We start from the raw sequence: 47,406 nt of genomic DNA, 5'->3' as shown, positions 1-47,406 counted from the left end.
CGCAGCACCGGTGATCATGTTTTTAACATAGTCGGCGTGGCCCGGGCAGTCTACGTGCGCGTAGTGGCGAGTCGGGGTGTCATATTCAACGTGAGAGGTGTTGATGGTGATACCACGAGCTTTTTCTTCCGGCGCGTTATCGATCTGGTCGAATGCACGAGCAGAACCACCGTAGGTTTTAGCCAGAACGGTAGTGATTGCAGCGGTCAGGGTAGTTTTACCATGGTCAACGTGGCCGATAGTGCCGACGTTGACGTGCGGTTTTGTACGTTCAAATTTTTCTTTAGACACGGCTATATTCCTTACTATAGTGCTCTCCCCTTCAGGAGAGAGCACGGGACTTTGGTTTTAACCCTGCGGCTTATTTACCACGGGCTTCAATAACGGCCTGAGCAACGTTGTTCGGCGCATCATCATACTTCAGGAATTCCATGGTGTATGATGCACGACCTTTGGTCAGAGAACGCAGCTGAGTTGCGTATCCGAACATTTCAGACAGCGGTACTTCAGCGTGGATCTTAACGCCAGTCACTTCAGTTTCCTGACCGCGCAGCATACCACGACGACGGCTAAGGTCACCGATAACGTCACCAGTGTTCTCTTCCGGCGTTTCTACTTCAACCTTCATGATCGGCTCAAGCAGAACAGGTTTTGCTTTCTTAAAGCCTTCTTTAAAGGCGATAGAAGCTGCCAGTTTAAACGCCAGCTCAGAGGAGTCAACGTCATGGTAAGAACCGAAGTGCAGACGCACGCCGAGATCAACTACCGGGTAACCCGCCAGCGGACCCGCTTTTAGCTGCTCCTGGATGCCTTTATCAACGGCCGGGATGTATTCGCCAGGAATTACACCACCTTTGATGTCGTTGATGAACTCGTAACCTTTCGGGTTAGAGCCCGGCTCCAGCGGGTACATGTCGATCACAACGTGACCGTACTGACCACGACCACCAGACTGCTTGGCGTGCTTACCTTCAACATCGGTAACTTTCGCGCGAATCGCTTCACGGTAAGCAACCTGAGGTTTGCCGACGTTCGCTTCAACGTTGAATTCACGCTTCATACGGTCAACGATGATGTCGAGGTGCAGTTCACCCATACCAGCGATGATGGTCTGGTTAGATTCTTCGTCAGTCCATACGCGGAAAGACGGGTCTTCTTTAGCCAGACGGCCCAGAGCCAGACCCATTTTTTCCTGGTCAGCTTTGGTTTTCGGTTCTACTGCGATGGAGATTACCGGCTCCGGGAATTCCATACGCTCCAGAATGATCGGGTGATCCTGGTCACACAGGGTGTCACCGGTGGTCACGTCTTTCAGACCGATAGCAGCAGCGATGTCGCCAGCGCGAACTTCTTTGATCTCTTCACGTTTGTTAGCGTGCATCTGAACGATACGACCGAAACGCTCACGTGCAGCTTTCACGGAGTTCAGTACGGTATCACCAGAGTTAACCACACCGGAGTACACGCGGAAGAAGGTCAGGTTACCCACGAACGGGTCGGTAGCGATTTTGAACGCCAGCGCAGAGAACGGCTCTTCGTCGCTTGCGTGACGCTCAGCCGGAGTATCTTTACCGTCGTCCAGGATACCGTTGATCGCAGGAACGTCTACCGGGGATGGCAGGTAGTCAACTACCGCATCCAGCATCGCCTGAACACCTTTGTTCTTGAACGCAGAACCACAGGTTACCAGGATGATTTCGTTGTTCAGAACACGCTGACGCAGAGCTTTTTTGATCTCTTCTTCAGTCAGTTCTTCACCACCCAGGTATTTTTCCATCAGCTCTTCAGAAGCTTCCGCTGCGGATTCGATCAGGTTCTGGTGCCATTCGTCAGCCAGGTCCTGCATTTCTGCCGGGATATCTTCGTATTCGAAGGTAACGCCCTGGTCTGCATCGTTCCAGTTGATGGCTTTCATTTTCACCAGGTCAACAACACCGGTGAAACCTTCTTCAGCACCAATTGCCAGCTGCAGCGGAACCGGGTTCGCGCCCAGACGGGTCTTGATCTGACCAACAACTTTCAGGAAGTTAGCGCCCATGCGGTCCATTTTGTTAACGAACGCGATGCGCGGAACTTTATATTTGTTAGCCTGACGCCATACGGTTTCAGACTGCGGCTGAACACCACCAACTGCGCAGTAAACCATTACCGCACCATCAAGCACACGCATGGAACGTTCTACTTCGATAGTGAAGTCAACGTGCCCCGGGGTGTCGATGATGTTTACGCGGTGCGGTTCATACTGTTTAGCCATACCAGACCAGAATGCAGTAGTCGCTGCGGAGGTGATGGTAATACCACGCTCCTGCTCCTGCTCCATCCAGTCCATGGTAGCGGCGCCGTCATGAACTTCACCGATTTTGTGGTTTACACCGGTGTAGAACAGAATACGTTCGGTAGTAGTGGTTTTACCGGCGTCGATGTGCGCACTGATACCGATGTTACGGTAACGTGCGATGGGTGTTGTACGAGCCATTTGATTCCTCGTTTATTTCTTTAGGCGTTCAGTTAAGTTACCCAGAGCGGGCGACTTCTCTGAAGCGCCCGCCTGGTGACTATGACTCCGAAGGGATTACCAACGGTAGTGAGCGAACGCCTTGTTGGCTTCGGCCATACGGTGAACGTCTTCACGTTTCTTCACTGCAGTACCTTTGTTGTCTGCAGCGTCAGAGAGTTCGTTCGCCAGGCGCAGAGCCATGGATTTATCACCGCGTTTACGAGCAGCTTCAACGATCCAACGCATTGCCAGAGCATTACGACGAACCGGACGGACTTCAACTGGAACCTGATAAGTAGAACCACCTACACGGCGGGACTTAACTTCGACAGTCGGGCGCACGTTTTCGAGCGCAACTTCGAATGCTTCCAGTTCATTTTTACCAGAGCGCTGAGCCAGGGTCTCAAGAGCACTGTATACGATTGATTCTGCAGTAGATTTTTTACCATCTACCATCAGGATATTGACAAATTTAGCCAGCAGTTCTGATCCGAACTTCGGATCCGGCAGAATTTTACGCTGACCAATGACGCGACGACGTGGCATGGAAATACTCCGTTGTTAATTCAGGATTGTCCAAAACTCTACGAGTTTAGTTTGACATTAATATAAAACGTTTGGCCTTACTTAACGGAGAACCATTAAGCCTTAGGACGCTTCACGCCATACTTGGAGCGAGATTGCTTACGGTCTTTAACGCCGGAGCAGTCAAGCGCACCACGAACGGTGTGGTAACGAACACCCGGGAGGTCTTTAACACGACCGCCACGGATCAGGATCACGGAGTGCTCCTGCAGGTTGTGACCTTCACCACCGATATAGGAGGTGACTTCGAAACCGTTAGTCAGACGCACACGGCAAACTTTACGCAGTGCGGAGTTCGGTTTCTTAGGAGTGGTAGTATATACGCGAGTACATACGCCACGTTTCTGCGGGCAGGCTTCCAGTGCCGGCACGTTGCTTTTAGCAACTTTGCGAGCACGTGGTTTGCGAACCAGCTGGTTAACTGTTGCCATTAAATAGCTCCTGGTTTTAGCTTTTGCTTCGTAAACACGTAATAAATCGCCTCATATAATATGAGGACGCGAAATTTTAGGGCCATGCCGAAAGGGTGTCAAGAAATATACAACGATCCTGCCATTACCAGGCCAGATGCGCCGGATGCTGAACCGCAAGTCTGACGAAATCAGTATAGCCAACCCTGACGACGCTGCTCGAAATTTGACCGGAAAGCCCACGGGCTTCAACGTCTTCCAGCAAGGCATATAAGGTTATGGGGGCAGCGAGAAGAATATCAAGGAAGCGGTTCCCCTCCACGGCGGCGGCGACACCATCTGACAGCAGCAGCAGCGCGTCGCCCTCTTTAACGAGGCGGAGTTTCGCAACAAGATCATTTTGCCAGGGGGAATCGCTGAGCGTATGCAGCATGTCGGCCTCAGAATCGCAAAATCACATCATAGTCATCAAGACGCTGGCGCAGAGCATCCGGCTCCAGCATCTGCACGTCAACCACACGCGGCAGGTCATCGGGCAATCCGCGCTCCCGCCAGGAGGTGGCGCACAGCCAGCAGTTTTCAATATCGTAAAGGGGCAGCAGCTTAAAGGTGGCGATATAGTCACGGGCGAGGATCCCGGCAGGTTGCTGATCTTTGAGCAATTGAAACACGCCGTCACCGACAAAAAAGACGCCGATATCTTCCGTTAACGCGGACGTCGCCAGCAGCGCATCCAGCCCTTCCCTGCCCGCGCTCGAACCATGCGGCGCGCTCATAAAAACAATGGCGACACGTTTCATCAGAATTGCACCATGCGATCGCAGGTTAATGACGCCTCGGCCAACGCCCCGAGACCGCTAAGCGTAAATCCCGGCTGCAGGTTGAACGTCGCCAGCCCCAGTTGTCCGGCCTCGGTTTCATCCACAACCCCGCGCCGAAGCGCCGCCGCCACGCAGATATGCAACGCCACCCCGTGCTCCTGGTGCAGGGACTGCCAGGCGCGCACGAGGTCAAACTCATCGCTGGCAGGCGACGTAAGCTGGTTGGCGTTATACACCCCTTCTCGGTAGAAGAAGACGCTGATGAGCTCATGACCTTCCGCCAGTAGCGCGCGGGCAAACTGCCAGGCGCTGCTGGCCTGCTGTGTACCGTAGGCCGGGCCCGTCACCATCAGGGCAAAGCGCATTACTTGTCCTGCCCCTGGAAATCACCGCTCTTGAACTGGCGAATATAGAGATAAACCGTGTGCTTCGAGATATTCAGACGGTCGGCGACCTGGTTAATCGCGTCTTTAATATCAAAGATCCCTTTCTCATAAAGGTTCAGGACGATCTGACGGTTTTTAGCGTTATTGGAAACGTTTCGATCGGCATTGACCTCTTCGATGGTGAACTCCAGCGTTTGGGTTACCAGGTCTTCAACGGACGAGGCGAAGTTGACCTGGGAGTTCACTTCCGGGGTTTCCGGCGGAATAAAGGTGCTCATGATTTGCGAGAACGGAACATCGAGGTTCATGTTGATGCACAGCAGGCCGATAACCCGGTGATCGCGATTACGAATCGCAATCGTCACCGACTTCATCAATACGCCGCTTTTGGCGCGAGTGAAATAGCATTTGGAAACGCTGCTATCCGCACCAGTCATATCGTGCAGCATGCGCAGCGCGAGATCGGTAATCGGCGACCCAATTTTACGGCCGGTATGCTCACCGTTAGCGATACGAATGGCGGAACATTTAAGATCCTGCAAGGAATGCAGCACGATTTCGCAATGAGAGCCAATGAGCATCGCTAACCCGTCCACCACCGCTTCATACGATTTAAGAATATCGAAATCGGTTTGGTCGAAAGGACGTTGATCCAGCAAATCAAGTTCGCTGGTTTCGTTGGTTAAAAGCGACCTGGACATGAAAAAAAGCACTCCTTTTCAGGAGCCTGTCATTAGGTTGTCAGGGCAGGCTCATTAATTATTGAGGCATCTAAAGTAATACAGCGCGTAATGCGCTTTCCAGTGTTAATTATATCGCCCCAAATAAAAAAAGCCGCCGCCATTTCCGGCGGCGGCTTTCTTAGCCTTATTTTTTGCTGCTATCAGCCGCTTTCGCGTCAGTGGCATCTTTAGCATCTGCGGCAGCATCTGGTTTCGCGTCAGCTTTCGGCGCCGGTTTGATATCCAGCAGCTCTACATCGAAAACCAGCGTGGAGTTAGCCGGGATACCCGGAACACCCGTTTTGCCGTAGGCCAGATCCGGTGGGATGACCATCTTGATTTTGCCGCCTTTCTTAACGTTCTTCAGGCCTTCAGTCCAGCCCGGGATAACGCCATCAAGACGGAAAGAGAGCGGTTCGCCGCGGGTATAGGAGTTATCGAACTCTTTACCGTCGGTAAGTGTCCCTTTGTAGTTGACGACGACAGTGTCGCTGTCTTTCGGCGCATCGCCAGTCCCTTCTTTCTCTACTTTGTACAGCAGACCGGTGGAAGAGGTTTTCACACCCTTCTCTTTGGCGAAGGCGTCACGGAAGACTTTGCCTTTCGCTTCGTTATCCGCAGCGTCTTTTTCCATTTTCTCCTGAGCCGCAGTCTTCACGCGAGTCTCAAAGGCCTGCAGAGTCTGCTCGATCTCCTGGTCAGAGAGTTTGCTCTTATCAGCAAAAGCATCCTGAACACCGGCGATCAGCTGCGCTTTATCCAGTTTGATGCCCAGTTTTTCCTGCTCTTTCATGGAGTTTTCCATGTAACGACCCAGCGAAGCGCCCAGTGCGTAGGCTGATTTCTGGTCGTCATTTTTGAATGCTGCTTTGCTGTCGGCAGCCGGCGCCGCTTTTGCTGCGGCCGCATCGGCGGCAAAAGTCAGCGGTGCATTCAGCGCAACGGCCATCGTAGTTGCCAGAAGCGTTACTTTAAACAGTGATTTCATCCATTTCTCCAGGGCCGGGGCATCTCACCCCAGGGTTAACGTACATGAGAAGCGTACTATAAAACGTTGTAGAAGAAATCTACACACGAACGCTACTGAATATCAGATCTTTTCAGACTCTTTTTGTGTAAATTAGTTTCCTCTTCACACAGATATAGCTGCGTGCCGCGGCAAAGTTAAGTAGAATCCGCCACCGAATTGGGAAAAGGGGTGAAAGATGAACGATACCGCACTGGAAACGCGTCTGGCTGAACTGGAAAGCCGCCTGGCCTTTCAGGAAATCACCATTGAAGATCTCAACCGAACCGTCACGGCACACGAGATGGAGATGTCGAAGCTGCGTGACCATATTCGCCTGATGGCGGAAAAATTGAAGGCGACACAGCCCTCGCAGATTGCTTCGCAGTCCGAGGAAACGCCGCCGCCGCACTATTGAGACGTAAAAAAAGCGGGTTTCCCCGCTTTTTTTGTGCCTGAAGGCGAAATCAGTGGCAACCGCAGCCGCCGTTTCCGCCGCAACCACCTTTACCGTGCTCGTGGTCATGATCATGGCTGTGGCCATGGCCGCCGCAGCAACCGTCGTGGTCGTGATCGTGGTGATGGTCGTGCGCGCCGTGAACGTGGCCATGAGCCAGTTCTTCCGCCGTTGCTTCACGAATTGCCACCACTTCTACGTGGAATTTCAGGTTCTGGCCAGCCAGCATGTGGTTGCCATCAACGACCACGTGGTCATCTTCAACTTCCGTGATTTCAACCGGTACCGGACCCTGGTCAGTTTCCGCCAGGAAACGCATACCCACCTGCAGTTCGTCAACGCCCATAAAGACGTCTTTCGGTACGCGCTGCACCAGGTTTTCATCATACTGACCGTAGGCGTCATTCGCGCCAACTTCAACGTCAAACTTATCGCCAGCTTCGTGACCGTCCAGCGCATTTTCCAGGCCAGAGATCAGGGAACCGTGACCATGCAGGTAGTCCAGCGGCGCACTCACCGGAGACTCATCAACCAACACACCGTCTTCTGTACGTACCTGATAGGCCAGGCTGACCACCAGGTCTTTTGCTACTTTCATGATATCTCCTGATCATGGGAAGAATAGTGGCGCAGATTGTAGCGGAATTCTGCAGCCGTGTACCCCTTAGCTTAAAAAAAGGCGGAGGAGATCGCTAGTCCGGATGGAAAATGCCAATGACTTGTTCATCTTTGCGAACGTGCTCGCGGGCTTCTTTATCCGCCTCGCGCATCTGGTGGCCACACTTAACGCATTCAACAATATCAACATTGTTCTCACGCCACATAGCCAGTGAATCCTGCGCCTGGCAGGCCGGGCATTTTGCACCGGCGATAAAACGTTTACGTACCGCCATCACTCACCTTCTTATTCAAATTCATCCCAGCCGTCAGGCTGGCGACGTTCCTGCTGCATTTCCCGATGAAAAATCTCTTCCAGCTCGCGCCGGGCTTCCCGCACGCGGGAGATTTGCTGCATATCGCTGTGCACCGGCATCAGCTCGCGCAGCATCCGCATATCCAGACGACGAAAGTGCATCTGCGCGCGATGGGCCTGATGGGGATGCACGCCCAGCGTAATCAACGCCTTGCGTCCAAGTTCCAGCGCGCTGGAAAACGTCTCGCGGGAAAATTGCCTTACGCCCGCCTGCAGCAGCTCATGCGCTTCCACGCGCCCGCGGGCGCGCGCCAGAATATGCAGGTGGGGAAAATGCTGCTGACAGAGTTCCACCAGCTTCATGGTATCTTCCGGCTCATTGCAGGTTATCACGATTGACTGCGCCTGTTCCGCTCCCGCGGAGCGCAACAACTCCAGTTGCGTCGCATCGCCGTAATACACCTTATACCCGTACTTACGCATCAGGTTGACCGCGCTGATGTCGCGTTCCAGCACGGTAATACGCATCTTGTTCGCCATCAACAAGCGGCCTATTACCTGGCCGAAGCGTCCGAAGCCGACAATAATGACCTGCGGTTTATCATTTTCCACCCACGGAGTTTCGCCTTCTTCTTCCGGGCCGTTTAAGCGACGGGCCAGCAGCGCATCAATCGCCTTCACCAGCAACGGCGTCGTCACCATCGAGAGCGTCACGGTCACCAGCAGCAGCGCCATCTGATCGTGCTGGAACAGCCGCTGCGACGACGCGGTAGAGAACAGCACAAAGGCGAACTCGCCGCCCTGGCTCAGCACCCCGGCAAACTGCATACGCTCGGAACTTCTCAGGCCATAAACGCGCGCCAGCACGTACAGCACCAGCGTTTTAACCACCACCAGCACCACAACGCCGCCGACCACCAGCAACAGGTGGCGATACAACACGCCCAGATTTAACGCCATGCCGACCGAGATGAAAAACAGCCCCAGCAACAGCCCTTTGAAGGGCTCAATAGCGATTTCCAGCTCATGGCGGTACTCGCTTTCCGCCAGCAGAACGCCCGCGATAAACGTGCCCAGCGCCATCGACAGCCCCAGCGCATCCATGAACAGCGCCGAGCCCAACACCAGCAGCAGGGTTGCGGCGGTAAACACCTCCCTGACGCCGGAACCGGCAATAAAGCGGAAGACAGGACGCAGCAAATAGCGACCGCCAATCAGCATACCGGCGAACGCCAGCACCTTAAGCCCCAGGGTCAACCAGTCCGGATGTTCATCGCCGCTCCCGGCCAACAGGGGCACCAGCGCCAACGCTGGGATCACCGCCAGGTCCTGGAACAGCAGCACGGAGAAGCCGAGCTGCCCGGCTTCGCTGCGGTTCATCCCCTTTTCACGCATCAGTTGCAGCGCCATCGCCGTTGACGACATCGCCAGGCCAATCCCTCCGATCACCGCCGCCTGCCAGGAAAAATTCGTGAGCATGAGCAGACCACCGAGAATAGCGGCGCTCAAGGCAACCTGTAGTACGCCAATACCGAAGATAGAACGGCGCAGTTGCCATAGCTTTGACGGGTTCAGCTCAAGCCCGATGATAAACATCAGGAACACCACGCCAAGCTCAGAGAAGTGCAGAATTTCATCCACATCGCTGATAAACCCAAGCCCCCAGGGGCCGATAGCAATCCCGGCGAGCAGATATCCCAGCACAGCGCCAAGACCGATACGCGCCGCCAGCGGCACCGCGACAACGGCGGCGAACAAAAACAGCACGCCCGCCAGCAGAAGACCTGTACCTTCCATTATCGGCCTCCCGGCGCAATGGGGGACGCCAGCCATTCGCCATACGCCTTTGCATGGCTTGCCAGCTCTTCCGGGGGCTGACGGCGAGCCCAGTAAATGATAATGGGCGTCATCCAGTGCATACGGCACATCGCAGCCGTCAGCTCGAACGGGCGCAGAATATCGCTCATTGGATAACGGTTGAGGCCATCGTAGCGGTACGCCGCCTCTGGCTCGCCAGTAGTGATGACGCTACGCCAGTACTTTCCCGCCAGTTGATTCCCTCCGGTTCCGCTGGCAAAACCGCGGCTTAATACCCGATCAAGCCACTCTTTAAGCAGCGACGGACAGCTATAGGTGTAAAGCGGGTGCTGGAATACGATAACGTCATGCTCGCGCAACAACGCCTGTTCATGCGGGATATCGATAAAAAAATCGGGATAGTGTGCGTACAGGTCGTGTACGGTCACATTTTTTAATTGCAGCGCCGGCTTGAGCAAAACCCGGTTAGCTACCGAGTCCTGTGATTCCGGATGGGTATACAGCAGCAAAACTTTCGCTGTCTTCGACATCACCCCCTCCCGGTTTTGTGTATTGTTGTCGTTTTGGGCTACCATGGCGCCCCGGTGCGGCGATGGATCCGCACATTACATTATCATAATGACAATTTAACATAGTCTGAACATACGGCGCCTTATGATTGTTTTCTCCTCGTTACAAATTCGTCGCGGCGTGCGCGTCCTGCTGGATAACGCCACTGCCACCATTAACCCGGGTCAAAAAGTTGGCCTGGTGGGCAAAAACGGCTGTGGGAAATCCACGCTCCTGTCGCTACTGAAAAACGAGATAGCCGCTGATGCCGGAAGCTTTACATTTCCCGGCAACTGGCAGTTGGCCTGGGTTAACCAGGAAACCCCGGCGCTGGCGCAGCCAGCGCTGGAGTACGTCATTGACGGCGATCGTGAATATCGGCAGTTAGAAACCGAACTGAATGCGGCCAATACGCGCAACGACGGCCACGCCATTGCCACCGTCCACGGCAAACTCGACGCTATTGACGCCTGGACTATCCGCTCACGCGCCTCCAGCCTGCTGCACGGTCTGGGCTTTAGCAACGAACAACTGGAGCGCCCGGTCAGCGACTTTTCCGGCGGCTGGCGTATGCGCCTCAACCTCGCTCAGGCGCTGATTTGCCGCTCCGACCTCCTGCTGCTCGATGAACCGACCAACCACCTCGATCTCGACGCCGTCATCTGGCTGGAGAAATGGCTGAAGAGCTATCAGGGCACGCTGATCCTTATCTCCCACGACCGTGATTTCCTCGACCCGGTGGTGGGCAAAATTATTCATATAGAACAACAAACCCTGTTCGAGTACACCGGCAACTATTCGTCGTTTGAAATTCAGCGCGCAACCCGCCTTGCCCAGCAGCAGTCGATGTACGAAAGCCAGCAGCAAAAAGTGGCGCATCTGCAAAGCTTTATCGACCGCTTTAAGGCGAAAGCCTCGAAGGCCAAACAGGCCCAGAGCCGCATCAAAATGCTGGAACGCATGGAGATGATCGCCCCGGCGCACGTCGATAACCCGTTCCATTTCAGCTTCCGCGCACCGGAAAGCTTGCCGAACCCGCTATTGAAGATGGAGAAAGTCAGCGCCGGTTACGGTGAACGCACCATTCTGGACTCCATTAAGCTCAACCTGGTGCCGGGTTCGCGCATCGGTCTGCTTGGGCGTAACGGCGCCGGTAAGTCCACCCTTATCAAGCTGCTGGCCGGTGAGCTGCAACCCATGCACGGCGAGATTGGCCTTGCAAAGGGCATCAAGCTTGGCTATTTCGCCCAGCATCAGCTCGAATATCTGCGCGCCGATGAGTCCCCGCTCCAGCACCTGGCGCGCCTGGCGCCGCAGGAGCTGGAACAGAAGCTGCGCGACTACCTCGGCGGCTTCGGTTTTCAGGGCGATAAGGTCACAGAGAACACCGAACGTTTCTCCGGTGGTGAAAAGGCGCGCCTGGTACTGGCGCTGATCGTCTGGCAGCGGCCAAACCTGCTGTTACTCGACGAACCCACCAACCACCTCGATCTTGATATGCGCCAGGCGTTGACCGAAGCGCTGATCGATTTCGAAGGCGCACTGGTCGTCGTCTCGCACGACCGTCACCTGCTGCGCTCCACCACCGACGATCTCTACCTGGTCCATGATGGCAAGGTTGAGCCGTTCGATGGCGACCTGGAGGACTACCAGCAGTGGCTGAGCGACCTGCAAAAGCAGGAAAGTCAGCCTGATGAAGCGCCAAAAGAAAACGCCAACAGCGCCCAGGCGCGTAAAGACCAGAAGCGCCGCGAAGCGGAGCTCCGCACCCAGACGCAGCCGCTGCGTAAAGAGATTACCCGTCTGGAAAAAGAGATGGAAAAGCTGCACGCGCAGCTGGCGAAAGCGGAAGATAAACTGGGGGACAGCGGGTTGTATGACGTTGATCGCAAAGGGGAACTGGCAGAGTGCTTACAGCAGCAGGCCAGCGCGAAATCCGGGCTGGAAGAGTGCGAAATGGCCTGGCTGGAGGCGCAGGAGCAGCTTGAGCAAATGATGCAGGAAAGTTAATTCTGGCTCAAATTCATAAACACGAAATCTGTCTGGCGGTATAGTAAAACGCAGAATATTGATAACATCGCACCGTTATGGCTCAAATTACCCCAGTAGATTTCGAACTGTCGCCCGAAGAAAGCGCCGATTTCATCCCAATGCGGGGCGTGCGTAACCGCCACCTGCAAACGATGATCCCGCGTCTGATCCGCCGTCGGTTAAAATTCACTCCGCACTGGCAGCGGCTTGACCTTCCCGACGGCGACTTTGTCGACCTCGCCTGGAGTGAAGACCCGCAGCAGGCGAAACACAAACCACGGCTGGTGGTGTTCCACGGTCTCGAAGGCAGCTTATACAGCCCCTACGCCCACGGTCTGATTCATGCCGCCAAACAGCGCGGCTGGCTCGGCGTGGTGATGCATTTTCGCGGCTGCAGCGGCGAACCCAACCGCAACCAGCGAATTTACCATTCCGGCGAAACGGAAGACGGCACCTGGTTCTTACACTGGCTGCGCCGCGAGTTCGGCACGGTGCCGACGGCGGTCGTCGGCTATTCGCTGGGGGGCAATATGCTCGCCTGCCTGCTGGCCAAAGAGGGCGCCAGCGCGCCGCTGGATGCCGCGGTTATCGTCTCCGCGCCGTTTATGCTTGAGGCCTGCAGCTACCACATGGATAAAGGGTTTTCGCGGGTCTATCAACGCTACCTGCTGAATCTGCTCAAAGCGAACGCCTCGCGCAAGCTCAAGGCGTATCCCGGCACGCTGCCCGTCGATCTTAAACAGCTCAAGAGCGTACGCCGCATCCGCGACTTCGACGATCTTATCACCGCGAAAATCCACGGCTTTGCCGATGCGATAGACTACTATCGTCAGTGCAGCGCAATGCCGGTGCTGAGCCAGATTACCCACCCGACATTGATTATCCACGCGAAGGATGATCCGTTTATGGATCATCACTCTATTCCCGCTCAGGAAGAGCTGCCGGCGAATATTCAGTACCAGCTGACGGAACATGGTGGTCACGTAGGCTTTGTCGGCGGCACCTTGCGACGTCCGCAGATGTGGCTGGAACAACGGATTCCGGACTGGCTGACGCGCTGGTTAGGAGCCACGGTATGATAATCCCCTGGCAGGAACTCGATCCGCAGACGCTGGACAACCTGATCGAAAGCTTTGTCTTGCGCGAAGGCACCGATTATGGTGAACATGAACGAACGCTTGAAGACAAGGTCGCCGACGTCAAACAACAGCTACAACGCGGGGAAGCCGTGCTGGTGTGGTCCGAACTGCACGAGACGGTCAATATTATGCCCCGCACTCAGTTTCGCGGCTGACTATACTAAAACAATTGCTTATTCAGGGAGCAGTTCGACATGTCAGCCAAACATCCGGTGATCGCCGTAACCGGCTCCAGCGGTGCAGGAACGACCACTACCAGCCTTGCCTTTCGTAAGATCTTTTCCCAACTGAACCTCCGCGCGGCGGAAGTGGAAGGCGATAGCTTCCACCGCTATACCCGCCCGGAGATGGACATGGCCATCCGCAAAGCGCGTGATTTAGGCCGCCATATCAGCTACTTCGGCCCGGACGCCAATGATTTCGGCCTGCTGGAGCAAACCTTTGCCGCTTACGGGCAAACGGGCACGGGTCAGTCGCGCAAATACCTGCACACCTACGATGAAGCGGTCCCCTGGGATCAGGTGCCGGGCACCTTTACGCCCTGGCAGCCGCTGCCGGAACCCACCGACGTACTGTTCTACGAAGGGTTGCATGGCGGAGTGGTTACGCCGCAGCACGACGTGGCGCGCCATGTGGACCTGCTGGTCGGCGTGGTGCCCATCGTCAACCTGGAGTGGATTCAAAAACTGATTCGCGATACCAGCGAACGCGGCCACTCCCGCGAGGCGGTGATGGATTCGGTCGTCCGTTCGATGGAAGACTACATCAACTTTATCACGCCGCAGTTTTCACGTACGCACATCAACTTCCAGCGCGTACCGACGGTCGATACCTCTAACCCGTTCGCCGCCAAAGGCATCCCTTCGCTGGACGAGAGCTTCGTGGTGATTCATTTTCGCAATCTGCAAGACATCGATTTCCCGTGGCTGCTGGCCATGCTGCAGGGCTCATTCATTTCACATATGAATACGCTGGTGGTACCGGGCGGCAAAATGGGGTTGGCAATGGAGCTTATCATGACGCCGCTGGTACAGCGGCTGATGGAAGGCAAGCGGATCGCTTAATATGCTTGCCCGGTTGCGCAGTCCACAGCGCTACCGGGCCTGGTTTTTACGCCTCAATCACTTCATACGAGTGCGTGATATTCACCGCTTTCTCCAGCATCAAGGCCACTGAGCAGTATTTTTCTGCCGAAAGATCCACCGCGCGCGATACGGCCGCATCTTTAAGCGCTTTGCCGGTCACGATAAAGTGCAGGTTGATATGGGTAAACAAGCGCGGCGCTTCCTCGCGGCGCTCCGAGGTCAGCTTCACTTCGCAGTCGGTCACGTCCTGACGCCCTTTTTGCAGAATCGACACCACGTCGATGGCGCTGCAGCCGCCCGCCGCCATCAGCACAACTTCCATCGGGCTTGGCGCTTTATCACCGGAGTTGCCGTCCATCAAAATCTGGTGGCCGGACGCTGACTCACCCAGAAAGGTTAAACCTTCAACCCACTTCACTCGCGCTTGCATGTTCGTTAACTCCTGGTTGCATTTTTTCTGACAGATTACGCGCACATAACATTTCTCGCAACGGAAGGCGACCTGCGTCATGCTGAAGCGAGACACCAGGAGACATGCGGTGAAAGCTATGCTAAAACAGTCGGGATGCTACGGTAATACATTGAAGTACTGCATGTATGCAGAGGACATCTCAATTACAGGCTGCATCAAAATCCGACAGCCGACTTCCCAGGTACAGGGAAGGATACGATTGCAAAGCCAGTGGCAATCCCATTGCTGCCGCTGGAGAAAGCTTATAACAGAGGATAACCGCGCATGGTGCTTGGCAAACCGCAAACAGACCCGACTCTTGAATGGTTCTTGTCTCATTGCCACATTCATAAGTACCCATCGAAGAGCACGCTGATTCACCAGGGTGAAAAAGCAGAAACGCTGTATTACATCGTGAAAGGCTCCGTTGCAGTACTCATCAAGGATGAAGAAGGGAAAGAGATGATCCTCTCTTACCTGAACCAGGGCGATTTCATCGGTGAATTAGGCCTGTTTGAAGAAGGTCAAGAGCGTAGTGCCTGGGTACGTGCTAAAACAGCATGTGAAGTGGCTGAAATCTCATACAAAAAATTCCGTCAGCTGATCCAGGTTAACCCGGATATCCTGATGCGCCTCTCTTCTCAGATGGCTCGTCGCCTGCAGGTGACTTCTGAAAAAGTCGGCAACCTTGCTTTCCTGGATGTCACCGGTCGTATCGCGCAAACCCTGCTGAACCTGGCGAAACAGCCGGATGCCATGACGCACCCGGACGGGATGCAGATCAAAATCACCCGTCAGGAAATTGGTCAAATCGTGGGTTGTTCTCGTGAAACGGTGGGTCGTATCCTGAAAATGCTCGAAGATCAGAACCTGATCTCCGCTCACGGTAAAACCATCGTGGTTTACGGTACCCGCTAAGTCCACTCTACGGCGTATTGCCCCCGCAACACGCCGTTTTTGTCTTTATTCTCATGTGGCGCCGACTGATTTACCACCCCGAAGTTAACTACGCATTGCGACAGACGCTGGTGCTCTGCCTGCCTGTTGCCGTCGGTCTTGCGTTGGGCTACCTGAACTACGGTCTGCTGTTCTCCTTAGTACCCGCTTGTTGTAACGTCGCTGGCCTCGATACGCCCCATAAGCGCTTCTTTAAGCGCCTGATTGTCGGCGCTTCACTGTTTGCAGGCAGCAGTCTGGCAGTACAACTGCTGCTGGCACAGGACATTCCTTTACCGCTGATCCTCACCGGGCTTGCCATGATGCTCGGCGTTACCGCCGAACTCAGCTCGCTGCATGCGCGCCTGCTCCCGGCCTCGCTCATTGCCGCGGTTTTTACGCTCAGCCTTGCCGGCAATATGCCGGTGTGGGAACCGCTGTTGATCTACGCCTGCGGCACCCTCTGGTACGGGTTGTTTAACTGGTTCTGGTTCACCCTGTGGCGCGAGCAGCCGCTACGGGAATCACTCTGCCTGCTCTACCGTCAGCTTGCCGACTACTGCGAAGCCAAATACAGCCTGCTGACCCAGCACACTGACCCGTCTACCGCGCTGCCGCCGCTGCTGAACCGCCAGCAAAAGGCGGTGGACCTGATAACCCAGTGCTACCAGCAGTTGCATATGCTCGCGGCCAACAAGAACAGCGACTATAAACGCCTGCTTCGCGCCTTTCAGATGGCGATGGACCTGCAGGAGCATATCTCCGTCAGCCTACATTTACCGGAAGAGGTGCAGAAACTGGTCGAACGCAGCCACGCCGAAGCGGTGATTCGCTGGAACGCGCAGACGGTCGCCGCGCGCCTGCGGGTGATGGCCGACGACATTCTCTACCACCGCTTTCCGCGGCGCTTTTCGATGGAAAAACAGATAGGCGCGCTGGACAAAATCGCCCGCCAGCATCCGGATAACCCGGTCGGGCAGTTCTGCGCCTGGCATTTCAGCCGTATCGCGCGCGTTTTACGTCTTCAGCGGCCGCTGTACCCACGCAATCTGATGGCGGATAAAGAGCGCCGTCTACCGCTTATCCCGGCGCTCAGAAGCTATCTGTCGCTGAAATCCCCCGCCCTGCGCAACGCCGCGCGCATCAGCGTGATGCTGAGTACTGCCAGCCTGATGGGGGTCGCGCTGCATCTGCCGAAGCCGTACTGGATAATGATGACCGTGCTGTTCGTGACGCAAAACGGCTATGGCGCGACCCGGGTCAGAATATTTCACCGGGCGGCAGGCACACTTGCCGGGCTGGTTATCGCCGCCGGCGCACTGCACTTTCACGTACCGGAAGGGTATACCCTGGCGGCGATGCTGCTCATTACGCTCATCAGCTACCTGACGATTCGTAAAAACTACGGTTGGGCGATGGTCGGTTTTACCGTCACTGCGGTGTACACGCTACAACTGCTGACCCTCAACGGCGAGCAGTTCATCGTCGCCCGCTTTATCGATACGGTCATCGGCTGCCTGATTGCGCTTGGCGGGATGGTCTGGCTATGGCCGCAGTGGCAGAGCGGTCTGCTGCGTAAAAACGCCCACGACGCGCTGGAGGCCGACCAAAACGCCATTCGCCTGATCCTGAGCGATGACCCGCAGGCGCCGACGCTCGCCTACCAGCGTATGCGGGTAAACCAGGTTCACAACGCGCTGTTTAACTCGCTCAACCAGGCCATGCAGGAACCCGCCTTCAATTCGCGCTATCTGGCGGATATGAAACTGTGGGTCACCCACAGCCAGTTTATCGTCGAGCATATCAACGCCATGACCACGCTGGCGCGCGAACATAATATGCTGACGCCGGGTCTGGCGCAGCGCTATCTGCAGTCGTGTGAAATCGCCCTGCAGCGCTGCCAGCAGCGCCTTGAGTATGACGAGCCTGGCGGCAGTAATGATGCAAACATCATGGAATCGCCTGAGATACTGTCCCACGGCCCATTAAGCACCATGGAGCAGCATCTACAGCGCGTGCTTGGTCATCTCAGCACCATGCACACGATTTCGTCGGTGGCCTGGCGCCAGCGCCCGCGACATGGGATCTGGCTGCGCACCCGGCTTAGCGAGCACTAACCACCGCGCTGACCGCACGGGCGAAGCGCGCCATCCCTTCGTCGATGTCCGCGCGTTCCACCACCAGCGACGGCGCAAAGCGCATCACGTCCGGCCCGGCGTTAAGCACCATCACCCCCGCCTGCGCGCCTGCGTGCAGAAACTCGCGCGCGCGCCCTTTGTACTGCGGTTTTAACTCAGCGCCAATCAGCAGCCCCATCCCGCGAATCTCACTGAAAACGTCAAACTGCGCATCTATCTGCTGTAAATGACTGACGAACTGCTCGCGTTTTGCGCTCACGCCGTTCAATACCTCAGGCGTATTGATAATGTCGAACGCCGCCCCGGCGACCGCGCTGGCCAGCGGGTTGCCGCCATAGGTGGAACCGTGCGATCCCACGTGGAAGGCGCTGGCGATATCCTGCGTGGTCAGCATCGCGCTGACCGGGAAGCCGCCGCCCAGCGCCTTTGCGGTGGTCAGGATATCCGGCGTCACGCCGTAGTGCATGTAGGCGAACAGCGACCCCGTACGCCCCATGCCGGACTGCACTTCATCAAACACCAGCAGCGCCTGGTGCTTATCGCACAGTGCACGCAAACCCTGTAAAAACTCCGGCGTCGCCGCCGTCACGCCGCCTTCGCCCTGAATCGGCTCGACCACCACCGCGCAAGTATGGTCATCCATCACTGCGGCAACCGCGTGCAGATCGTTAAACGGCACGTGGATAATATCGGCCGGTTTGGGGCCAAAACCATCGGAGTATTTCGGCTGCCCGCCGACGGAGACGGTAAACAGCGAACGCCCGTGGAAGGCGTTATGGAAGGCGATAATTTTGGTTTTATACGGGCTGTGGCGGGTTGAAGCATAGTAGCGCGCCAGCTTAAAGGCGGTTTCGTTGGCCTCTGTCCCGGAGTTCATAAACACCACGCGCTCGGCAAAGGTCGCGTCAATCAGCTTGCGACCTAATCGCAGCGCAGGCTCGTTAGTAAACACGTTACTGGTATGCCACAGGGTTTCCCCCTGGCGCTTGAGCGCGTCCACCAGTGCCGGATGGCAGTGCCCCAACGCCGTCACGGCAATGCCGCCCGCGAAATCAATATACTCCTTGCCCTGCTGATCCCACACACGGCTTCCCTGGCCTTTAACCGGAATAAATTCCGCCGGGGCATAGATAGGGAGGATCACTTCATCGAAGGTCGCGCGTGTAATTGCGGGTTGAACGGTTGCCATGTCGGTCCTCTTATGCCGCTGTGATTATGAGAATATAATCACAAAATATGCATAAAAAATCACTTAATGGCAACCAGAATTCAACGATTCAGAAAGTTTGCCAGCAGGGCGTGCCCTTGCTCGCTCAGGATGCTCTCCGGATGAAACTGTACGCCTTCGAGATCCCACTCGCGGTGGCGGATCCCCATGATCTCACCGCTATCGCTCCAGGCGGTGACCTCAAAACAGTCCGGAAGCGTCGCCGGGTCTATCACCAGCGAATGGTAGCGCGTCACCGTCAGCGGGTTATTCAGCCCGCGAAAAACGCCCTCGCCGCGATGACTGACCGGTGAGGTTTTCCCGTGCATGACCTTCGCCGCCCGCACGATAGTCGCGCCGAAGACCTGCGCTATCGCCTGATGACCAAGACAGACGCCAAGAACCGGCGTTTTACCGGCATAGTGACGGATGACCTCAAGGGAAATGCCGGACTCATCCGGCGTACAGGGCCCCGGCGAAATGACGATTTTCTCAGGCGAAAGGCGGACTATCTCCGCAAGCGTTAACTCATCGTTACGCCGTACCAGCACCTCCGCCCCCAGTTCACAAAAATACTGGTAGAGGTTCCAGGTAAACGAATCATAGTTATCGATAAGCAGGATCATGGCGGCTCCGGTGACAGCAAACCGCGCTATTTTACTCAGAATCCTGCGCTTCGCTCACCACTTTAGTGAACAATTCCGTTAAGAGCGCCAGGTCGCCCATCGCCCCATTCTGATTTGCCTGACTCCACGCCTCCGGCGCTATCCCCTGCCAGTCGAGCAGGTAGCCTGCGTGAATGGCAAGCTGCTCGAAGAAGACCCTCTGCGCAAGTCCACTGCCGATTCGAAACGGGTGCAGGACGTTAATCTCGCAGTAGTAATGCGCCAGCCGCGCCACAAACGCCGTTTTATCCAGACCGGAAAGGTATGCCTCCTCTTCCAGCGCGCGCATCAGCGCATTCCCCTCTTTCTCTATCCAGGCAAAGTGACAGAAGCGGGTATCGCCCTGATAGATATCGACTTCGCGGTATTTTCCCGCCCAGTCGAAAATGTCCTGGTACAGCGCATGATGGATGGCGCAAAGCCACGGGAGCCCGCGTACCTGCGGGCCCAATGCCAGCGTCGCCGCCCGTAGCGCCGTAAACTCCCAGGCAGCCTGTTCAAGCTTGCGTGTCTGGTGGATACCCAGGCGGTTACGCATCACGTTAAGGCCGGGATACAGGTAAGGATCGCGATCGTCGCCGTATTTATCGCTCATAGTGCCTCCTGAGCGCCTCAAGACGTTCACGCGCCTGTTCGTCGGTCAACAGGACCCTGGCGATATCGACCCCTTCAAGGCGACGGCTGGCCTGAAAATTGGCATTACGGGTGCGTTCCCAGAGCTGGGTCTTTTGCTTATCGGTGAGTTTTTTCATCTGAACCTCCCTGACGCTTCCCCTTTTGCCACAAGTATAAGCAGCAATTTCAGGTTACGCAGGAAGGCTGAAAATGCGCGGGCGGATGACCCGCGCAGAAAGCGATTACGGCAGAAGTTTTGCAGACAGGATAACAACTGGCCTGGACGGCACATTCTGGTACGGACCAACATCGTGGGTCGGAACCTGGGAAATTTTATCCGCAACGTCCATCCCTTTTACAACCTTACCAAATACCGCATAACCGAAATCACGCTGGCCGTGATCGAGGAAAGCGTTATCGGCAACGTTGATAAAGAACTGACTGGTCGCGCTGTCTTTATCCGCGGTACGCGCCATCGAGATGGTGCCGCGGGTATTACGCAATCCGTTATCCGCTTCGTTTTTGATTGGCGGGTTAGGCTGCTTTTGCTGCATCTGCTCGGTAAAGCCGCCGCCCTGAACCATAAAGCCCGGGATCACGCGGTGGAACGTGGTGTTGTTATAGAAACCGCTGTTCACATACTTCAGGAAGTTTTCTACAGATACTGGCGCTTTCTGGCTGTTCAACTCCAGCTCAATATTGCCCGCAGAGGTTGTCAGCAGCACGTGCGGGTCACCTTTCGCGGCCAACGCAGCGGGAGAAATCGCCGAGATTGCAAAAACAGCCGCCACGGCAGCGAGCGTAGATTTGAGCATGTAAATTCCTTAACGGGGGCAGTAGAAAAAGCAAGTGGCTTGATTCTAAAAGGCGATCGACTGGCAGGCCAGCCTTTTACTTAATTTTACGCATTAGACATAGTTGTAACGATCGGGGCCGGGCTGTCGCGAATACACAAATGTGACAAGCATCACCTTAGTGAATTAGTTTTTTCATGAATTACAGAATAAACCTTTGCCACCATCACTATAATGAATAAAATCTGCCCACCCAGCGCATTGTCAATGCGCTTTACGTTTCTATTCACAGGCCAGTCATGACTAACAGCAATCGTATCAAGCTCACATGGATCAGCTTTTTCTCCTACGCCCTTACCGGCGCGTTAGTGATTGTTACCGGGATGGTAATGGGGAATATCGCCGATTATTTCCATCTGCCCGTGTCCAGTATGAGCAACACCTTTACCTTCCTCAACGCCGGGATACTTATCTCTATTTTCCTTAACGCCTGGCTGATGGAGATCGTGCCGCTGAAAACGCAGCTGCGCTTTGGCTTTCTGCTGATGGTGCTGGCGGTGCTGGGGTTAATGTTTGGCCAGAGCCTGACGCTGTTCTCGCTGTCTATGTTTGTTCTGGGCCTGGTCAGCGGGATCACGATGTCGATTGGTACCTTCCTGATTACCCACATGTATGAAGGTCGTCAGCGCGGGGCGCGCCTGCTGTTTACCGATTCCTTCTTCAGCATGGCCGGGATGATTTTCCCGATGTTAGCGGCCTGGCTGCTGGCCCGCACCATTGAGTGGTACTGGGTCTACGCCTGCATCGGTCTGGTTTACGTCGCGATTTTTGTGCTGACCCTGGGCTGCGAGTTCCCGGTACTGGGCAAACAGGCGAAGCAGGACGCCGACCAGCCGGTAGTGAAAGAAAAATGGGGTATCGGCGTACTGTTCCTGTCTATCGCCGCGCTCTGCTACATCCTCGGCCAGCTGGGCTTTATCTCCTGGGTGCCGGAATATGCGAAAGGTCTCGGCATGAGCCTGAACGACGCCGGTAAGCTGGTCAGCAATTTCTGGATGTCGTATATGTTCGGCATGTGGGCGTTCAGCTTCATCCTGCGCTTCTTCGATCTGCAGCGCATCCTGACCGTTCTGGCGGGCATGGCGGCGGTGCTGATGTATCTGTTCATCCATGCCAGCCCGGAAAACATGCCGTGGTTCATCCTGACGCTGGGCTTTTTCTCCAGCGCTATCTACACCTCGATCATCACGCTGGGATCTCTGCAGACCAAAGTTGCCTCACCGAAACTGGTTAACTTTGTGCTGACCTGCGGCACCATCGGCACCATGCTGACTTTCGTGGTTACCGGTCCTATCGTGGCGCACAGCGGCCCGCAGGCCGCGCTGGTGACGGCAAACAGCCTGTATGCGGTGGTGTTCGTCATGTGCTTTGCACTCGGCTTCGTCACCCGTCACCGTCAGCATAACGCTGCGGCGTCAGCGCACTAAGCCTCACGCTTACGCCCCTTTGCTGTCGGTAAAGGGGCTGAGTACCTCTAAACTCTCATGTCGAAGTTCTCCCATCGGAGTAATCGACCGAAAGCGTCCGCTCTCAATCAACCATAACGGTGCGGTGCTCATCCTCATCTCCCCGTACTGCACGTTGAACGCTCTGCCTGTTTTTTACGTCAAAAACCCTGCTTTTTGTACATAAATCCGGCAGGCGTGAAAAGCCAGCGAATTCCGTGACTTATAAATTTCCTGACAAATCAATTGCATACTCATTAAGTGGTAGGCAAAGCCGTATTTGATTTACATCAATAAGCGGGAAAGCTGAATCGTTAAGGTAGGCGGTAATAGAAAAGAAATCGAGGCAAAAATGAGCAAAGTCAGACTCGCTATTATCGGTAACGGTATGGTCGGCCACCGCTTTATTGAGGATCTTCTTGATAAAGCGTCGGCGGACCAGTTCGATATTACCGTTTTCTGTGAAGAGCCGCGTATCGCCTACGACCGCGTCCACCTCTCTTCCTACTTCTCTCACCACACAGCGGAAGAGCTGTCGCTGGTGCGCGAAGGCTTCTATGAGAAGCATGGCATCAAGGTGCTGGTTGGCGAGCGGGCGATCACTATCAACCGCCAGGAAAAAGTGATCCACTCCAGCGCGGGTCGTTCCGTGTTTTACGACAAGCTGATCATGGCGACCGGCTCTTACCCGTGGATCCCGCCTATCAAGGGCGCGGAAACACAGGATTGCTTCGTTTATCGCACTATTGAAGACCTGAACGCCATCGAATCCTGCGCTCGCCGCAGCAAGCGCGGCGCCGTCGTCGGCGGCGGCCTGCTGGGCCTTGAGGCCGCTGGCGCGCTGAAAAACCTCGGCGTGGAAACCCATGTTATCGAATTCGCCCCAATGCTGATGGCGGAACAGCTCGATCAGATGGGCGGCGAGCAGCTGAAGCGCAAAATTGAAAGCATGGGCGTGCGGGTTCACACCAACAAAAATACCAAAGAGATCGTTCAGGAAGGCAACAGCGCGCGTAAAACCATGCGCTTTGCCGACGGCAGCCACCTCGAAATCGACTTTATCGTGTTCTCAACCGGCATTCGTCCGCGCGACAAGCTGGCCACCCAGTGCGGTCTGGCGGTCGCTGAACGTGGCGGAATTGAGATTAACGATACCTGCCAGACCTCCGACCCGGATATCTACGCAATCGGCGAATGCGCCAGCTGGAACCGCCGCGTGTACGGCCTGGTAGCGCCTGGCTACAAGATGGCGCAGGTCGCTGTTGACCATATCCTCGGGACGGAAAATACCTTTGAAGGCGCCGACCTGAGCGCCAAGCTCAAACTGCTGGGCGTGGACGTTGGCGGTATCGGCGATGCCCATGGCAGTACGCCTGGCGCACGCAGCTACGTCTACCTCGACGAAAGCAAAGAAGTCTACAAGCGCCTCATCGTAAGCCAGGACAATAAAACGCTGCTCGGGGCGGTGCTGGTCGGCGATACCAGCGACTACGGCAACCTGTTGCAGCTGGTGCTGAACGCCATCGAACTGCCGGAAAACCCGGATTCGCTGATCCTTCCGGCGCACGCCAGCCATGGCAAACCGGCTATCGGCGTGGATAAACTGCCGGACAGCGCGCAGATTTGCTCCTGCTTCGACGTCACCAAAGGCGCGCTTGTCGCCGCCATCAACAAAGGCTGCCATACCGTTGCCGCGCTGAAGGCGGCAACCAAAGCGGGTACCGGCTGCGGCGGTTGTATCCCGCTGGTAACCCAGGTGCTGAACGCCGAGCTCGCCAAACAGGGCATCGAAGTTAACAACAACCTCTGCGAACACTTTGCCTTCTCGCGCCAGGAGCTGTATCACCTGATTCGCGTGGAGGGGATCAAATCCTTCGACGAGCTGCTGGCGAAATACGGCAAAGGCTACGGCTGCGAAGTGTGTAAACCGACCGTCGGCTCGCTGCTGGCGTCCTGCTGGAACGAGTATGTACTCAAGCCTCAGCACACGCCGCTGCAGGATACCAACGACAACTTCCTGGCGAATATCCAGAAGGACGGCACCTACTCGGTTATCCCACGCTCTGCGGGCGGCGAGATTACCCCGGAAGGGCTGCTGGCCGTCGGGCGCATCGCCCGCGAATTCAACCTGTACACCAAAATCACCGGCTCCCAGCGCATTGGCCTGTTCGGTGCGCAAAAAGACGACCTGCCGGAAATCTGGCGTCAGCTGATTGAAGCGGGCTTCGAAACCGGTCACGCTTACGCCAAAGCGCTGCGCATGGCGAAAACCTGCGTCGGCAGCACCTGGTGCCGCTACGGCGTGGGCGACAGCGTCGGCTTCGGCGTCGAGCTGGAAAACCGCTACAAAGGGATTCGCACCCCGCACAAAATGAAGTTTGGTGTGTCCGGTTGTACCCGCGAATGTGCGGAAGCCCAAGGCAAAGATGTCGGTATCATCGCCACCGAAAAGGGCTGGAACCTGTATGTTTGCGGCAACGGCGGCATGAAACCGCGCCACGCCGACCTGCTGGCGGCGGATCTTGATCGCGAGACGCTTATCAAATACCTCGACCGCTTCATGATGTTCTACATCCGCACCGCCGATAAGCTGACCCGTACCGCGCCGTGGCTGGATAACATGGAAGGCGGCATCGCGTACCTGAAGAGCGTCATCATCGACGATAAGCTCGGCCTGAATGCGCATCTCGAAGAAGAGCTGGCGCGCCTGCGCGAGGCCTTTGCCTGCGAGTGGACCGAAACCGTCAACAACCCTGCCGCTCAGGGCCGTTTCAAACACTTTATCAACAGCACCCAGCGCGATCCGAACGCTCAGGTAGTGCCTGAACGCGAGCAGCACCGTCCGGCCACGCCGTACGAGCGTATTCCGGTCACGCTGGTGGAGGAAAACGCATGAGCCAGTGGGTAAACATCTGCAATATCGACGATATTCTGCCAGCGACCGGAGTGTGTGCGCTGCTGGGCAAGGCGCAGGTCGCGATTTTCCGTCCACGTCATGATGAGCAGGTCTTCGCGATCAGCAACATTGACCCATTTTTCGACGCGAGCGTGCTCTCCCGCGGCCTTATCGCGGAACACAATGGTGAACTGTGGGTCGCCAGCCCGTTGAAAAAACAGCGTTTCCGTCTGCGTGACGGCCTGTGCATGGAAGATGAAAGCCATTCCGTTGCACATTTCGAAGCACGCGTGAAGGACGGTCAGGTACAATTGAAAGCCTGATAGCGTAACCCGGCGGCGCTCTGTCGCCGGGTCCTTACTCCTTTTGCGAGATTCCTATGGATCATTTACCCATCTTTTGCCAGTTGCGCGGCCGTGACTGTCTGCTGGTTGGCGGCGGCGATGTTGCCGAACGGAAAGCGCGTCTGCTGCTGGACGCCGGCGCGAAGCTGACGGTTAACGCCCTCGATTTCGCCCCGCAGTTTCGTGTCTGGGCCGATGCCGACATGCTGACGCTGGTCGAAGGTGAGTTTAATGAAGCGCTGCTGGACGCCAGCTGGCTGGCGATCGCCGCCACCGACAGCGATACCGTCAACGCGCGCGTCAGCGCGGCCGCCGAATCTCGCCGTATTTTCTGCAATGTCGTGGATGCTCCGAAGCAGGCAAGCTTCATTATGCCGTCGATTATTGATCGCTCGCCGCTGATGGTGGCCGTCTCGTCAGGCGGCACATCGCCGGTGCTGGCGCGTCTGCTGCGGGAAAAGCTGGAATCTCTGCTCCCCCTACACCTCGGACAGGTAGCGCATTACGCAGGATTATTGCGCGCCCGCGTGAAACGGCAGTTTGCCACCGTCGGCGAGCGTCGCCGTTTCTGGGAAAAGTTATTTGTTAACGACAGACTGGCGCAGTCGCTGGCGAACCAGGACCACAAAGCCGTTGAGGAAACGACCGAAACGCTGCTTGGCGAACCGCTGGAGCATCGCGGTGAAGTGGTGTTGGTCGGCGCCGGGCCTGGTGATGCCGGGCTGTTAACACTCAAGGGCCTGCAGCAGATCCAGCAAGCGGATATCGTCGTTTACGACCGCCTGGTCTCCGATGACATCATGAATCTGGTGCGTCGCGATGCCAACCGCATTTTCGTCGGCAAACGCGCGGGCTACCATTGCGTACCGCAAGAAGAGATCAACCAGATCCTGCTGCGCGAAGCGCAAAAGGGAAAACGGGTGGTGCGTCTGAAAGGCGGCGACCCGTTTATTTTTGGCCGCGGCGGTGAAGAGCTGGAAACGTTGTGCAATGCAGGCATTCCGTTCTCCGTGGTGCCGGGTATTACCGCCGCCTCGGGCTGCTCCGCGTACGCCGGAATTCCGCTGACCCATCGCGATTACGCCCAAAGCGTGCGCCTGGTCACCGGGCACCTGAAAACCGGCGCAGAGCTGGACTGGCATAACCTGGCGGCAGAAAAACAGACGCTGGTATTTTATATGGGACTCAACCAGGCCGCCACTATCCAGCAGAAGCTGATTGAGCACGGTATGCCGAAAGAAATGCCTGTCGCTCTGGTCGAAAACGGCACCGCCGTCCAGCAGCGCGTGGTCGACGGGACGCTGGCCGACCTGAGTAAACTGGCAAGCCAGGTCGTCAGCCCCTCGCTTATCATCGTCGGGCGCGTCGTGGCGCTACGCGAGAAGCTGAACTGGTTTTCACACCACTAATTGCCAGAGGCCGCGCAGCTTTGCTGTAAAATACGCAACACGGTCTCTTCCCCGCTGCGGTTGGGGTTGATGCGTATAGCGTAGCGTTCTATCCCAGGATTCGCTTCGCGAAAGGTTCCAGACAGCCGGTAGAAGAGCGGCGGGATTTCATATTTTGATTCCGCCCCAACCGGATACGGCAGCGCCCCCAGGCGCTGCGCGTGTTCCAGCACCTGCTGCGCAATCGGCCGATGAAACTCCACCAGCAGCACCTTTGACTGCGCGTTAGCGACCACCGCCTGCTTCACGTCAGGAACAGCACCGTTGTTCAGCATGGCCTGCAAGCGTTCCGTCACGCCCGCCTGCACGGCATGCATAACTGGCGCAAACGCCAGCCCGCGCAGCACCTCCAGCGCCTGCGCGCCCTGAATCTGGCTACCACCGGAATACATCGTCGCGCGAATGCGGGCAATAGCCTCCGCATTGCCCACCACCACCCCAACCCCCTCGGGGCCGAACAGCTTAAAGCTGGAAAAGGTAGACAGCGTGGCGCCATATTCGCAGCCGATGGCTGGCGTCTTCATCACCGCATAGTTATCGTCGGTCAGAGTGGGAATGCCCGCCGTATGCAGCATTCCCAGCACCGTATCCAGCCGATAACCGTCCTCCGGGCGCTGGCGGGTATGTTGCACCAGCGCGAAATTTGGACGCTGCTCCGCGATGGCGCGGGCAAGCGAGGCCGGGTCGTTAAAATCGGCACGTACCCGCGCCAGACCCATCTGCTCAATGATAACCGCCGTCGTCGGATAGACGGGCGCATCATGAATCAGCAATCGCGCTCCCGGGCCAGCCAGCGCCGCCAGAGCGGCCCGAATCGCGCCGGTCCCTGCGCCCTGAACCAGAACCGCCGCCCCGGCATGAAAAGCCTCGGCCAGTACAGCCTCCACCCGCTGCGTCGTGCGGGGTTGGTTCCGACCCGGTGATAACCCAAGGTCGCCACCGCCAAGAAAATCAGCGCCGGGGAAATGACGACAAATGGCGTCCACCAGCGCAAATTGCTTATGCTGCGCCTCCACCAGCGTCATGCTCTGTAACGGATACGTTTTCATGCGTTATCTGAACCTTATGCCGGAATAAATAAGCCAAGCCAGTACAGCAGGTTCAGCACGATGCCGGTGATCAACACCGCCACCACTGGCGCTGCCATTTTTTGTACCGGACGTCCCAGCGCTTCGTTGAAGAAATACAGCGCCGCTGCAATGGAGAAACCGGTATAACCTGCCATCTTGATCGCCGCGAAAATAGAGCCCACCAGCAATGCCAGCTCCATCAGCATATTCATGGCGTTACGGATGTTATCCGAGGCGTTTCGCACTGACGGGTAGCGCCCCAGCCATTTTCCGATAGAGCGTAGCAGCAGAACCTCTGCGGAAATCACCAGCGCGCCAAGTACAGCCGCCAGCAACGGGTTTGGCACCAGATAGCCTACCGCATAAACGAAAGTAAACCCCGCCACCGCGTACACGCCGGTCGCCAGCGCGGTCGTCGCAATCATGGGTACAAACCCCAAACCGCGCATAAATTCAGCCAGCGCCGCCTGGTGGATAAGCGACTGCGATTGTTCCGGCGTAACGCCCGCCGCATAGGCTTTTTCCAGCGTAAAGATAGAGACCTCGCTACCGGCGAAAATTTTCATGCTGGCGACGGTGGCAATCAACGCGCCTACGATTGCGATATACGGTAGGTTTTTAATAATGCGCGAGGTTCGCTCCTCGAACACCGACATACCGCTGGCGCCATCTTCACCCTGGCCGCGATGGCGTAAATCCTGCGTAATGGCAATGCCCAACAGCACCACCATGCCGACAAAGATCTCAATGGACTCCGGGCTCAGGTGCGGGAAGAAACGCACCACCACGACGCGGGTCATCAGCACAATGACGGCGGCAACCAGCCCGCTTTTCCAGCCGAACTGGTAGAAAATCGCCACCAGCGGAAACAGCGCAAACGCCGACACCACCGGTGAGCTCAGTTCCCCTAACGAACCAAGCACATCGACAGGCAACGCGGTAAGCAGGTGGTTCACCGGCAGCAGGCAGGTCAGGATCAGGATGCCCCACACGGCCCCCATACCAAACGCCAGAATGCTGTTAGCCGCCAGCACACCCAAAATATCCGTCGGCAAAAATAGCAGCCAGGCATTGAGCAGCCCCGTCTTCAGGGTAAACGAGATCCCAACCGACGCGACAAAGCCAATGCTCAGGCCAAAGGCGATACTCCCCGCCTCGCGGCGGTTCATATAGCCCTCAATCAGCTGCGGTAAAATGGGCCGGATACCGTCATGAAAAACGGCGGCGGAACGGTGCGCCAGCAGCGACGTCATTCCGGTCAGACAGGCGACCACAATAAGTTGTATATAGAACGCCATACGTAAGCCTTTTTTATTTTAAGTGTTTGATAAGCAGAGGTATCGCATGCTCAACGTGCTCAACGGAGAGGCCAAAGGCCACTTTCCCTTCCGCGACCATTTTTGCGATAAGTTCGTCTTTCGCCTTAATACCCGGTTTGGCGATGGTGCAGCTCTTGTTAAACCCAATCACCGCAATGGCAATCGACAGGGCCGCGCCAGCGCCGGTGTTACAGGCACCGATGTAGTAATCCAGCTGGCCGGATTTCACCTTCATCGCCGCTTCCATATCGTTGTAAATGAACACCTCAAAACAGCCAGGTGCCGTGGTTTCGATAGTTTTCTTAATCTGTTCACGCTGTAAGCCAGCAACGCCAATCTTTTTCATCTTGTTATCCTTGACTTAAAAAAACGAGCAGGGTTATCCCGTAGCATCAGGTCCACATCAGCCTGGCTAAATCCGGCCTGATGAAGTTGCGGTACAAAGGTCGTCAGCAGATAGTCGTAACCATTACCGCCATTAGCCTTCAGGTGAGAACGCCGCGTTACGTCCATCGACAGCATCACCTGCCCCAATAGCCCGCGCTCGCGCAGCGCGTTCAGCATCTGGATGCGTTTTTCGTCGGGGTAGTAGTTGTTTTTACCGATAGTGTCGAACTGCACATACGCGCCCGAGTCGATCATGCGCAGAATGTTGTCGAGGTTGTCTTTCAGGTCACAATGACCGATCACCACCTGGGAGAGATCCACGCGGTATTTTTTCAACAGCGCAATCTGCTCAAGCCCCATCGTGCTGAAAGAGGTGTGGGTTGAAACAGGACGCCCCGTTTCGTGGTGCGCCACGGCGGCGGCATAAAACACCTTTTCCTCAAGCTCGGTGATAACGCCTTCACTGGAGCCGATTTCACCTATAACGCCCGCTTTCAGTCCGGTGTCGTCAATGCCGATTTCTATCTCATCGATCATCTCCTGCGCCAGCTGCCGAACAGAGCGCTCTGCGACATGCTCAGGAAAGAACGCGTGCTGGTAATACCCGGTGCAGGCAATCACGTTGATGCCGGTATCGCGCATTAAATCCAGCAAAAACGGTGGATTACGCCCCATGTAGCGGTTGGTCATTTCAACGATATTGCGCACCCCACGCTGCATCAGCATGTGCATTTCGTCACGAATGAGCGCGTACTGATCCAGACGGCAATCGATGCCGCCTTTAAAACCCGATAAATCAATATGCAGGTGCTCGTGAGCATAGGTGTAGCCAGAGGGATCAATCATCTTTCGAATTCCTCACGGACGTAATGAGCGGAAGAAAAGAGCGGCCATTTTCGGGCGCCTCGGCGCCAAAAAACGCGCAGACGGTAGCGCCGACATCAGACAACGTGGCGCGCAGACCCAGCCCGGCAGGAGCCTGCCCGGGTTGCCAGATAAGTAGTGGGACCTTTTCACGGGTATGTTTGCTGTGCCCGATGGTGGGGTCGTTGCCGTGGTCCGCCATCACCACCAGACAGTCATCGGGCGTCATCGCCTCAATAAGCCAAGCCAGTTCGCGGTCGACCAGTTGCAGCCTGTCGGCATAGCGGGCGGTGTCCTGGGCGTGTCCCGCGAGATCCGTTTCCTGAATATTGGTGCAGATAAAAACCGTTTCCCTGGCGGCGAAAGCCTGACGCGTTATCGCCATAATGCGCTGGCTATCCACGACGTTCTGCCAGCTTTCGCCATGCGGGTTGCTGACGATATCCGCCACTTTGCCAACCAATACGGTCATGATGCCGCAGTCATGAAGGCGGGCCGGAACCTGCACCGTCTCGTCCACGCCATACCCCATGTGCGCGACCTGGAAACCGTGCTGATACACCCCCGAACGCGGCGCGTTGATCCCCACATAACGCCCCTCTTTTTCCTCGACGGCCTCCAGAATTTGCCGCGTGCTGGCAAGCTTCCCGCCAAAAGCGATAACGCGGCCAACCTCGACCTGTTCACGCACCGCACGGCCAATGGCTTTCACCTCATCGAAGTTTTTCTCACTGAGGTTGCCGGTAATGTTGTAGACCTGACCCAGATCGGCCTCAAGGTTATCCCCCACTGCCACAGCCCCATCCACCAACAGCCACGACAATCTCTCGCCGTGCCGTTCCGTGCGCCAGCCCGCCGCGCGAAGCGCCGATTCAACCTTATCGATGACCGTGCTAAAAGGCATGCGCAGGGGCGTGCGCGGCCGGGTGCCGAGAATCTCCTGGTGTCCCATGAACGTATCGCCCCCCTCATGCTGTAGCTCAGCCACGCCCCAGACGGCGTCAGGAGATGGCTGCATCACGCCGGGCGCATAGCCGAGCGCATTGATCAGCCCCAACGTCTCCAGTGTCGGCAGACATAGCGCGGGAAAGGCTTCCAGAATATGCCCGCAGGTGTTTGCGCCGATGTCCTGGGGGCGAACCTGCGGTACGTCCGCCATTGCGCCAACGCCGAAGCTGTCTACCACCACCACCACGAATCGCGCCATTACGCCTCCAGACTATTGCCGAGACTGTCATACCGCGCCGCGATATGCGGCTCGCCCTGCTGTATCCCGCAAACCAGCACCACATCGCTGCGGGTCACAAAGATCTGCGTACGAAAACAGAGAAGAACCGCACTCCCCACCGGATAGTCGCCTTCAAGCGGCAGGTAGTAGTCGATGCTGCTGTCGTCGAGAGTCCCAAGATGCGCCTCGCAGGCGCTGTCGCGTCCCGATGTAAACACCAGCGCATTTCGGGCATGACCGCGACGATAATAGCCACCGCCATAGCAGTAGCTGCGGCCGCGAAAATGATGCGAGATCTCGCTCAGCCAAAGCATGGCGATACGCTCGGGCTGACAGCCACGCTGGTTGGCCGGAATCGTCCCCGTCAGCGCGTGTCCGGGCTCAGAGTGGGTCACACCGTAACCGGCAAGCAGCGGTAATGATGTACAGCTGGTCGCCGACGGCGCATTTAATTGCTCTAACGCCACGCCCTGCGCCAGCAACGTGTCACGCGCGCGCACCAGCGAGTGCAAATTGGGCGTCGGCATAATTTCCCCCAGCGCCTCATCCCAAAGAAGGCAGGGGAAATGCGTCAGGCCAACCAGCCGAATTCCGGGCATCGTGCGCAGCGCCTCTACGGTGGCGGTCAGTTCCGACAGCGCAAAACCGCTCTCCTGCCCTGAGTAGAGGAAATCCTGCTCACCATAGACTTTCAGCATCACGGACTGCGTGATTCCTGCCCGCACCGCAGCACGGGAAACCTCGCGGGCTTTCTCCAGTGAGAACAGCGTAATGACCTCAGTCCCCTGTCGGACGACCGCCTCAACCTGCGCCGAAGGAATTTGCACCAGATGCCCCTGATGAGCCACCTTCAGACCCGCGCGACGCATCACCCGGCTTTCCTTGTAGTCCACCGCCACAATCCCCTGATAGCCAAGCGCCAGCAGTTTCTGCGCAAGCCAGGGGTTGCGCCCCAGTTGCTTGGTCATCAGGTACAGCGTGATACCGTGTCGTCGTGCGGTCTCAACCAGCAATCGTCCATTTTCCAGCACCTGATCGACGTCAATGACCCAGCTATCCGGTGCTATTTTGCCCTGCTGCCATAGCCGAAGCGCAGCGCTGATGAGTGCAGGGTTCTGGCGCTTTAATGCATCAACAAACATCGTATTGCCCCATATCCATTAACCAGACAAATATTCATTTTTTTGAATATTTAACTTAAAACGTCAACATCAGCGAATTACTCCGCCGGGCTGTTCACCAGCCACAACCCGTACAGGTTTGCCAGCAGATATCCCTCTTCATTTTCATGCACGGTAACCGCGAACTCCTGCAGCAGGGCGCAATGCGCCTGATGTACCCGAGACCAGAGGCTGGAGAGTCTGATCTCCTGCAGGATATCGCCGTCAAGCGGCGCGATGACCTCCCCGCGACGGCTGCGCATCAGCGCATTGGCCATGTGGGTTATCGCCATCTCCCCCTGTTCGCTATAGACCGGAAGCCGCCACTCCGCATCCAACCGTTTCACCACCTTCAGCATGCCGCTACGAATATCGCTATCGATGACGCCTGCTTCACACAGCAGATTGAGCCTGTTCTCCATCTCATTCGCCTTCATCTTAATAACTGGGTTCCTGCTCGCCGTTCACCACGCGTTGCTGGTGCGCCAGCAGTGCGTTTTCATCCACCACCGCCCTGATCAACTGCTGCATGGGATAATCATCGGCACGCGTTAAGATAACCGCCTCGGTCGCCTGCAAGAACGGCGACTCTTCCCGTAACGCGATGGCCTCAAGTCCTAACATCGTCAACTCGGCCTCGGCGGCGACGTTCCAGATAACGGCGTCAATATCGCCCTTCACGATGCGCGGCAAACTCTCATGGTACGAGAGATCAACACGTTCAACAGGGCGACCCGCGAAGTAGACTTCAGTCATAATCTTCTGGTCCGCAGAACGGTTATCGAGCCCGACGCGCTTGACGCTATCCGCTTCTCCCTTGCGGCAAATCAGCTTATGCTCGCCGACGTAGGTATGCGGTCCCAGCGCCAGCGCGATATGCAGGCCGTTTTGCGTCAGATAGCTTTCTGCCGCCAGCCGCGACACCACCGCCATGTCGTATACACCGTTCAGCAAACATTCCACGCGAATATCGGCCCCACGCATATGGGCGTAATAGAATGGGATATCCTCAAACTGCGCTTTTAGCCCGCTTGCCAGACCTTCATACAGCCGCGTATAGGGCAGCGGCATCGCGCAGACCACATTGCTGATATCCAGATGCGTCAGCAGCGCCTTGTTGTCCATATCCACAAGAAAGCTGCCATTGCGCCCCCGGCGCTCAATGCGAATTGCGCCTGCCGATTCCAGCGTTTTCAGGGCAGCCTGCGTCAGCCCAACGGACGTACCGCATTCGCCAGCCAGTTCCTCTATGGTTTTTAATCGGTTACCGCGCTCTTGCCCCAGCAAATAGCGAGCCAGCGTGGTTAACGTCATTCCTTCTTTTTTTATAAACGTCCGGCGCATCTTTTATCTTCAGTATTTTGAATATTTATATCTTCAACAAAATGTTGATAAGGCACAAGCCCCAATCATGCAAAGGGTGAATAGGGTCACACAATACAGAATGCTTATCCCTCAGCCAGTCGCCAGGGATAAAAAAACCGGGGTCTGAGCAGACCCCGGTCTAGTTAACAACGCATCGTCGTCATTACGGATGAGCCACAAAACCGATCGCTTCATACACCGCGTTCAGCGTTTCAGAGGCGCGGGCACGCGCTTTAGCGGCGCCCTCTTTCATGACGCTCTTCAGGAAGGCTTCATCGTTACGGTAGCGGTTATAACGATCCTGCAGCTCGCTCAGCATGCCGGATACCGCATCGGCAACTTCGCCCTTCAGGTGGCCGTACATCTTGCCTTCGAAGTGCTGCTCCAGCTCCGGAATGCTCTTACCGGTGACGCCGGACAGAATATCCAGCAGGTTGGATACGCCCGCTTTGTTCTGCACGTCGTAGCGAACCACCGGCGGCTCGTCGGAATCCGTCACCGCGCGTTTGATTTTCTTCACGACCGATTTCGGGTCTTCCAGCAGGCCGATAACGTTGTTGCGGTTATCGTCAGACTTGGACATCTTCTTCGTCGGCTCCAGCAGGGACATCACGCGCGCGCCGGATTTCGGAATAAACGGCTCTGGCACTTTGAAAATATCGCCATAGATAGCGTTAAAGCGCTGTGCGATATCGCGGCTCAGCTCCAGATGCTGTTTTTGGTCTTCGCCGACCGGCACCTGGTTGGTCTGATACAGCAGAATGTCCGCCGCCATCAGCACCGGGTAATCGAACAGACCAGCGTTGATGTTTTCGGCATAGCGCGCAGATTTGTCCTTAAACTGCGTCATGCGGCTCAGTTCGCCGAAGTAGGTGTAGCAGTTCAACGCCCAGCTCAGCTGCGCATGCTCCGGCACGTGAGACTGAACGAAAATGGTGCTTTTTTCCGGGTCGATGCCGCAGGCGAGGTACAGCGCCAGCGTGTCCAGCGTCGCTTTACGCAGCGCCTGTGGGTCCTGACGCACGGTGATCGCATGCTGGTCAACGATGCAATAGATGCAGTGGTAGTCGTCCTGCATGTTTACCCACTGACGCAGCGCACCCATATAGTTACCGATGGTCAGTTCACCTGAAGGCTGTGCGCCGCTAAAAACGATGGGCTTAGTCATTTTTCAATTCCTGATGTTCACTGTGCGGGAGCCCGAGAGCGGGCAATAAATCGTTAAACCGGTCAAAGAGGAAGTCCGGACTGCTGAGCGCAATCGCTTCGCCGTAGTTATAGCCGTAGGTCAGGCCGACAGAGCAGCAGCCAGCCGCCGCAGCGGCGAGAATATCATTGCGCGAATCCCCGACAAAGAGCAGCTCTTCCGGTTTCATGGATAATTTTCCGGCCACCAGCAACAACGGTTCCGGGTGCGGCTTTTTGTTCTGCACGTCATCGCCACCGACGACCACGGTGAAATATTTGGCGATATCCAGCGCTTCCAGCAGCGGCGCCACAAACGGCGTCGGCTTGTTGGTCACTAACGCCAGCGGCAGACCTTTGGCGTGCAGCGCGCCCAGCGTATCGGCGACATCCGGGAACAGGAAGCTGCCTTCTTCGGCAAACTCAGCGTAGTAGCGGTCAAACAGCTTACGCAAAATACGCTGCTGTTCAGGCTTTGGAATATCATCGCCGTCGATGGAGGGTTTCCCCTGCGCGGCGCGCTGAACGGCACGCTCCTGGCGCGCCCAGGTCAAGGCGCGTTCCATCAACACATCGGCGCCGTTGCCAATCCAGGTCACTACGCGTTCTTCGCCCGCCGTCGGCAGTTCCAGCGCGTAGAGCGCGCTGTCCACAGCCGCGGTCAGACCCGGCGCGCTATCCACCAGCGTACCGTCGAGGTCGAACGCGATACCCCGAATTGCCTGTAATTTACTCATGACTTACCTTTGCCAGTTCACGGCGCATTTCATCAACCACTTTCTTGTAGTCAGGCTGATCGAAGATAGCGGAACCTGCGACAAACATATCGGCGCCTGCCGAGGCGATTTCTGCAATGTTGCTCACTTTAACACCGCCATCCACTTCGAGGCGAATATCATAGCCGGATTCGTCAATGCGGCGGCGCACTTCACGCAGTTTATCCAGCGTCTGCGCAATGAAAGATTGCCCGCCGAAGCCCGGGTTCACCGACATCAGCAAAATCACGTCCAGCTTATCCATCACGTAGTCCAGATAGCTCAGCGGCGTCGCCGGGTTAAAGACCAGGCCCGCTTTACAACCGTGTTCTTTAATCAGTTGCAGCGAACGGTCAACGTGCTCAGAGGCCTCCGGATGGAAGGTAATGATACTGGCGCCAGCCGCGGTAAAATCAGGAATGATGCGATCGACCGGTTTCACCATCAGGTGAACGTCAATCGGCGCAGTGATGCCGTATTTACGCAGTGATTTCAGCACCATCGGGCCGACGGTCAGGTTAGGAACGTAGTGGTTATCCATCACATCGAAATGCACCACATCCGCACCTGCCGCCAGCACTTTCGCAGTATCTTCACCCAGGCGGGCGAAGTCGGCCGACAGAATTGAAGGGGCAATCAAAAACTGTTTCATCCGCATCTCCTTGAAAACTATTTTTTGCTTTTGGTGGCCGGGCGATACAGCGCCAGCAGTTCATCCACCTTCTTACGCGTGCCGCCATTACTGCTGATGCTACGTCGTACCTTCACGACGTGCTTCTCAGCATTTTTATACCACTCCTCCGTTTCCGGAGTACGGTGGTTCGAAATCAGTACCGGAATCTTTTTCGCCACCAGGGCTTCAGCATGCTGCGCCAGTTGTTTCTGCTGATCCAAACTAAAGCTATTAGTGTGATAAGCCGTAAAGTTGGCCGTTGCCGACAACGGTGCATACGGCGGATCACAATAGACAACCGACTGCGCTTCGGCACGCTGCATACACGCTTCGTAGGACTCGCAGTAAAACTCCGCGTTCTGGGCTTTGTGTGCGAAGTGGCGCAACTCACTTTCCGGGAAGTAGGGTTTCTTGTAACGGCCAAACGGCACGTTGAACTCACCCTTGAGGTTGTACCGGCACAGGCCATTGTAGCCGTGGCGGTTCAGATACAAAAACAGCACTGCGCGGCGAAACGCGTCCTGGCTTTGATTAAATTCGTCGCGGAACTGGTAATAGATGTCCGCATCGTTCGTTGTCGGGGAGAACATCGCTTGCGCCGCCGTAATGTACTCGTCGGTGCGCGTTTTAACGATGTTATAGAGATCAATGAGATCGCTGTTGATATCGGCAAGGATATAACGTGAAAAATCGGTGTTCAGGAACACCGATCCCGCCCCGACGAAGGGCTCGACAAGACATTCGCCTTTCGGCAAATGTTTTTCGATATCGTTAAGCAGGGGGAATTTCCCCCCTGCCCACTTCAGAAAAGCGCGTTTCTTTTTCATGCTGTCTGACTACTTACCACTTTCTCCGGCTGTGGAGAAAAAGCTCCGACAGCATCCTGCGCTTAACATTACTTCAGATCGGACTGTACCTGATGCAGCGGTTTCGCCCACGGGTTTTTCGCCTGCACATCGGCTGGCAGCGTGGCTACCGCGCGCTTTGCATCTTCTTTTGTCGGATACATGCCGCTCACCAGCACGTACCACGGCTGGCCGTTACGGGTCGTCTGATAAACCACATAGCTCTTCAGATTCACTTTCTTCGCCCAACTGTTGAGATTGTCGTAGTTAGAAGAGGAGCTCAGCTGCAGCGTATAGTGGCCTGAAGGTGCGGATTTCAGCGAACCCACATCGCCGGCTTCTTTACCGCCTGCTGCCGTCGGCGCTGGCGTTGTCGCCGTCGCGGTTGCAGCTGCGGTTGCGGCTGGCGCAACGGTCGTTGCCGCCGGTTTCGTCGGTACAGGTGCCGTGACCGGCGCCGTCTGCTTCACAGGAGCAGGCGTTGCCGCCGTGGTGGTTTCCACGCGTTTCGGCTGTGCAACCGGCTTCGGTTCGGTCGTCGTTTTCGCCGTTGCCTGAGGCTTGCTCTGCGGTTTCGGTTCGATAACGGCGTGTTTGCGCTCAGGACGCGCGGCTTCGGTGCGCGACTCGCTGGTCGTCGTCACCTGACGCGGCGCGCTGCCGCCACGAACGGGCGCCACAGTTGCCGGTTCAGTTGGCAATGTGGAGTTAACCACGTTGTCGACCTGACCCTGCTGCTGCGTTAAGGCATTGTTCAGATCGCCTTGTACCTCTACACGCTGCTGGCCTTCAGGCGCAGCGGCGTTTTGCCCCTGCGTCGGGGTAGAAGAAATTGGCGGTAAAGAGACATCCTGGGAAGGCGTGCCAGCAGTCTGCTGGCCTGCCGGAGCAGCCGCGCCAGGCGCAGGCTGCGCGCCGTTAGTCTGATCGGCGGCGGCACCGCTATTAGCGGACAGGTCGATGTTCTTTTCCGTTGTGGAAGCTTGCTCGCTGGATGGGGCAGACGGCGCTTTCAGCGCAGATCCAATACCCACGATCAGCAGCAACAGCACCAGAACACCCAGCCCCATCATGATGTACTGACGAGAGGCCGGTTTGCGGGGCGGTGATTTTTTACGTTTACGCGGGCGACGTTCTACGGCTTCTTCAGACTCTTCGTCGTCATCCGAGGCGTAATACTCTTCTTCATCGTCGCGAGCGCGCTCTTCGCGAGCTTTACGGGTGCGTGATGGGCGAGGCTCATCCGCATCAAGATCCACCTCGTCAAAGTTGATCTGCGGTTCACTGTCGCGATCGGAAGATTGACGGGAACGACCAGCACGACGATCGCTGGGATCGGGTTTCAGCTCGTCTTCTGGTTTGAATTCATCCATTTAACACCCCACTAAAAGGCTTATGCTAACGACAATTGCACATCACCTGAAGTTATAAAGCCGCATGACGCGACCTGACCTTTCTTATTCGTTACGCCTGCTGACAATCAGCAATCGCGCCAAGTACGACATCGTGCGCAACACCGCCACGCACTTCACTTTTACCTATTGCCAGCGGCAGCACTAAACGCAGCTCGCCAGCCAGTACCTTTTTATCACGCATCATATGCGGCAGGTACGCCTGTGCTGACATTTCACGCGGTCCCGTCACCGGCAGCCTCGCACGCTCAAGCAGCGCAATAATGCGCTGGGTATCCTGCGCGCTAAACTGGCCAAGACGCTCCGATGCGCGCGCCGCCATCACCATCCCGGCGGCAACAGCTTCACCGTGGAGCCAGTTTCCATAGCCCATTTCCGCTTCAATGGCATGACCAAACGTATGCCCAAGATTCAGTAAAGCACGTAAGCCGGTTTCGCGCTCATCTGCAGCAACAACTTCGGCTTTCAGCTCACAACAACGGCGAATACAGTACGCCATCGCTTTTTCATCCAGCGCCATCAGCGCATCGATGTTGTTTTCCAGCCACTGGAAGAACTCGCCATCCAGAATGATGCCGTACTTAATGACTTCAGCGAGGCCGGAAGAGAGTTCGCGCGCAGGCAACGTTTTCAGACAGTTGAGATCGACCACCACCGAGACTGGCTGCCAAAAGGCGCCAATCATGTTTTTACCGAGGGGGTGGTTAACCGCCGTTTTACCGCCAACGGAGGAGTCAACCTGAGACAGTAGCGTGGTAGGGACCTGAATAAAGCGCACGCCGCGCTGATAGCTCGCCGCGGCAAATCCGGTTAAATCGCCCACCACGCCGCCGCCCAACGCGACCAGCGTCGTATCGCGGCCATGAGGTTTTTTAAGCAGTGCGGTGAATACCGTGTCCATCACCGCCAGCGTTTTGTACTGCTCGCCGTCAGGGATGATAACGCTGTCGACCTTAACCCCCGATTGTTCCAGCGCGGCGCGAACCGTGTCCAGGTACAGCGGCGCCAGCGTGTCGTTAGTGACCAGCATGACCTGGTCGCCCGATTTGAGTGGCAGGAAGGAAGCTGGATCGTTAAACAAACCAGCCGCGATGGTAATCGGGTAACTGCGTTCCCCGAGAGTTACTGTGAGCCTCTCCATAACGCGACATCCACCTCAGTTGCTTAAATTCACTAGTGTTGAGCTAGTTAACCAGAATCAGTTGCTTTCCAGCATATGAATAATCTGGTTCGCGACCACTTTCGCGCTTTGATCGTCAGTCCGGATAGTGACATCCGCGATCTCTTCATACAGCGGGTTGCGTTCGTCGGCCAGCGCTTCCAGAACTTCACGCGGTGGCGTCGCGACCTGCAGCAACGGACGCTTTTTATCGCGCTGCGTGCGTGCCAGCTGTTTCTCAATAGTGGTTTCCAGATACACCACAACGCCACGGGCGGAGAGGCGATTGCGCGTTTCGCGGGATTTCACAGAGCCGCCGCCAGTGGCCAGCACAATACCCTGTTTTTCCGTCAGCTCGTTGATGATTTTTTCTTCACGATCGCGGAAACCGTCTTCGCCTTCGACGTCGAAGACCCAGCCTACGTCAGCGCCAGTGCGTTTCTCAATCTCTTGATCAGAATCGTAGAATTCCATGTTGAGCTGTTGGGCTAACTGGCGCCCAATAGTGCTTTTGCCGGCACCCATAGGCCCAACCAGAAAGATATTGCGTTTCTCTGCCATTTTTTCGGTACTACTAAGACTATTCGTTAATAATAAACCCGCGACGCAGACACCCAGCGCCGCAGGACATGAACTGAAACCTCATATACGTGAGTCCGAGAGTCAGATCAAAAATTATCTCAATACTCCGACAGGTTTGGCAACTCGAATTATTGTGAGCATACATCGCCGGATTTTGCGGGAGACAGACTCTCAAATCGGTACTCCTTGTATGCTAAATCCGGCCTCACGTCAAACACCTGAAACGTGTTCAGCGAGAAAAACTCCGGGTATGAATCCCCTACTGTACAGAAATGATACGCGGCGTGATAAAGACAACGAGCTCCCGCCGCTCATGGTCTTTCCCGTCATGACGGAAAAGTTGCCCAAGCCAGGGGATATCTCCCAATAGCGGAATGCTGTCGCGGGCAGATTTGTTTTTTTGCGAGAAAATCCCGCCCAATGCCAGCGTTTCTCCGCTTTTCACTTCAACCTGCGTTTCAATTTCCTGCTTGTCGATGGCCAACACCTCGCCGTCGGCCTGTTGCAGCACCTGCCCCGGCATGTTTTCGCTGATACGCAGTTTGAGGCGCACGCGTTTATCATCCAGAACGGTGGGCGTCACCTCCATCCCCAGCACTGCCTCTTTAAATTCAACCGATGTCGCACCGCTGTCGCCGCTGGACACCTGATAGGGAATTTCACTCCCCTGTTTGATACTGGCGGGTTGCAGGTGCGAGGCCAGCAGGCGCGGGCTGGCGATAATCTCAAGCTGCTGGCGTTGTTCAAGCGCCGAAAGCTCAAGCTCCAGCAGGCGCCCATTGATGCGTCCGATATTAAACCCCGCCCGGCTGGTGGCGTCCGTCACGGATACATCACTCGCCAGCGTGGTGAATTTACCGCGTCCGGGAGGACTGGCGGCATCCGCCAGCGTCCATTTCACCCCAAGCTCCCGCAAGCTTTTTTCGTTCATCGTTACGATGTGCGCCGCCAGTTCCACCTGCCCAACGGGCTTATCCATCTCCGTCGCCCAGACCTGAATGTCGCTAAGATGACGCTCGTCGTCGCGTACCAGCAAACGGTTTGTCCGTTTATCCACCGTCATCGCGCCGCGAGGGCTGAGCAGTTTTTCCCCGGCCTTCGCCAGCTCGCCGGCATCGGCATAGCGCAACGCGACGCTCTGCCCGCGCAGCGGCAGCGCCTGCCGACGTTTCTCCTGCTCCGTCTCAAGCCGCGACTGCTGTGCCTCCAGCCAGGCGTGGCTGTGGATGAACAGCACCGCGCCCTGCGAAGTCATCGTCAACCCAGCGCTGCTCAGTACGGTTTGCAGCGCCTGCATCCAGGGGATGTTGTTAAGCTGCAGCGACAGGACGCCATTCACCTCCGGGGCAATAACGATGTTGCGCTCCCCCAACGCCGCCAGCGTCTGCAGCACCTGCGCCACCGGCACCTCATCCACGGTCAGCGTGACGGTGTTGACCTTTCCTGCTGCGGGCGCTGTCGCCAGCAGTATCGTCAGAAACACGCCTGGTGTTTTCATGTTGACTCGCTCCCTCTTTCCGCCAGTGCCACACGGCAGGTTCGCAATGCTCACCCACCCGAACCTCAATCTCCTCAGCCGATAGCCGGTTAATCCGCCAACTGTTTTCCAGCACCTGCCCCTGGGTTAGTCGATGCCATTTCCCCGCGTTATCCAACACCAGGCCGATAGCGGATTTTTCGCTGCGAATGACACCGCGATAGCGCCACTGAGACAACTGCGCCACAACGCAGCTGTCCGCTACAGGTTGGAAAGGGTCGCGCATCGCCAGCAACAGGGGGAGAAAAAGCAGAAGTACGGCGCGCCCGCTAGCCATGATCGAGCGACTCCAGACGCAGCGTTAGTTGCAGCCGTCCATGCTCCGGCGCCAGGCGAAAAGCCCGTACCGCCATCCCCCGCCGCGGGAGCGCGATAAAAATATCGGGGACCGCGCGCCACTCCACGTCAAGCGCCAGTTCCCCGCCGCTGTCGTCAGGCAACCAGCGCAGCAACGTGCTACCCGGCGTCTGAAAATCGACAGGGGAAAATGCCTGCATTTGCTCCACTGCGGGTTCATTATCGGGCGGCGACAGTGATAACGCCTTACGCCACAGCGCCCGAAGCGCTGGCGGCTCATGGGCTGGCGGCGTATCCCGGCGAACCACGCCTTCCCCGGCGCCATACACAAGAAGCAAAACCGCGCACCACGTTAGCCAGCGTGTTTTCGAAGAACAGTTGCACCAGCGCTCAGGGAGATGTCGCATCTGCATCTCCCGGCAACAGCTGTACGTTGAACTGCCAGCGACCGTCGGCATCGCGCAGCGTTGCGCCCGGTTTTCCTCGCCGCAGCCCGGGAAGGTCGGCAAGCGCACGCTCCAGCTCAGCCAGCGCCGGGAAACGGTTAGCCTTTCCCGCCAGCATCAGCGCCGCCCCCTGCCACTCGAGCGCAGTCAGCCAAGCCTGTTCCGGTAGCGCATTACCTATTGTGCTCAGCCACAGCGACCAGCGCCGGGTCTCCTGCTGACGAACCCGGATCTGCGCCGTTGTGGCGCGCTGCGCGGTATCCGCGACCAGCCGTTGCTCTCGTACAGTCAGCGCCTGCTGTAGACGGCGCGCCTCCTGCACCCGGGCCGCATTCAACGTGCGCTCAGACTTATTGATAGCCACGTTGACGGCAATATTCAGGGCAATTACCAGCAGCCCGCCGACCAACATGAGCGCCCAGAAGCGCAGGCACTGGCGCCGCCGCGCGTCGCGCCAGGGCAATAAATTCACCATGACCACCATCTCAACGCCCACTCATCGCCAGCGCGATGGCTATTGCAAAGTCATCCGCCGCCTCCGGCAATGGGGGATAAAGCTGGCTTATCGTTTTCCAGGGATTGAAGTAGCAGCGTTCATCCGGTTCTGCCGCGCATTGTAGTAGGCCAGGCCCCGCTTCCTGGCTGCACCCCCAGCCGCTGCGGGTTGCCCACAGCCACAGCTCCCCGTTATGCCAGGTCACGCCTGGCTGAGTATCCGTAAGCCACGGCAGGAAATTTTGCAGCGCACAGGCATCCGGCGTGATAACGTCCGCCAGGATGCCTGCCTCGTTGAGCCGTTCCTGCAGTTGAGCAATGTCGCGTTTACGGGCCGCCGTCACGGTAAATTCGGCCGTATCGCTGGCGGCATAATCAAAGACCAGATCCGCTTGCGGCATATCCAGATGCTGCGCCAACGTTCCTGCTATCCACCGCTTCTCGTCGCTTTCCAGCAGCGTCAACTGCGGTCGGGGAAGCGTTTTTTGCAGCGTTTTCGCGGCGGGAAACGCCAGCGCGATACGGTGCTGCAAAGGGAGCTCCCGCCGCCACTGCCGCAGTCGCGCTGCGTCACCTGGCGCGCCATCAAGGGGCAATCGCCACCAGCGACGAAGAGCCCAGCCCGCCCGGGTGCGTTGCAGCGCCACGCTGAGAACACACTCCGGCTGTATATGCAGTCCAACATGCCAGCGCCTGTAAGCCATTCTTACGATCTCCTTATCCGTCAAACCATTCCGGCTATATCAATGCTTCTGGCTTGCCTTTATACTACCGCGCGTTTGTTTATAAACTGCCCAATTGAAACGAAATGGGAAATCTCCGGTGAAGTTCGTAAAGTATTTATTCATCCTTGCAGTCTGTTGCATTCTGCTGGGAGCAGGCTCGATCTACGGCCTCTACAAGTATATTGAGCCCCAACTCCCCGATGTCGCCACGCTGCGGGATGTTCGCCTGCAAATTCCAATGCAGGTCTATAGCGCTGAAGGCGAGCTTATCGCTCAGTACGGCGAGAAGCGTCGTATCCCTGTGACGCTGAGCCAGATGCCGCCAACCCTGGTGAAAGCGTTTATCGCGACAGAAGACAGCCGTTTTTATGAGCATCACGGTGTCGACCCGGTAGGGATCTTCCGTGCGGCAAGCGTCGCGCTGTTCTCCGGTCACGCGTCGCAGGGCGCCAGTACCATTACCCAGCAGCTGGCGCGTAACTTCTTCCTCAGCCCTGAAAAGACGCTGATGCGTAAGATAAAAGAAGCGTTTCTGGCGATTCGCATCGAGCAGTTGCTGAATAAAGACGAGATCCTTGAGCTCTATCTGAACAAGATTTACCTCGGCTATCGCGCCTACGGCGTGGGAGCGGCGGCGCAGGTCTACTTCGGAAAAACTGTCGACCAACTGACGCTCAGTGAGATGGCGGTGATTGCCGGTCTGCCGAAAGCGCCGTCCACCTTCAACCCGCTTTACTCTATGGATCGCGCCACCGCGCGCCGTAACGTGGTGCTTTCCCGTATGCTGAGCGAGGGGTATATCACCCAGGCGCAATACGATGAATCCAGCCGCGAACCCATTGACGCAAGCTACCATGCCCCGGAAATCGCCTTCTCTGCGCCGTACCTGACCGAAATGGTGCGCCAGGAGATGTTCAACCGTTACGGCGATAAGGCCTACGAAGACGGCTACCGCATCTACACCACCATCACCCGTAAGGATCAGCTGGCCGCCCAGCAGGCTGTACGCAACAACGTGATGGATTACGATATGCGCCACGGCTACCGCGGTCCGGCAAACGTGCTGTGGAAAGTGGGCGAAACGCCGTGGGACAGCAAGAAAATCACTGATTCGCTGAAAAGCCTGCCGACCTACGGGCCGCTGGAGCCCGCGGTTGTGACCGCGGCAAACCCGCAGGAAGCGACGGTAATGATGGCGGACGGCACCTCTGTCGCGCTGAGCATGGACGGTATGCGCTGGGCGCGTCCGTATCGTTCGGACACCCTGCAGGGCGCTACGCCGCGTAAGGTGACCGATGTGGTTCAGACCGGTCAGCAGATTTGGGTACGCCAGGTGAACAATAGCTGGTGGCTGGCCCAGGTGCCGGATGTGAACTCCGCGCTGGTTTCCGTTAACCCGCAAAACGGCGCCATTATCGCGCTGGTCGGCGGCTTCGACTTTAACCAGAGCAAGTTCAACCGCGCCACCCAGGCGCTGCGTCAGGTCGGCTCCAACATTAAGCCGTTCCTCTACACCGCCGCCATGGACAAAGGGTTAACGCTGGCAAGCGTACTCAACGATGTTCCCATTTCCCGTTGGGATGCGGGCGCAGGCTCTGACTGGCGGCCGAAAAACTCCCCGCCGGAGTATGCCGGTCCTATTCGTTTGCGCCAGGGCCTGGGACAGTCGAAAAACGTGGTGATGGTTCGCGCCATGCGCGCGATGGGCGTTGACTATGCCGCTGAGTATTTGCAGCGTTTCGGCTTCCCGGCCGACAACATCGTTCACACCGAATCGCTGGCGCTCGGCTCGGCCTCCTTTACGCCGCTGCAGGTCGCGCGCGGCTATTCGGTGATGGCTAACGGCGGTTTCCTGATCGACCCCTATTTCATCAACAAGATTGAAAACGACCAGGGCAACGTGCTGTTTGAAGCCAAACCGAAAATCGCCTGTGCCGATTGCGATATCCCGGTGATTTACGGCGATACGCCGAAGTCTAACGTGCTGGAAAATAAAGATGTTGAAGATGTGGCGATCTCTCAGGAGCCGCAGAACGCCAACGTGCCGATGCCCAGTCTTGAGCAGGCAAATCAAGCGTTAGTCGCCCGCAGCGGCGGCCAGGAGTATGCGCCACATGTCATCAGTACGCCGCTGGCATTCCTGATCAAGAGCGCGCTGAATACCAACATCTTCGGCGAACCGGGCTGGCAGGGCACCGGCTGGCGCGCAGGCCGCGACCTGCAGCGCAAGGATATCGGCGGGAAAACCGGTACCACCAACAGTTCGAAAGATGCCTGGTTCTCCGGCTACGGCCCGGGGGTCGTGACCTCGGTGTGGATTGGCTTTGACGATCACCGTCGCGATCTGGGTCGGACAACGGCGTCAGGCGCCATAAAGGATCAGATCTCCGGCTACGAAGGCGGCGCCAAGAGCGCGCAACCGGCGTGGGATGCCTTTATGAAAATCGTGCTTGAGGGTGTCCCGGAGCAGCCGCTGACGCCGCC

At 56.7% G+C, this 47,406-nt stretch carries 51 protein-coding genes; 12 read left to right on the top strand and 39 right to left on the bottom strand.

Annotated elements, in window-relative coordinates:
• From JO226_RS16805 to fkpA, 9 genes are all read right to left on the bottom strand, one after another.
• A partial coding sequence (locus tag JO226_RS16805; protein ID WP_038878821.1) for a GTP-binding protein occupies window positions 1-291 on the bottom strand: 291 nt, incomplete at its 3' end.
• Window positions 292-361: 70 nt separating this feature from the next.
• Complete coding sequence (gene fusA / locus JO226_RS16800) at window positions 362-2,476, bottom strand: elongation factor G (protein WP_293606900.1); 2,115 nt, start codon at window positions 2,474-2,476, stop codon at window positions 362-364.
• Window positions 2,477-2,572: 96 nt separating this feature from the next.
• A complete protein-coding gene (gene rpsG / locus JO226_RS16795; RefSeq protein ID WP_035894363.1) occupies window positions 2,573-3,043 on the bottom strand; it encodes a 30S ribosomal protein S7 in 471 nt (156 codons plus the stop codon).
• 95 nt (window positions 3,044-3,138) lie between these two features.
• On the bottom strand, window positions 3,139-3,513 hold the full coding sequence (rpsL, locus tag JO226_RS16790; RefSeq protein ID WP_003023654.1) for a 30S ribosomal protein S12: 375 nt from the start codon (window positions 3,511-3,513) through the stop codon (window positions 3,139-3,141).
• Between the two features lie 124 nt (window positions 3,514-3,637).
• Window positions 3,638-3,925 (bottom strand): sulfurtransferase complex subunit TusB, encoded by a 288-nt coding sequence (tusB, locus tag JO226_RS16785; protein ID WP_293606899.1) that lies wholly within the window; start codon window positions 3,923-3,925, stop codon window positions 3,638-3,640.
• A 7-nt stretch (window positions 3,926-3,932) separates the two neighbouring features.
• Window positions 3,933-4,292 (bottom strand): sulfurtransferase complex subunit TusC, encoded by a 360-nt coding sequence (gene tusC / locus JO226_RS16780; protein WP_293606898.1) that lies wholly within the window; start codon window positions 4,290-4,292, stop codon window positions 3,933-3,935.
• The gene (tusD, locus tag JO226_RS16775) at window positions 4,292-4,678 is read right to left on the bottom strand and encodes a sulfurtransferase complex subunit TusD (protein ID WP_293606897.1); all 387 of its coding nucleotides are present in this window, start codon (window positions 4,676-4,678) and stop codon (window positions 4,292-4,294) included. The genes tusC and tusD overlap by 1 nt, the downstream gene beginning before the upstream one ends.
• Window positions 4,678-5,400, bottom strand: a complete 723-nt coding sequence (locus tag JO226_RS16770; protein WP_013364437.1) for a transcriptional regulator — start codon at window positions 5,398-5,400, stop codon at window positions 4,678-4,680. The genes tusD and JO226_RS16770 overlap by 1 nt, the downstream gene beginning before the upstream one ends.
• Before the next feature lie 166 nt (window positions 5,401-5,566).
• On the bottom strand, window positions 5,567-6,409 hold the full coding sequence (gene fkpA / locus JO226_RS16765; RefSeq protein ID WP_293606896.1) for an FKBP-type peptidyl-prolyl cis-trans isomerase: 843 nt from the start codon (window positions 6,407-6,409) through the stop codon (window positions 5,567-5,569).
• A gap of 217 nt (window positions 6,410-6,626) precedes the next feature.
• Here fkpA and JO226_RS16760 point away from each other — a divergent pair, with 217 nt between their 5' ends.
• The gene (locus tag JO226_RS16760; RefSeq protein ID WP_293606895.1) at window positions 6,627-6,845 is read left to right on the top strand and encodes a protein SlyX; all 219 of its coding nucleotides are present in this window, start codon (window positions 6,627-6,629) and stop codon (window positions 6,843-6,845) included.
• Window positions 6,846-6,894: 49 nt separating this feature from the next.
• Here the strand turns inward: JO226_RS16760 and slyD are convergent, their stop codons facing one another.
• The 4 genes from slyD to kefG form a co-directional block, all read right to left on the bottom strand.
• On the bottom strand, window positions 6,895-7,482 hold the full coding sequence (gene slyD / locus JO226_RS16755) for a peptidylprolyl isomerase (RefSeq protein ID WP_293606894.1): 588 nt from the start codon (window positions 7,480-7,482) through the stop codon (window positions 6,895-6,897).
• Window positions 7,483-7,576: 94 nt separating this feature from the next.
• Window positions 7,577-7,777 carry a YheV family putative zinc ribbon protein gene (locus tag JO226_RS16750; RefSeq protein ID WP_013364433.1) on the bottom strand — a complete coding sequence of 67 codons (201 nt, stop codon included), beginning with the start codon at window positions 7,775-7,777 and terminating at the stop codon, window positions 7,577-7,579.
• A gap of 11 nt (window positions 7,778-7,788) precedes the next feature.
• Window positions 7,789-9,594 carry a glutathione-regulated potassium-efflux system protein KefB gene (kefB, locus tag JO226_RS16745; protein ID WP_293606893.1) on the bottom strand — a complete coding sequence of 602 codons (1,806 nt, stop codon included), beginning with the start codon at window positions 9,592-9,594 and terminating at the stop codon, window positions 7,789-7,791.
• A complete protein-coding gene (gene kefG, locus JO226_RS16740; RefSeq protein ID WP_293606892.1) occupies window positions 9,594-10,145 on the bottom strand; it encodes a glutathione-regulated potassium-efflux system ancillary protein KefG in 552 nt (183 codons plus the stop codon). The genes kefB and kefG overlap by 1 nt, the downstream gene beginning before the upstream one ends.
• A 124-nt stretch (window positions 10,146-10,269) precedes the next feature.
• Between kefG and JO226_RS16735 the strand changes: the two genes are divergently transcribed.
• From JO226_RS16735 to JO226_RS16720, 4 genes are all read left to right on the top strand, one after another.
• The gene (locus tag JO226_RS16735) at window positions 10,270-12,174 is read left to right on the top strand and encodes an ABC transporter ATP-binding protein (RefSeq protein ID WP_293606891.1); all 1,905 of its coding nucleotides are present in this window, start codon (window positions 10,270-10,272) and stop codon (window positions 12,172-12,174) included.
• Window positions 12,175-12,251: 77 nt separating this feature from the next.
• Window positions 12,252-13,274 (top strand): hydrolase, encoded by a 1,023-nt coding sequence (locus JO226_RS16730; RefSeq protein WP_293606890.1) that lies wholly within the window; start codon window positions 12,252-12,254, stop codon window positions 13,272-13,274.
• A complete protein-coding gene (locus JO226_RS16725; protein ID WP_013364428.1) occupies window positions 13,271-13,489 on the top strand; it encodes a YheU family protein in 219 nt (72 codons plus the stop codon). The genes JO226_RS16730 and JO226_RS16725 overlap by 4 nt, the downstream gene beginning before the upstream one ends.
• A 39-nt stretch (window positions 13,490-13,528) precedes the next feature.
• Window positions 13,529-14,398: a phosphoribulokinase gene (locus JO226_RS16720; protein ID WP_293606889.1), complete on the top strand. Its 870-nt coding sequence runs from the start codon at window positions 13,529-13,531 to the stop codon at window positions 14,396-14,398.
• 46 nt (window positions 14,399-14,444) lie between these two features.
• Here the strand turns inward: JO226_RS16720 and JO226_RS16715 are convergent, their stop codons facing one another.
• The gene (locus tag JO226_RS16715; protein ID WP_293606888.1) at window positions 14,445-14,849 is read right to left on the bottom strand and encodes an OsmC family protein; all 405 of its coding nucleotides are present in this window, start codon (window positions 14,847-14,849) and stop codon (window positions 14,445-14,447) included.
• Window positions 14,850-15,155: 306 nt separating this feature from the next.
• Between JO226_RS16715 and crp the strand changes: the two genes are divergently transcribed.
• Together crp and JO226_RS16705 are read left to right on the top strand one after the other, a co-directional pair.
• Window positions 15,156-15,788, top strand: coding sequence for a cAMP-activated global transcriptional regulator CRP (crp, locus tag JO226_RS16710; RefSeq protein WP_000242758.1), 633 nt, complete (start codon window positions 15,156-15,158; stop codon window positions 15,786-15,788).
• Between the two features lie 53 nt (window positions 15,789-15,841).
• Complete coding sequence (locus JO226_RS16705; RefSeq protein WP_293606887.1) at window positions 15,842-17,923, top strand: YccS/YhfK family putative transporter; 2,082 nt, start codon at window positions 15,842-15,844, stop codon at window positions 17,921-17,923.
• Here JO226_RS16705 and JO226_RS16700 read toward each other — a convergent pair.
• From JO226_RS16700 to ppiA, 5 genes are all read right to left on the bottom strand, one after another.
• Window positions 17,910-19,133 (bottom strand): aspartate aminotransferase family protein, encoded by a 1,224-nt coding sequence (locus JO226_RS16700; protein WP_293606886.1) that lies wholly within the window; start codon window positions 19,131-19,133, stop codon window positions 17,910-17,912. The genes JO226_RS16705 and JO226_RS16700 overlap by 14 nt on opposite strands.
• A gap of 80 nt (window positions 19,134-19,213) precedes the next feature.
• Window positions 19,214-19,777, bottom strand: a complete 564-nt coding sequence (gene pabA, locus JO226_RS16695) for an aminodeoxychorismate synthase component 2 (protein ID WP_293606885.1) — start codon at window positions 19,775-19,777, stop codon at window positions 19,214-19,216.
• 31 nt (window positions 19,778-19,808) lie between these two features.
• Complete coding sequence (locus JO226_RS16690; RefSeq protein WP_293606884.1) at window positions 19,809-20,411, bottom strand: putative adenosine monophosphate-protein transferase Fic; 603 nt, start codon at window positions 20,409-20,411, stop codon at window positions 19,809-19,811.
• Window positions 20,401-20,568 carry a YhfG family protein gene (locus JO226_RS16685; RefSeq protein WP_293606883.1) on the bottom strand — a complete coding sequence of 56 codons (168 nt, stop codon included), beginning with the start codon at window positions 20,566-20,568 and terminating at the stop codon, window positions 20,401-20,403. The genes JO226_RS16690 and JO226_RS16685 overlap by 11 nt, the downstream gene beginning before the upstream one ends.
• Before the next feature lie 105 nt (window positions 20,569-20,673).
• Window positions 20,674-21,246 (bottom strand): peptidylprolyl isomerase A, encoded by a 573-nt coding sequence (gene ppiA / locus JO226_RS16680; protein WP_293606882.1) that lies wholly within the window; start codon window positions 21,244-21,246, stop codon window positions 20,674-20,676.
• A 278-nt stretch (window positions 21,247-21,524) separates the two neighbouring features.
• On the opposite strand from ppiA, the gene tsgA reads away from it, so the two are divergent.
• From tsgA to cysG, 4 genes are all read left to right on the top strand, one after another.
• Entirely contained in the window at window positions 21,525-22,712 is a 1,188-nt protein-coding gene (gene tsgA / locus JO226_RS16675; RefSeq protein WP_293606881.1) for an MFS transporter TsgA, read from the top strand.
• Between the two features lie 370 nt (window positions 22,713-23,082).
• Entirely contained in the window at window positions 23,083-25,626 is a 2,544-nt protein-coding gene (gene nirB / locus JO226_RS16670) for a nitrite reductase large subunit NirB (RefSeq protein ID WP_293606880.1), read from the top strand.
• Window positions 25,623-25,949 (top strand): nitrite reductase small subunit NirD, encoded by a 327-nt coding sequence (gene nirD, locus JO226_RS16665; RefSeq protein WP_293606879.1) that lies wholly within the window; start codon window positions 25,623-25,625, stop codon window positions 25,947-25,949. Before nirB ends, nirD begins: the two co-directional genes overlap by 4 nt.
• A gap of 56 nt (window positions 25,950-26,005) precedes the next feature.
• On the top strand, window positions 26,006-27,379 hold the full coding sequence (cysG, locus tag JO226_RS16660) for a siroheme synthase CysG (protein WP_293606878.1): 1,374 nt from the start codon (window positions 26,006-26,008) through the stop codon (window positions 27,377-27,379).
• Here cysG and JO226_RS16655 read toward each other — a convergent pair.
• From JO226_RS16655 to JO226_RS16560, 20 genes are all read right to left on the bottom strand, one after another.
• Window positions 27,376-28,467 carry an aminotransferase class V-fold PLP-dependent enzyme gene (locus JO226_RS16655; protein ID WP_293606877.1) on the bottom strand — a complete coding sequence of 364 codons (1,092 nt, stop codon included), beginning with the start codon at window positions 28,465-28,467 and terminating at the stop codon, window positions 27,376-27,378. The two genes, cysG and JO226_RS16655, sit on opposite strands and share 4 nt — an antisense overlap.
• A gap of 14 nt (window positions 28,468-28,481) precedes the next feature.
• On the bottom strand, window positions 28,482-29,786 hold the full coding sequence (locus JO226_RS16650) for a YhfT family protein (RefSeq protein ID WP_293606876.1): 1,305 nt from the start codon (window positions 29,784-29,786) through the stop codon (window positions 28,482-28,484).
• 13 nt (window positions 29,787-29,799) lie between these two features.
• On the bottom strand, window positions 29,800-30,153 hold the full coding sequence (locus JO226_RS16645) for a DUF2620 domain-containing protein (protein WP_293606875.1): 354 nt from the start codon (window positions 30,151-30,153) through the stop codon (window positions 29,800-29,802).
• Window positions 30,150-31,040, bottom strand: a complete 891-nt coding sequence (locus JO226_RS16640; RefSeq protein ID WP_293606874.1) for a phosphotriesterase-related protein — start codon at window positions 31,038-31,040, stop codon at window positions 30,150-30,152. The genes JO226_RS16645 and JO226_RS16640 overlap by 4 nt, the downstream gene beginning before the upstream one ends.
• The gene (locus JO226_RS16635) at window positions 31,033-32,265 is read right to left on the bottom strand and encodes a phosphopentomutase (protein WP_293606873.1); all 1,233 of its coding nucleotides are present in this window, start codon (window positions 32,263-32,265) and stop codon (window positions 31,033-31,035) included. Before JO226_RS16635 ends, JO226_RS16640 begins: the two co-directional genes overlap by 8 nt.
• Window positions 32,265-33,428 carry a YhfX family PLP-dependent enzyme gene (locus JO226_RS16630; protein WP_293606872.1) on the bottom strand — a complete coding sequence of 388 codons (1,164 nt, stop codon included), beginning with the start codon at window positions 33,426-33,428 and terminating at the stop codon, window positions 32,265-32,267. The genes JO226_RS16635 and JO226_RS16630 overlap by 1 nt, the downstream gene beginning before the upstream one ends.
• Before the next feature lie 77 nt (window positions 33,429-33,505).
• Window positions 33,506-33,868: a PRD domain-containing protein gene (locus tag JO226_RS16625; RefSeq protein WP_293606871.1), complete on the bottom strand. Its 363-nt coding sequence runs from the start codon at window positions 33,866-33,868 to the stop codon at window positions 33,506-33,508.
• Between the two features lie 16 nt (window positions 33,869-33,884).
• Entirely contained in the window at window positions 33,885-34,790 is a 906-nt protein-coding gene (gene yhfZ, locus JO226_RS16620; RefSeq protein WP_293606870.1) for a GntR family transcriptional regulator YhfZ, read from the bottom strand.
• 184 nt (window positions 34,791-34,974) lie between these two features.
• Complete coding sequence (trpS, locus tag JO226_RS16615) at window positions 34,975-35,979, bottom strand: tryptophan--tRNA ligase (RefSeq protein WP_293606869.1); 1,005 nt, start codon at window positions 35,977-35,979, stop codon at window positions 34,975-34,977.
• The gene (gene gph, locus JO226_RS16610; RefSeq protein ID WP_293606868.1) at window positions 35,972-36,733 is read right to left on the bottom strand and encodes a phosphoglycolate phosphatase; all 762 of its coding nucleotides are present in this window, start codon (window positions 36,731-36,733) and stop codon (window positions 35,972-35,974) included. The genes trpS and gph overlap by 8 nt, the downstream gene beginning before the upstream one ends.
• Window positions 36,726-37,403: a ribulose-phosphate 3-epimerase gene (gene rpe, locus JO226_RS16605; RefSeq protein ID WP_293606867.1), complete on the bottom strand. Its 678-nt coding sequence runs from the start codon at window positions 37,401-37,403 to the stop codon at window positions 36,726-36,728. The genes gph and rpe overlap by 8 nt, the downstream gene beginning before the upstream one ends.
• 17 nt (window positions 37,404-37,420) lie before the next feature.
• The gene (dam, locus tag JO226_RS16600; RefSeq protein WP_293606866.1) at window positions 37,421-38,251 is read right to left on the bottom strand and encodes an adenine-specific DNA-methyltransferase; all 831 of its coding nucleotides are present in this window, start codon (window positions 38,249-38,251) and stop codon (window positions 37,421-37,423) included.
• A 68-nt stretch (window positions 38,252-38,319) separates the two neighbouring features.
• A complete protein-coding gene (gene damX, locus JO226_RS16595) occupies window positions 38,320-39,642 on the bottom strand; it encodes a cell division protein DamX (RefSeq protein ID WP_293606865.1) in 1,323 nt (440 codons plus the stop codon).
• A gap of 91 nt (window positions 39,643-39,733) precedes the next feature.
• The gene (gene aroB / locus JO226_RS16590; RefSeq protein ID WP_293606864.1) at window positions 39,734-40,822 is read right to left on the bottom strand and encodes a 3-dehydroquinate synthase; all 1,089 of its coding nucleotides are present in this window, start codon (window positions 40,820-40,822) and stop codon (window positions 39,734-39,736) included.
• A gap of 57 nt (window positions 40,823-40,879) precedes the next feature.
• Window positions 40,880-41,401: a shikimate kinase AroK gene (gene aroK / locus JO226_RS16585; protein WP_293606863.1), complete on the bottom strand. Its 522-nt coding sequence runs from the start codon at window positions 41,399-41,401 to the stop codon at window positions 40,880-40,882.
• 280 nt (window positions 41,402-41,681) lie between these two features.
• Window positions 41,682-42,920: a DNA uptake porin HofQ gene (hofQ, locus tag JO226_RS16580; protein WP_293606862.1), complete on the bottom strand. Its 1,239-nt coding sequence runs from the start codon at window positions 42,918-42,920 to the stop codon at window positions 41,682-41,684.
• Window positions 42,832-43,236, bottom strand: coding sequence for a HofP DNA utilization family protein (locus tag JO226_RS16575; RefSeq protein WP_293606861.1), 405 nt, complete (start codon window positions 43,234-43,236; stop codon window positions 42,832-42,834). The genes hofQ and JO226_RS16575 overlap by 89 nt, the downstream gene beginning before the upstream one ends.
• The gene (locus tag JO226_RS16570) at window positions 43,229-43,663 is read right to left on the bottom strand and encodes a hypothetical protein (protein ID WP_293606860.1); all 435 of its coding nucleotides are present in this window, start codon (window positions 43,661-43,663) and stop codon (window positions 43,229-43,231) included. The genes JO226_RS16575 and JO226_RS16570 overlap by 8 nt, the downstream gene beginning before the upstream one ends.
• On the bottom strand, window positions 43,647-44,177 hold the full coding sequence (locus tag JO226_RS16565; protein ID WP_293606859.1) for a PilN domain-containing protein: 531 nt from the start codon (window positions 44,175-44,177) through the stop codon (window positions 43,647-43,649). Before JO226_RS16565 ends, JO226_RS16570 begins: the two co-directional genes overlap by 17 nt.
• Before the next feature lie 10 nt (window positions 44,178-44,187).
• Entirely contained in the window at window positions 44,188-44,901 is a 714-nt protein-coding gene (locus JO226_RS16560) for a pilus assembly protein (protein WP_293606858.1), read from the bottom strand.
• A gap of 118 nt (window positions 44,902-45,019) precedes the next feature.
• Between JO226_RS16560 and mrcA the strand changes: the two genes are divergently transcribed.
• Window positions 45,020-47,406: peptidoglycan glycosyltransferase/peptidoglycan DD-transpeptidase MrcA (gene mrcA, locus JO226_RS16555; RefSeq protein WP_293606857.1), on the top strand; the 2,387-nt coding region annotated here is incomplete at its 3' end.

The sequence above is a fragment of the Pluralibacter sp. genome, from assembly GCF_019237635.1.
Taxonomy (GTDB): domain Bacteria; phylum Pseudomonadota; class Gammaproteobacteria; order Enterobacterales; family Enterobacteriaceae; genus Enterobacter_B.
Note: the sequence above shows the minus strand (reverse complement) of the source record. Positions and strands in the feature narration are given on the sequence as shown.

Bases quoted from the DNA above. Each gene is read 5' to 3' on its own strand.
- JO226_RS16735 (WP_293606891.1), top strand. From the start codon at position 10,270: ATGATTGTTTTCTCCTCGTTACAAATTCGTCGCGGCGTGCGCGTCCTG.
- tusB (WP_293606899.1), bottom strand. From the start codon at position 3,925: ATGCTGCATACGCTCAGCGATTCCCCCTGGCAAAATGATCTTGTTGCG.
- JO226_RS16715 (WP_293606888.1), bottom strand. From the start codon at position 14,849: ATGCAAGCGCGAGTGAAGTGGGTTGAAGGTTTAACCTTTCTGGGTGAG.
- tusC (WP_293606898.1), bottom strand. From the start codon at position 4,292: ATGAAACGTGTCGCCATTGTTTTTATGAGCGCGCCGCATGGTTCGAGC.
- gph (WP_293606868.1), bottom strand. From the start codon at position 36,733: ATGAGTAAATTACAGGCAATTCGGGGTATCGCGTTCGACCTCGACGGT.
- JO226_RS16760 (WP_293606895.1), top strand. From the start codon at position 6,627: ATGAACGATACCGCACTGGAAACGCGTCTGGCTGAACTGGAAAGCCGC.
- kefG (WP_293606892.1), bottom strand. From the start codon at position 10,145: ATGTCGAAGACAGCGAAAGTTTTGCTGCTGTATACCCATCCGGAATCA.
- aroB (WP_293606864.1), bottom strand. From the start codon at position 40,822: ATGGAGAGGCTCACAGTAACTCTCGGGGAACGCAGTTACCCGATTACC.
- JO226_RS16560 (WP_293606858.1), bottom strand. From the start codon at position 44,901: ATGGCTTACAGGCGCTGGCATGTTGGACTGCATATACAGCCGGAGTGT.
- JO226_RS16650 (WP_293606876.1), bottom strand. From the start codon at position 29,786: ATGGCGTTCTATATACAACTTATTGTGGTCGCCTGTCTGACCGGAATG.
- JO226_RS16700 (WP_293606886.1), bottom strand. From the start codon at position 19,133: ATGGCAACCGTTCAACCCGCAATTACACGCGCGACCTTCGATGAAGTG.
- aroK (WP_293606863.1), bottom strand. From the start codon at position 41,401: ATGGCAGAGAAACGCAATATCTTTCTGGTTGGGCCTATGGGTGCCGGC.
- JO226_RS16645 (WP_293606875.1), bottom strand. From the start codon at position 30,153: ATGAAAAAGATTGGCGTTGCTGGCTTACAGCGTGAACAGATTAAGAAA.
- JO226_RS16730 (WP_293606890.1), top strand. From the start codon at position 12,252: ATGGCTCAAATTACCCCAGTAGATTTCGAACTGTCGCCCGAAGAAAGC.
- JO226_RS16565 (WP_293606859.1), bottom strand. From the start codon at position 44,177: ATGGTGAATTTATTGCCCTGGCGCGACGCGCGGCGGCGCCAGTGCCTG.
- cysG (WP_293606878.1), top strand. From the start codon at position 26,006: ATGGATCATTTACCCATCTTTTGCCAGTTGCGCGGCCGTGACTGTCTG.
- dam (WP_293606866.1), bottom strand. From the start codon at position 38,251: ATGAAAAAGAAACGCGCTTTTCTGAAGTGGGCAGGGGGGAAATTCCCC.
- rpsG (WP_035894363.1), bottom strand. From the start codon at position 3,043: ATGCCACGTCGTCGCGTCATTGGTCAGCGTAAAATTCTGCCGGATCCG.
- JO226_RS16630 (WP_293606872.1), bottom strand. From the start codon at position 33,428: ATGTTTGTTGATGCATTAAAGCGCCAGAACCCTGCACTCATCAGCGCT.
- JO226_RS16690 (WP_293606884.1), bottom strand. From the start codon at position 20,411: ATGAGCGATAAATACGGCGACGATCGCGATCCTTACCTGTATCCCGGC.
- JO226_RS16655 (WP_293606877.1), bottom strand. From the start codon at position 28,467: ATGAAAACGTATCCGTTACAGAGCATGACGCTGGTGGAGGCGCAGCAT.
- damX (WP_293606865.1), bottom strand. From the start codon at position 39,642: ATGGATGAATTCAAACCAGAAGACGAGCTGAAACCCGATCCCAGCGAT.
- fkpA (WP_293606896.1), bottom strand. From the start codon at position 6,409: ATGAAATCACTGTTTAAAGTAACGCTTCTGGCAACTACGATGGCCGTT.
- rpe (WP_293606867.1), bottom strand. From the start codon at position 37,403: ATGAAACAGTTTTTGATTGCCCCTTCAATTCTGTCGGCCGACTTCGCC.
- JO226_RS16720 (WP_293606889.1), top strand. From the start codon at position 13,529: ATGTCAGCCAAACATCCGGTGATCGCCGTAACCGGCTCCAGCGGTGCA.
- fusA (WP_293606900.1), bottom strand. From the start codon at position 2,476: ATGGCTCGTACAACACCCATCGCACGTTACCGTAACATCGGTATCAGT.
- JO226_RS16750 (WP_013364433.1), bottom strand. From the start codon at position 7,777: ATGGCGGTACGTAAACGTTTTATCGCCGGTGCAAAATGCCCGGCCTGC.
- slyD (WP_293606894.1), bottom strand. From the start codon at position 7,482: ATGAAAGTAGCAAAAGACCTGGTGGTCAGCCTGGCCTATCAGGTACGT.
- JO226_RS16640 (WP_293606874.1), bottom strand. From the start codon at position 31,040: ATGATTGATCCCTCTGGCTACACCTATGCTCACGAGCACCTGCATATT.
- tusD (WP_293606897.1), bottom strand. From the start codon at position 4,678: ATGCGCTTTGCCCTGATGGTGACGGGCCCGGCCTACGGTACACAGCAG.
- rpsL (WP_003023654.1), bottom strand. From the start codon at position 3,513: ATGGCAACAGTTAACCAGCTGGTTCGCAAACCACGTGCTCGCAAAGTT.
- tsgA (WP_293606881.1), top strand. From the start codon at position 21,525: ATGACTAACAGCAATCGTATCAAGCTCACATGGATCAGCTTTTTCTCC.
- JO226_RS16575 (WP_293606861.1), bottom strand. From the start codon at position 43,236: ATGGCTAGCGGGCGCGCCGTACTTCTGCTTTTTCTCCCCCTGTTGCTG.
- pabA (WP_293606885.1), bottom strand. From the start codon at position 19,777: ATGATCCTGCTTATCGATAACTATGATTCGTTTACCTGGAACCTCTAC.
- yhfZ (WP_293606870.1), bottom strand. From the start codon at position 34,790: ATGCGCCGGACGTTTATAAAAAAAGAAGGAATGACGTTAACCACGCTG.
- nirD (WP_293606879.1), top strand. From the start codon at position 25,623: ATGAGCCAGTGGGTAAACATCTGCAATATCGACGATATTCTGCCAGCG.
- JO226_RS16635 (WP_293606873.1), bottom strand. From the start codon at position 32,265: ATGGCGCGATTCGTGGTGGTGGTGGTAGACAGCTTCGGCGTTGGCGCA.
- hofQ (WP_293606862.1), bottom strand. From the start codon at position 42,920: ATGAAAACACCAGGCGTGTTTCTGACGATACTGCTGGCGACAGCGCCC.
- JO226_RS16770 (WP_013364437.1), bottom strand. From the start codon at position 5,400: ATGTCCAGGTCGCTTTTAACCAACGAAACCAGCGAACTTGATTTGCTG.
- kefB (WP_293606893.1), bottom strand. From the start codon at position 9,594: ATGGAAGGTACAGGTCTTCTGCTGGCGGGCGTGCTGTTTTTGTTCGCC.
- nirB (WP_293606880.1), top strand. From the start codon at position 23,083: ATGAGCAAAGTCAGACTCGCTATTATCGGTAACGGTATGGTCGGCCAC.
- JO226_RS16685 (WP_293606883.1), bottom strand. From the start codon at position 20,568: ATGAAAAAACTCACCGATAAGCAAAAGACCCAGCTCTGGGAACGCACC.
- JO226_RS16705 (WP_293606887.1), top strand. From the start codon at position 15,842: ATGTGGCGCCGACTGATTTACCACCCCGAAGTTAACTACGCATTGCGA.
- JO226_RS16570 (WP_293606860.1), bottom strand. From the start codon at position 43,663: ATGCGACATCTCCCTGAGCGCTGGTGCAACTGTTCTTCGAAAACACGC.
- JO226_RS16625 (WP_293606871.1), bottom strand. From the start codon at position 33,868: ATGGAGAACAGGCTCAATCTGCTGTGTGAAGCAGGCGTCATCGATAGC.
- JO226_RS16725 (WP_013364428.1), top strand. From the start codon at position 13,271: ATGATAATCCCCTGGCAGGAACTCGATCCGCAGACGCTGGACAACCTG.
- ppiA (WP_293606882.1), bottom strand. From the start codon at position 21,246: ATGCTCAAATCTACGCTCGCTGCCGTGGCGGCTGTTTTTGCAATCTCG.
- crp (WP_000242758.1), top strand. From the start codon at position 15,156: ATGGTGCTTGGCAAACCGCAAACAGACCCGACTCTTGAATGGTTCTTG.
- trpS (WP_293606869.1), bottom strand. From the start codon at position 35,979: ATGACTAAGCCCATCGTTTTTAGCGGCGCACAGCCTTCAGGTGAACTG.